The sequence below is a fragment of the Hongsoonwoonella zoysiae genome, assembly GCF_013266695.1.
GTDB lineage: Bacteria > Pseudomonadota > Alphaproteobacteria > Rhizobiales > Stappiaceae > Hongsoonwoonella > Hongsoonwoonella zoysiae.
This window is the reverse complement of the sequence record NZ_JABRXF010000001.1, coordinates 1245736-1303406: the sequence shown is the minus strand read 5'-3', so window position 1 is coordinate 1303406 and position 57671 is coordinate 1245736. Positions and strand designations below refer to the sequence as shown.

The window sequence follows — 57671 nt, the reverse complement described above, 5'->3', positions numbered from 1 at the left end:
TCCGCCGAGTAACGCCGAACAAAGCGTGCTGAAGCGCATCCGGGCCGGTGAAAACGTGCGTCTGGCCTGCCAGGTCAGGCCGAAAGCCGATCTCCTTGTCCGCCCCCTGATTCTGCCAGGAAAGGCGCTTCCTCCCGCCGCCTTCCACGACCGGTACCGCTGGGGGGTGGAGCGGCAGATCGGCGTCATGTTCATTGACATGCGCGGCTTCACGAGGCTGACCGAAAGCCGTCTCGCGTTCGACGTGGTGTTCATTCTGAACCGGTATATCGACGGGGTGGTCAAGGCGATCCGGGCGGACGGCGGCATGGTCGACAAGGTCATGGGCGATGGCGTAATGGCGCTATACGGCGTCAATACGACCTACCGGTCCGGCCTCCGACAGGCGCTTTCGACCATCATCAGGCTGTCGAAGGAAATCGAGACGATCAACGAGGAACTGAAAGGGCAATTGGGCGAGCCGCTGCGCATAGGCATCGGGCTGCATGGCGGACCATCCATCCTTGGGCGGATCGGCCTTGACGGCCGCGGCGGCGTCGAATCCGGCCTCACTGCCCTCGGTGACGTGGTGAACGTGGCAAGCAGGCTGGAGGATGCCACGAAGGAAAATGGAGCGTTGGCGCTCGTTTCCCACGATGTCCTGGAAGCGGCAGACATTGCGTCGGACGAGATAGGCGAAGCGCGCGAACTGGCGGTGCGTGGCCGCATCGCACCATTGAAAGTTTCCGCAATCCACGATGCTGCAACACTTGAAGCGGCGCTGAAATCAGCCAGATCGTGATCCGCTGGACAGGGGTTTTCCACAATGATTGACGTGGGACACGATCCGGGCCAGCCTTACGTAAAATTCCTACCTATCCGCAAATAGCGGTTCCTGCCTCCCGCGTTTGGAATACGACTTGGACGCCACTTGCTATTCGACAGAAGATATGCTCTCCCGGCTCGTCGGCTTTCAGACCGTCTCGGACCGCAGCAATCTCGACCTTATCAACTTCATTCGCGCCTATCTCGGCGAATTCGGAATCGATTGCACACTGACCTTCGACGAAACCGGCGAAAAGGCGAACCTCCACGCCATCGTCGGCCCCCGGATAGACGGCGGTGTCGTGCTTTCGGGGCATACCGATGTGGTGCCGGTCGCCGGACAGTCCTGGTCGAGCGATCCCTTCACTCTCTGCGAACGCGATGGAAGGTTTTATGGGCGCGGCACCGCCGACATGAAAAGCTTCGCCGCGATCGCGCTTGCCCATGTACCGCAAATGGTTGCGGCGAACCTGAAGCGCCCGATCCACATCGCGCTATCCTATGACGAGGAGATCGGCTGTATCGGCGCGCCGCGAATGATCGAGGCGATGGTGAGCGACGGTCCGAGCCCGGCGGCGGTGATCGTAGGCGAACCCACCTCGATGAAGGTTGTCGATTCGCACAAGGGAACCATGCTGCTGCGAACGACCGTCACCGGAAAATCGGTGCACTCCAGTCAGTTGAACCGAGGCGTTTCGGCCATAACGGCGGCTGCGCGCATCATCGGCTGGCTCGATGAGCGCACCCGCGCCAACATTGGCGAAACGCCGCCGGGCTCACCTTTCGATCCGCCTTATACGACGCTTCACTGCGGCGTTCTGGAGGGCGGTACGGCCCATAATATCGTCGCGAAAAGCGCATGGTTTTATACCGACATACGCTCGCTGCCGCATGAGTCCCAGGACGAATGGCAGGCGCGATACGAAAGCTTCGTTCGCAGCGAGGTCGAGCCCGAAATGAAGGCTGGCGCGCCCGAAGCCGGCATCACCATCGAAAGACTTTCCGCCGTGCCGGGGCTTCAGCCTGAGGAAAATGGCGGAGCGGAGGAACTTGCGCGCCGCTTGACCGGCGACAATTCACGCAATGTCGTCGTCTACGGAACCGAGGCCGGTCAGTTCCAGGAGGCCGGCTTTTCCACAATCGTGTGCGGCCCGGGTTCCATCGACCAGGCTCACCAGCCCGACGAATTTATCGAAAAGGCGCAACTGGTTGCGGGCGAAGCGTTCATTCGCCGCCTGATGCGCGAGTTGACATAATAGTGGGCATGCAAGCGCTTTACGCAAGCTCACCGGCCTGTTTAGAGTTCAACCAGCGGATCGGCGCAATCAAGAGCAACGCCAAAGCGGCCGATCGGCAACCCACCAGAGGATATGGGCGAATAATGCCCAACGTCCGTTCCACGAGGGGAGTAGAGGGGAATGAAGATATTGAAACCGTTTGCGGCCGCTGCCGTAATAGCCGCTTTGACGAGCGGCGGCGCTTCCGCCGCGGAGCTCAACTACGCCTTTCAGGGCACGCTCAACGCGCTCGATCCCTACAGCCTGAACGAAACGTTCACGCTGGGCTCGCTCGGCAATACGTACGAAGGGTTGACCCGGCGCGGGCCGGACCTTGCAATTCAGCCTGCCTTGGCCGAAAGCTGGGAGGTCGTTGAGCCGAACCGCTGGCGTTTCCATCTGCGCAAAGGTGTGAAGTTCCACAACGGTAACGATTTCACCGCCGAAGACGTTGCCTTTTCTGCCGAGCGCGTCCGCTCCGAGGGATCGGATCTGACAACGCGCATCGGTGCGGACGTCAAGGTGGAGATCGTCGACGATTATACCGTCGATTTCGTCCTGCCGGGACCTAACCCGATCCTGCATTACGAGTGGGATACATGGTACATCATGGACAAGGAGTGGACCGAGGCGAACAGCGCCACGAAGGTCACTTCCGCCTCCGACACCAACCCGAATTACGCGGCCCTTCATGCGAACGGTACGGGCCCGTTTAAGATCGAAAGCCACGAAGCCGGCGTTCGTACGGTCTATACGAAGAACGAAGACTGGTGGGACAAGGCCGAGCATAACCTCGACCGGGTCGTGTTTACGCCGATCTCGTCGGACGCAACGCGTATTGCCGCGCTGCTTTCCGGCGAACTCGATATGGTCTATCCGGTGCCGGTCCAGGACATCAAGCGCGTCAACGACAACGCGGGCACGCGCGCGCTGACGGGCCCGGAACTTCGTACGATCTTCCTCGGAATGGACCAGAAGCGCGATGAACTGCTTCATTCCAACGTGAAGGGCAAGAACCCCTTCAAGGATGTCCGCGTGCGCAAGGCCTTCTATCAGGCGATCGACATCGAGGCGATCAAGGACAAGGTGATGCGCGGTCTGTCGACCCCGTCGGCGCTGATGATCTCGCCGCTCCTGTTCTCCCGATCCGACGAGTTCGAGCGCTTCCCGTATGACCCGGACGCCGCGAAGGCGCTTCTGGCGGAAGCCGGATATCCAGACGGTTTCTCGGTCGGCATGGACTGCCCGAACGACCGGTACGTGAACGACGAATCGATCTGCCAGACGGTTGCGGCCTTCCTTGCGCGCATTGGCGTGAAGGTCGACCTCAACGCCCAGCCGAAAGCGAAATATTTCGCCAAGGTGCTGGCATCCGGCGGTTATGATACCTCGTTTTACCTGCTCGGCTGGACGCCCGGTTCCTTCGACAGCTGGAACGTGCTGACCAATCTGCATGGCTGCCGCGACGATTCTGGCGCCGGAGGGCCCTTCAACCTCGGGGGATACTGCAATCCGAAGGTTGACGAGCTTTCCGCGCAGATCCTTTCGGAGAACGACCCCGAAAAGCGCGACCAGCTGATCTACGATGCCTTCAAGCTGACGACTGAGGAAGTGTCTCACATTCCGCTACATCAGCAGGGCCTTGCCTGGGGCGTTTCGGAGAAGGTCGACCTCGTTCAGCGTGCGGACAACCAGTTCCACTTCCGCTGGGTGACCAAGAACTAAGACCCGAAATCCGGTGCTTCAGCCCGGCGGCGATCATTCGCCGCCGGGTTTGATTTCAGAAATCCTTCCGATCGAGGCAATATGCTCGCCTTCAGCATCCGCCGCCTGTTCCAGGCGCTTTTGGTCATGATCGTGGTGGCATTGATAGCCTTCACCCTGTTTCGCTTCGTCGGTGACCCCGTCAACCAGATGGTCGGGGTGGAAACCACACCCGAACAACGTGAAGCGCTTCGCGAACGGCTTGGGCTCAACGATGCCGTCATCGTCCAGTTCGCGCGCTTTATACTGAATGCCGCACAGTTCGATTTCGGAACCTCCTACCAGTTCAAGCAGCCGGTTGCGGAAATGATCGGCAAGCGCCTGCCCGCGACTTTGGAGCTTTCCGTTGTCTCCGCGATTTTCGCCGTTCTCGTCGGCATTCCGATGGGCGTCTATACGGGCCTCAACCGCGACAGTTTCCTGTCCAAGGTTTTCCTGTCCGCCTCGCTCGTCGGCATTTCGCTGCCAACTTTCTTCATAGGCATTCTGCTTATCTTCATTTTCTCGGTAAACCTGCAATGGCTGCCAAGCTTCGGACGCGGCGAAGTCGTGCAGATAGGCTGGTGGTCGACCGGCCTGCTGACCTGGAGCGGCATCAAGGCATTGGTGCTGCCGGCGATCACGCTTGGCCTTTTCCAGATGACGCTGATCATGCGTCTGGTGCGCTCCGAAATGCTTGAGGTGATCCGCACCGACTACATCAAGTTCGCGCGTGCCCGCGGCCTGCCGAACCGCACGGTGAACTATCGGCATGCGCTCAAGAACACACTGGTGCCCGTGATAACGATCACCGGCCTGCAGCTCGGCACCATCATCGCCTTCGCGATCATCACCGAGACCGTGTTCCAATGGCCGGGCATGGGGCTCTTGTTCCTTCAGTCCGTCCAGAATGTCGATATCCCGATCATGGCGGCCTACCTCATGCTGATCGCCTTCCTGTTCGTGCTGATCAATTTCGTGGTCGACCTTCTCTATTTCTATGTCGATCCGCGGCTGCGCACCGAACGCGCGATAAAATAAGGGGTGCAATGACATGTCGGACGAACCCCTGAACCGTAATGCACCGCAAGGAGCGCTCAAGCGCGCGCTCGACAGCGATATACTTCATTCGTTCCTACGCTCGAAAGTCACCGTGGTGGCGGCGGTGATTACCGCGCTCTATTTCATCGGCGCGCTTTTCGCGCCGTGGATCGCACCGCATGACCCTTTCGATCTGGCGGGGATATCGATCCTTGATGCGCGCGTGCCACCGGTCTGGATGGACGGCAGCGACCCACGGTTCCTGCTCGGCACGGACGATCAGGGACGCGACGTCTTTTCCGCGATTCTTTACGGATCGCGCATCTCGCTTGCCGTCGGCTTCCTCTCGGTGATTCTCGCCGCGATCGTCGGCGTGCTTCTTGGCCTGGTCGCAGGTTACGTGGGCGGGCGGACGGATGCCGTCATCATGCGCATCGCCGAAGTGCAGCTTACCTTCCCGGCTATCCTCATCGCGCTGCTCATCGACGGAGCGGCGCGCGGGTTGTTCGGCAATCTGGACCGTGAGAAATACGTCTTCTGGATACTGGTTTTTTCCATCTCCCTGTCGCTTTGGGTGCAATACGCACGTACCGTGCGCGGTTCCACCCTGGTTGAAAAAAACAAGGAATACGTTCAGGCCGCTCGCCTGATCGGCATCCCTCCGTTCCTGATCATGATCCGCCATGTCTTGCCCAACGTGATAGGCCCGGTGCTGGTTATCGCGACGATAAACCTCGCGATCGCCATCGTGACCGAGGCGACGCTTTCCTTCCTTGGCGTTGGCGTCCCACCGACGCAGCCTTCTCTCGGCACGCTCATCCGCATCGGTAACGACTTCCTTTTCTCCGGCGAATGGTGGATCGCGATTTTCCCCGGCGTCGCACTCGCCCTTCTTGTTCTCGCGGTCAATCTGCTCGGCGACTGGTTGCGCGACGCGCTTAACCCGAAGCTTCGATAGGAGGGCGAAATGGCTGAGACACCTCTCCTTTCCGTTCGCAACCTGAAAGTGGAATTTCCCACGCGCCGCGCAACGCTCACTGCCATCGACGGTATTTCCTTCGATCTTAAAAAGGGCGAGGTTCTGGGCGTCGTCGGCGAATCGGGCGCTGGCAAATCGATCACCGGTTCGGCGATCATCGGGCTTTTGGAACCACCGGGCCGCATCTCGGGGGGCGAAATCCTCCTGGGTGGCGAACGGATCGACAATCTGTCCCAAACCGCCATGCGCAAGGTGCGGGGAAAGCGAATCGGCATGATCTTTCAGGATCCGCTGACGAGCCTCAACCCGCTCTTCACGATCGGCGAGCAGATCACCGAGACGATCATGACCCATCTTCCGGTCTCGGAGGCGGAAGCGCGAAAGCGCGCGGTAAGCTTGCTCGAAGAGGTCGGAATTCCGGCAGCGGCCGAGCGGCTTGACGCTTATCCGCATCAGTTTTCAGGCGGCATGCGCCAGCGTGTGGTCATAGCGCTTGCCCTTTGCGCGGAGCCTGAACTCGTGATCGCCGACGAACCCACGACGGCATTGGATGTGTCGGTTCAAGCCCAGATCATCGGCTTGCTGAAACGCATCTGCAAGGACCATGGCGCCTCGGTCATGCTGATCACCCACGATATGGGTGTCATCGCGGAGACATGCGACCGCGTCGCGGTCATGTACTCAGGCCGTATCGCGGAAATTGGCCCGGTTCGCGACGTGGTCAAGAACCCGCACCACCCCTACACGGTCGGCCTCATGGGCGCGATTCCGACACTTGTCGGCGAACTTGACAGGCTGACGCAGATTCCCGGTTCCATGCCGAGGCTCGATGCCATTCCAAAGGGCTGTCCGTTCAACCCGCGCTGTGCGCATGTATTCGACCGCTGCCGCGCGGAACGTCCCGACCCGATTGACGTCGGCACAAGCCGCGTCGCCTGCTGGCTGGTCGAGGAAGGACGAAACGACCGCGCGAGCAAAGTGGAGCAAGCCTGATGGGCGTTGATGAATTGGACCGGGCGACGGTAAGGGTTTCCGGGCTTTCCCGCACTTTCGATGTTTCCAGACCCTGGCTGAACCGCGTGATCGAGCGCACGCCCAAGGCGTTTCTGAAGGCCGCGCAGGACATTACGTTCTCCATTTCCAGAGGAGAAACTTTCGCTCTCGTCGGAGAATCCGGTTCCGGCAAGTCGACGGTCGCGAAAATGGTCGTCGGGCTGCTCGAGGCATCCGCCGGCGAGATCACGGTGGACGGCGTCGACATGCGCGGCGCGCAACACGGCAAGGAGATGCGCGACCTGCGCCGGCGCATGCAGATGATCTTCCAGGATCCATACGCGAGCCTCAACCCGCGTTGGAGGGTGGATCGGATCATCGCCGAGCCGATCCGCGCATTCCGGCTGGAAAACGATGAAAAGGCGATTTCGAAGCGCGTTGGGGAGCTTCTGGAACTCGTGCGGCTCGATCCGCGCGACGGGGCAAAATACCCGCATGAGTTCTCGGGCGGGCAACGACAGCGCATCTGTATCGCCCGGGCGCTCGCCTCCAAACCGGAATTCCTCGTCTGCGACGAGCCGACTTCCGCGCTGGACGTTTCCGTGCAGGCCCAGATCCTGAACCTCATGAAGGATTTGCAGGACGAATTCGGCCTCACATATCTTTTCATCAGCCATGATCTTGCGGTCGTGCGGCACATGGCGAAGCGCATCGGCGTCATGTATCTCGGCCGGCTGGTGGAAGTCGCCGACGGCAAGGAGCTTTTCCGCAATCCGCGCCATCCCTATACGCGCATGTTGCTGGAGGCTATTCCGGACCTTGAAATGTCCGGCCGGCCCCGGAAGGCGGTGGAAGGAGAGATCCCGAATCCGATCAATCCGCCGCCGGGCTGCGCCTTCCATCCGCGTTGCCCGCTCGCCAACGTGCGATGCAACCGCGAGCTGCCGCTTTTCAAAGGCGAAGGAGAAACCGGCGTCGCTTGTCATGCGGTGGAAGAAGGCCGGGCCTAGCGCAGGAACGCCGGTTGCAGCTTAACAACACGTTACCTCAACCACCCATTGAAATGCCCGCATGTGTGGATTTCGACACATGCGGGACGCCGCCGAGAACCGGCGAGCGGCGAAAATGCTTTATTTTTTACCATCATGCATTTTGGCACGGCAGTTGCTATCATTTCGGCACGGTTGAACCCCTTCAGCCTTTCGGAGCGTCGCCCATCTAACGTTCGGGACTTATCCGGCCAGCGGACGCTTCGAATTTGCAGATAATGTCTGGGAGGACATCCATGAAGAAATTCGTCGTGACCGCAGCGGCGGCCGCATCGATCGCCTTTGCCGCTCCCGCCGTTGCCAGCGAAGGCTGCGACGACGGCGAAATGGTCATCAAGTTCAGCCACGTCGTCGCCGCCACCGGCCACCCGAAGGGCGACGCGGCGACGATGCTCGCCGACCGCGTCAACAAGGAGATGGACGGCAAGGCCTGCATGCAGGTATTTCCGAACTCTCAGCTCTTCGACGACGACAAGGTGATGGAAGCCCTGCTTCTCGGCGATGTGCAGCTTGCTGCGCCATCGCTTTCGAAGTTCGAGGCCTATACCCTCAAGTATCGCCTGTTTGACCTGCCTTTCCTGTTTCAGGACCTGAACGCTGTCGGCAACTTCACCCAGTCCGATGCCGGCAAGGGTCTTTTGAACGTGATGCAGGACGTCGGCTACCAGGGCCTCGGCTACTGGCTTTCCGGCCTCAAGCAGTTCTCGGCCAACAAGCCGCTGATCGAGCCGTCGGACGCTAACGGCCTGAAGTTCCGCGTACAGACCTCCGACGTGGCGGTCGCCATGATCGAGGCTATCGGCGGCAACGCCCAAAAGCTCGCCTTCAAGGAAGTTTACGGCGCGCTGCAGACCGGCGTCGTCGACGGACAGGAAAATACCTGGTCGAACATCTATACCCAGAAGTTCTTCGAGGTTCAGGACGGCATCACCGAGACAAACCACCAGGTGCTCGCCTATTTGCTCGTTACCTCCACTGAGTGGCTTGAAAGCCTCGACGAGGAGACCCGCACACAGTTCCTGACCATCGTCGACGAAGTGACGAAGGCCGGTAACGACGCGGTGGCCAAGAAGGAAGCCGGCAACCGCGCGAAGATCATCGAGGCCGGCGCCACCGTTCGCGAGCTCACGCCTGAACAGCGCGCCAAATGGGTCGAAACGATGAAGCCGGTCTGGGATCAGTTCGAAGGCGACATCGGCAAGGATCTGATCGACGCCGCCGCCGGCTCCAACAGCTGATCGTAATCCGGTCCGACCACGACTGACCGGGAAAGGCCCCGCATGAGGCGGGGCCTTTCACAAACGTCGCGGATGCTCTTCGCCGGCAGCTTGTGCCGGAGCGATATCCGCACGGGGGGAGAGGCATGCATAGGGTGGACAATTGGGTCACCCGCTTCGAGGAGACCTTCCTGGCGCTCCTTCTGGCGGCGATGACGATCGTGTCCTTCACTCAGGTGGTGGCGCGATACGGCTTCAACACGGGCTGGGGCGGAGCGCTGGAACTTACGCGCATTCTGTTCGCCTGGCTCATCCTTTTCGGCATGAGCTACGGGGTCAAGATCGGCTCCCATCTCGGTGTCGATGCCTTCATCAGGCTTCTGCCGCAAAAGACGTTCCGCATCATCGCTGTCTTCGGCGCCTTCTGCGGCGTCCTTTACGCCCTCATCCTGCTTTATGCCGGCTGGCTCAGCCTGTTCGGCATCGACGTCAGCACGAGCTTTCGCCAGACGGGCGCGCTCGGCTATTGGCATTTCATGTTCCAGCGCGGTTTCGGCCTCGACGATCTTCGCTACCCCGAATTGATCCAGGAGACTTTCGGCACCCAGGATCGCGTGCAGCGCTGGGTCGCCTACCTCATGCTCCCCATCGGTCTTGCACTGTTCGGGTTCCGCTGCCTGCAGGCGATGATCGCAATCATCAAGGGGGAGCGGGAAACGATGATCGCCGCGCATGAGGCCGAAGAACTCGTCGCAGAACACAAAGACGAACTGAAGGACTGAGAAGACCCATGGAAGCCGCAGTCCTTTTCATCCTCGTTCTCGGGCTTTTGTTCCTGGGCGTCCCGATCGCGATTTCGCTCGGCCTGTCGAGCATTCTCGCCATAGCGTTGTTCTCGCAGGACAGTATGTCCTCCGTCGCGCTGCAGCTCTTCACGGCGTCGCAGAATTATACGCTGCTCGCCATCCCCTTCTTCATCCTCGCATCGGCCTTCATGTCGACGGGCGGCGTGGCGCGGCGCATCATCCGCTTCGCGATATCGACTGTCGGTCATCTGCGCGGCGGCCTTGCCATCGCGGCCGTTTTTTCCTGCATGCTCTTCGCCGCCCTTTCCGGCTCATCGCCGGCGACGGTGGTGGCCATCGGCACGATCGCCATCGCCGGCATGCGCGAGGTCGGCTACACGAAGGAGTTCGCCGCCGGCGTCATCGCCAATGCCGGCACGCTCGGCATTCTCATTCCACCGTCCATCGTGATGGTGGTTTATTCGGCGGCGACCGACGTTTCGGTAGGGCGCATGTTCCTAGCCGGTGTCGTCCCGGGCATCGTCGCGGGCCTCATGCTGATGGTCGCGATCTACATCAACGCCCGCATTCGGGGCATGCCCAAGCAGCCGTTTGCCGGCGTCTCCGAAATAGCCGCAGCGGCACGCGAGGCCGGCTGGGGCCTCTTCCTCATCATCATCATTCTCGGCGGCATCTACGGCGGCGTGTTCACGCCGACGGAGGCCGCAGCGGTCGCGGCCGTCTACGCCTTCTTCATCGCGGTCTTCATCTATCGCGACATGGGGCCGCTCAAGGATGTGCCCTGGCGCCGACCGGGGGAAGGTTTCGGTCAAAGCCTTGTGCGCAATCTCGCCCTGATCGTCTGGAAATTCATTCCCGGCTGCTTCCACGGCGACACGAAGAAGGTGCTGGTCGAGAGCTCCAAGACGACGATCATGCTGATGTTCATTATCGTCAATGCGCTGCTATTCGCCCATGTGCTGACATCGGAACGCATCCCGCAGGCCATCACGGACTGGATGGTGGGTGCCGGGTTCAACTGGTTCACCTTCCTGATCGCGGTCAACCTGCTGCTTCTGCTCGGCGGGCAATTCATGGAACCCTCGGGGCTTCTCCTGATCGTCGCCCCGGTCGTCTTCCCGATCGCGATCGAGCTTGGCGTCGATCCGATTCATCTCGGCATCGTCATGGTGGTGAACATGGAAATCGGCATGATAACGCCGCCAATCGGGCTGAACCTCTTCGTGACATCCGGCATCACGGGCATGAGCCTGGTGCAGGTCGTGCGCGCGGCGCTTCCGTTCGTCGCGATCCTGTTCCTCTTCCTTATTCTCGTAACGTATCTGCCGTTCCTGTCCACATCCCTGCCATATGCCTTGATGGGGCCGGAAATCATCACGAACCGATAGGACAAAAATTAAAAAAACCAGACTGCCGGCGTCACCAACTGACGCCGGCATTTTCCTTTCAGGCCGTCTCGGGCACATAGCGCGACATCGGCCGGATCAGCTTGCCCGTGGCGCGCTGCTCCAGCACATGCGCGCACCAGCCAACCGTCCGCCCGACCGCGAAAAGCGGCGTGAAAAGCGAGCGGTCGATACCAACTGCATCAAGCAGGACAGCGGTATAGAATTCGACATTCGTCTCAAGTTTCCGGTTCGAGCGGTGCCGCGCGAGCGCGGCCAGCGCCGATTTCTCGATGGCTTCGGCCTTTCGCAGGTTTTCCGAGTTGCCGCGCAATGGCGCGAGGCCATCCCGCAACACATCCGCACGCGGATCACGTGCCCTGTAAATCCGGTGACCGAAGCCCATCAGACGGTGACCTGCCGCCAATTCCCCGGCAATCCACGCTTCGGCGTTTTCAGGCGTACCGATCGCATCCAGCATATCGAGCACGGGGCCTGGCGCGCCGCCGTGCAGCGGACCTTTCAACGCACCGAAAGCGCCGATGACACTTGAGCGCATATCCGATCCCGTGGAGGCGATGACCCTCGCCGTGAAGGTCGATGCATTGAGACCATGATCGAGGATAGTCACCAGATACCGGTCGAGCGCGGCGGCCTGCTCCGGCAAAGGTATTTTACCTGTCAGAAGGCGGAGCATGTCTTCGGCGGACGAGAGTGAAGGGTCGGGCGGAGCAACCTGTCTGCCCGTTGAAATCGCGTTCGCGGCCGCCAGGAGATGAGGCAATGCGCCGGATATCGTCACAGCTTCGTTGCGATCACGGTCTAGCGGCAAGGCTTCAAGGCCGAGCCGCATCAACTCATAGGCGGAAAGGCCCGCCGGAGACGATTGCATCGTCGCCACGACCCGGGCCGCGACCTGCCTCGCCTGCGCGAAAAGCTCGAGCAGCCGCGACAGATATTCATCCGGCACAAATCCTTGCCACAGTAATGCGGCGGCTTCCTCGAATGTCATACGTCCGGCGATCTCTTCGATCGGCCTGCCACGCAACGTCAGCCTTCCGCCTTCGCCGTCGACATCGCTCAGTACCGTTTCGGCTGCGATGATCCCCTCAAGCCCCGGGGCAAAGAGGGGCAACTCATTCCCGCCGGATTTGAAAACTTCGGTCATGGGTTTCCCTTTCCCGTTTCGCTTCATGAACGGGAAAATCGGCAAGGGAGTTGATATCGTCAATATTGATAAATACAATCAACACATGACATCGCCGATCTACCTTTCCGCCCGCGAGGCTTCGATCGAACTCGGCGTTCGCCCGGCGACACTTTATGCCTATGTCAGTCGCGGCCTGGTGCGCTCGATCCCCGGTCCCGGCCGCCAGCGCCGCTACCACGCAGAGGATGTCAGGGCGTTGCGCAACAGGCGCGACACCGGCGAAGCTATCGCGGAGCGGCCCTCCATGCCGGGTCCGACCCTTGAAACGCAGCTCACGTTGATCACCGAAGACGGGCCGGTCTACCGCGGCCAGCCCGCGGTACAGCTCGCGCGTTCTTCCAGCCTGGAGGCCATCGCCACCCTGCTTTGGGATTGCACGAATGATCCTTTCGCAAGCCCGCCGCCGACGGCACCCGATCTCAACCTTCCGGACCTTCGCCCGGTCGAACGCGTGATGATGGCTTTCGCCGCGTGGCCGGCGATAGATCGTGCCGCCTATACGCTTTCCCACCGCCTGCTGGCCGCCAAGGGGGCTGCCTTGCTTCGGTCGGGCGTCGCCGCGCTCATCTGCGGCGCTCCCTCCGAAGCGCCGGTTCATCTGCAGATCGCGAAAGCCTGGGGCATCCGGCATGGCGCGTCGATAGACCTTCTCCGCGCCGCCCTCGTGTTGTCGGCAGACCATGAATTCAACACGAGTGCGTTCGCGGTCCGCTGCGCGGCGTCCACGCGCGCGCCGCTGCATGCCGCTCTCATTGCCGGCCTCGGCGCCTTTTCCGGTCCGCGCCACGGTTCGGCTTCCGAACGCGTCGGCGGCTGGCTCGATGCTATCCGTACAGCCGCTGACATCGAGCCCGTGATGCAGGAGCGGCTGGTGCGGGGCGAATCGCTTCCCGGCTTCGGCAACCGGATCTATCAGCTGAAGGACCCTCGCGCCGCCTGCCTGATCGACATGATCGCGGAAGCCGAGATCGATCATCCGCTTGCCCGCCTCCTGCCTGAGGTTCTGGAATCGGCCAATGCGCTGTTCGGCCACGGCCCGAACATCGATTTCACCTTCGCCGTCATCCAGCGCATCCTGGGCCTTCCCGACCATGCCGGCGTATCGATCTTTTGCGCCGGGCGGCTCGTGGGCTGGGTCGCGCATGCGCTGGAACAGTACCAGAAGCCTGAGCAGATCCGCCCCCGCGCCATCTACACGGGCGAACGTCCGCGCGGATAAGCCTGAATTCGCGGTTCACGCCGGAATTCATCCCTCGCATCCGCCCCGGCACGGCGTTAAACGAGGTGACGATCCATAGGCCTTGACCTTCCAGTGACTGGAGAGCCTATCTATCCTCCAACAGACCCTTGGAGTATCGAAACATGGACGCGGCAGTGAAGCCCGACGAAGCCCTCAAGACCGTTCGCCTAGACGTGATCGGCATGACCTGTGCAGCCTGCTCAACGCGCGTGGAGAAGGTTTTGTCGCGCATGCCGGGCGTCGCCCATGCCTCGGTGAACCTGCCGCTTGAAACCGCCGAAATCGATGCCGTCGAAAGCATGGATCCGGATGCGTTGATAAGGGCCGTCGAGAAGGCTGGCTATGAGGCGAAAGTTCACGACGATCGCGCGAAAAACCGCCGTGCGGACAGTGAGGAGGCCAACGCTCGCGCGAACGCTTACGAACGGCGCACGTTCCTGCTGCTCGTCTTTTCGGCGCTTCTGTCATTGCCTCTGATCGCGCCGATGATCGCCATGCCCTTCGGGCTCGAAATCGCGATTCCGGCGCTGGTCCAGCTCGCGCTCGCAACGCCCGTGCAGATTTTCGCCGGCGCGCGCTTTTATGTCGGCGCGTTCAAGGCCTTGCGTGGCGGTGGCGCGAATATGGACGTGCTGGTGACGCTCGGCACGAGTGCGGCTTACGGCTACAGCCTTTTTCAGATCATCGCCCTCGGCCCTCAGCATGCCGGCCATCTCTATTTCGAAGCGTCCGCCGTCATCCTGACGCTGATCCTCTTCGGCAAACTTCTGGAGCTTCGCGCGAAGCGCACCACGACATCGGCGATTCGTTCGCTAATGGCGTTACGGCCCGATGTGGCGCATCGAATCACGGACAGCGGCCTTGAGACAATATCGGTCGACGATCTCCGGGAGGGCGACCGCATCCTTGTCAAACCCGGCGAACGCGTTCCCGCCGATGGCGAGATCCTGGAAGGGGAGAGCGAGCTCGACGAATCGCTCATTACCGGTGAAAGCCTGCCCATTTCCAAGGAGCCCGGCTCGGAGGTCATCGCCGGCACGATCAACGGGTCCGGCGCCCTCACGGTGCGCACCACCGCGCTCGATGAAAATACGAAGCTTGCCCGCATCATCCGCCTTGTGGAGGCAGCCCAGACGGGCAAGGCTCCGGTACAGCATCTTGTCGACCGCGTGTCGGCGGTCTTCGTTCCGGTCATCGTCGTCGTTGCGCTGGTCACCTTCGCGAGCTGGCTCGCCTTCGGCCTTGCGGTTGATGAGGCCGTAGGCGCGGCTGTTGCCGTGCTCGTCATCGCCTGCCCCTGTGCGCTGGGGCTGGCCACGCCGACGGCCCTTGTCGCGGGAACGGGTGCGGCCGCACGCGCCGGCATTCTCATCCGCGATATCGAAGCGCTTGAGGTTGCGCACAAGATAGACACCATCGTCTTCGACAAGACCGGCACGCTGACGGAGGGAAAACCCGCCGTAACCGACATCCGCGCCTTCGACCGCAACGAGGATCGCCTCATCAGGATCGCGGCCTCGGCGCAATTGCCGAGCGAGCATCCCCTTGCGAAAGCGATGATCGCCGAAGCCGGGAAACGGGGGCTTCCCCTTGCCCAGCCCACATCGTTCAAGTCCGTGCCGGGTCGAGGCCTGATCGCCACCATTGCCGGCGAAATTGTCATGATCGGCAACGGGCGGCTGATGGACGAACAGGGCATCGACCGTTTCATGGCCGACCAGATCGCACGGGGTTTCGAAGCGGAGGGCAAGACCTGCGCAACGGTCGCAGTCGCGGGCCGCGTCGTCGGCGTGATCGCCATGGCCGACCGGATTCGCGAGGAAACACCTGACGCACTGGCGCGGTTGCGCTCGCTTCATCTGACGCCGGTCATGCTTACCGGCGACACGCAGGTGGTCGCGGAAGCGGTTGCCGCGAAGATCGGCATCGACAGGGTCACCGCCGGCGTTCCGCCAGAAGGCAAGGCGGGTGCAATCGCCAGGCTGCACTCGGAAGGTGCGACGGTCGCCATGGTCGGCGACGGGATCAACGATGCCCCCGCTCTCGCCGCTGCCGATGTGGGCATCGCCATGGGCGAAGGCGCGGATGTCGCGATGGAAACGGCCGGAATCACATTGATGCGCTCTCGGCCCGAACTTGTTGCGGATGCGATCGCCGTTTCCCGCGCAACCGTTTCCAAGATCCGCCAGAACCTCTTCTGGGCGTTCATCTACAATGTCATCGGCATACCGCTCGCAGCCTTCGGGCTTCTCACACCCGCCGTCGCCGGCGCGGCAATGGCGCTGTCGTCCGTTTCGGTCGTCACCAACGCGGGCTTGCTTGCAAGGTGGAAGCCGAAAGCCGATCACGAATAAATATTATTTATTCTCTCGCGATGAAACTCTGAAAGCTCTATTATTAGGGCGACGAATTGACTATCCAGTCGCTCGTCCCGTTTCGCGCACGCGCGAAACGGGATATCTCAGAGAACGAAAGCGGCATTCGGGCCTTGGCCCATAAACCGCTTCACGCGGAGGATGATCATGACTGCCAAGGACAAGCGCTCGCTTCGCTCGAAAGCCTGGTTCGACAATCCGGACAATCCGGGCATGACCGCGCTTTATATCGAGCGCTACCTGAACTACGGGCTGACGCGCGAGGAACTGCAATCCGGCAAGCCGATCATCGGCATCGCCCAGACCGGCTCGGACCTTTCGCCTTGCAACAGGCACCACATCGAGCTCGCCAAACGGGTTCGCGACGGCATCACTTCAGCGGGCGGCATCTGCATGGAGTTTCCGGTTCATCCGATCCAGGAAACGGGAAAGCGGCCGACGGCAGCGCTTGACCGTAACCTTGCCTACCTTGGCCTCGTTGAAGTGCTTTACGGCTACCCGCTTGACGGCGTGGTTCTGATGATCGGCTGCGACAAGACCACCCCCGCCTGCCTGATGGCGGCCGCCACGGTGAATATCCCTGCGATCGCGCTTTCCGTCGGGCCGATGCTGAACGGCTGGCACAGGGGCGAGCGAACAGGCTCCGGCACCATTGTCTGGAAGGCGCGTGAATTGCTCGCCGAAGGCGAGATCGACTACGACGGCTTCATGGAGATCGTCTCATCTTCAGCGCCCTCCGTTGGCTATTGCAACACGATGGGCACGGCGACCACCATGAACTCGCTGACGGAAGCACTCGGCATGCAGTTGCCGGGTTCCGCCGCCATTCCCGCGCCTTATCGAGAGCGCGGCCAGATTTCGTATGAAACGGGTCGGCGTATCGTTGACATGGTGTGGGAGGACCAGAAACCTTCAGACATCATGACGCGCGAGGCGTTCGAGAACGCAATCGCTGTGAATTCGGCGATCGGCGGTTCGACCAACGCGCCGATCCACCTGAACGGGGTCGCGCGGCATCTCGGCGTCGAGCTCGACAATGACGACTGGCAGCGCGTCGGCCACGATATTCCCCTTCTCGTCAACCTTCAGCCGGCGGGCGAATACCTGGGCGAGGATTACCACCGCGCGGGTGGCGTACCTGCGGTCGTCGCCGAACTCATGAAGGCGGATCTCCTGCCCCACCCCGATGCGGTGACGGCGAACGGCGCGAGCATTGGCGAAAATTGCCGCAATGTGCAGAACCTGAACCCGGACGTCATCCATCCGGTTTCAAACCCGTTGGTGAAGAACGCCGGCTTCGTCAACCTGAAGGGCAACCTTTTCGACAGCGCGATCATGAAGACGAGCGTCGTCTCGAAGGAGTTCCGCGACCGCTATCTCTCGAACCCCGACGATCCGGACGCTTTCGAGGGCCGCGCCATCGTTTTCGAAGGGCCGGAGGATTATCACCACCGGATCGAGGATCCGTCGCTGGAGATCGACGAAAACTGCATGCTCTTCATTCGCGGCACCGGGCCTATCGGTTATCCGGGGGGCGCGGAAGTCGTCAACATGCAGCCTCCCGCCTATCTCCTCAAGCGCGGCATTCATTCGCTGCCCTGCATCGGCGACGGGCGCCAGTCCGGCACCTCCGGATCGCCGTCGATCCTGAACGCCGCCCCGGAAGCCGCGGCCATGGGCGGGCTCGCGCTTATCCAGACGGGAGACCGCGTGCGCATCGACCTGCGGAAGGGCACGGCAAATATTCTGATTTCGGATGAGGAACTTGCCAGACGCCGCGCCGACCTCGAGGCAAAGGGCGGCTTCCCTTATCCCGAAAGCCAGACGCCGTGGCAGGAGATCCAGCGTTCGCTGGTCGACCAGTTCGACAAGGGAATGGTGCTGAAGCCCGCGGTAAAATACCGCGACGTGGCCCACACGAAAGGGATCCCGCGCGACAATCACTGAGCGGACCTAGCGGTGAACTTCTGGAAGGTGTCCATTCGGACCGGACCGTGGCGACTGGAGTTACCAAGCTTCAGCATTCACCGGAGGGTCCGAATGAACATCCACAGGAATGCCCGCCTGACGCCCTTGCGTCGAGGGGCGATAGCCTCTTGTCTGTCATCGAAGGCCGCCCTCTCAAGGCCGAGCCCGCACGGGTCTGTGGCGTTTCGCTGAAGATTGTGTCGCGTCGGGTCGGGCGCTACCTAATCGAGAGACCAGGTTACACGCTGCAATCGACAGCCTTGAAAACCCTGCCGGCCTCGTTTCCAGCCCTGGCATCAGGGCGAGGTCCTCTTTGGCGCCGCCCGGATCCACGGGATCGCCTATCGTTCCGCAATCGCCGACCGTGCCTACGACGCCCGGTACTTTCACAAAACAATCCTGAACGCCGGAACCAATTCGGTTGTTCCACCTCGCACCAATCGCCGCAGGCGTAGATCAGCGCGCTGTAGCCGGCCAGCGCCGCTTGATGAACGCGCGGCCCGCACCACTCGTATTGCCCGTTTCCCTCGCCGTAGCTTTCGACGCCGACGGGTGACCGCGCGCCTGATGCCCCCGTCCGGTTTCTTTCGCGTCCTCAAGGAACAAAGCGAAAAGAAATCTCAAATGACGACCAACAATTCATAACGACAGGATATCTACAGCCGAATCACCGGCCAGATCGTTTTTGCGCTCGAACTGGGCTTCAATGCCTGGACATAAACCCGGGCTTGCCATCACGCTCGGCATTCCCGACGAACACGAGGTCATGCAACCCGGTTGGTCGCGCTGCTCAAGACGTGGTTGCTTCGGTACGCGGGCTATGCGCCGTCGCCGACAATCACGATAATCGCCCCGATGACTGTCATCATGCCGATGAAGCGCTCGCGCCAAGGGAGGGTGCGCAAACCCGGTCATTTATTAGGTGTCGCTCCATGACTTCATTCCGCCCCATCGAATTGACCGATATATAAGGCATATCTTCATAATTTGACCGATGCTACGGTCATTTTGCTGCCCGAATAGTGATTTATTAGGATTATGACCGCTATATGAGGCAAATCAGGGTGATATGCCTTATGAAGCGGTCATTCTTGAGGGTTTTTGATGGCTGCGACGCAGAAAAGAACATATGCGCGCTATACGCTCGAAGGGCTTACCCTGCTGGGAAAGATGATCCGGCTCGGGCGTAAGAAACGCAAGATGACAGAGCACGAGCTTGCCGAGCGTCTTGGCATTGCCCGCAGCACATTGCAACGGATGGAAAAAGGCGACCCCAAGGTCGAGATCGGCTTGATGTTCGAGGCCGCCGCTATTGTCGGCGTAAAGCTCTTCGATGCCGACGAGAAGGGGATAACGGCGCTTATCAGCCGAACCGACGACCGGATCGCCCTGTTGCCCAAGCATGTCTACAAGGCCGGAAAGCGGGTCGACGATGAGTTCTAAAACCGTTCCGACATATGACGAGGCCTTCGTCTGGGTCTGGCTGCCGGGCGCGACCGCGCCGGTCGTCGCGGGACGCCTTCACGCCCATGACGGGCTCGTGACATTCAATTACGGCAAGAGTTATCTCGACCGGCCAGAAGCGATGCCGCTCTACCTGCCGGAACTGCCGTTGCGCTCAGGTGAACTGCCGCTGCTCGGCGGTCTGACCATGCCGGGCTGCATGCGCGATGCCGCGCCCGACGCCTGGGGGCGGCGCGTGATCCTGAACCGCAAGTTCGGTGTCAAAGGCAGCGAGCTCGACAATCGCGATTTCTGCGAGCTGACCTTCCTGCTCGAATCCGGGTCCGACCGGATAGGGGCGCTCGACTTTCAGCGCTCGCCCACCGTCTACGAGCCGCGCGCGCCGGTCGGGGCGAGCCTGGACGAATTGATTGAATCCGCGCAACGGGTCGAGCAGGGCATTCCGCTTACGCCCGAACTCGACCAGTCGCTGCACCACGGCAGCTCCATCGGCGGTGCGCGGCCAAAGGCTCTGATCGAAGACACCACGGTCAAGCTGGTCGCCAAGTTTTCCTCGTCGTCAGACACCTATAACGTCGTCAAGGCCGAGTTCATCGCCATGCGGCTTGCCACGCTATGCGGCATCAACGCCGCACCGGTTTCTCTGGTCCACGCCTCCGGAAAGGACGTGCTGCTGGTCGAGCGGTTCGACCGTATTCACGCCGCTGGCGGCTGGCAGCGCAAGATCATGGTCTCGGCCCTCACGATGCTGGCTCTCGACGAAATGATGGCACGCTACGCGAGCTATCAGGACTTGGCCGGGATCATTCGTCATCGCTTTGCCGATCCGTCCGCTACGCTGCGCGAGCTGTTCGCCCGCATTGTCTTCAACATCCTGTGCGGCAATACCGACGATCATGCGCGCAACCACGCCGCCTTCTGGGACGGGGACAGGCTGGCGCTCACCCCCGCCTATGATATTTGCCCCCAGGGCCGGTCCGGCCAGGAAGCCTCTCAGGCGATGCTGATAAGCGGCCAGAATCGCATGAGCCGGGTCGCGTCCTGCCTTGAGGCCGCCCATCATTTTCATGTTTCGGACGATGAGGCTATCGCCCTCGTTGAAGCGCAGCTACGCTGCATTGGAGAGAACTGGAATGCCGTCTGCGAAGAAGCCGCACTCAGCCAAACCGATCGCAATTTCTTCTGGGGTCGGCAGTTTCTGAACCCCTTCGCCTTCACAAACCTCGAAGGCCAAGCCGTCACGCTGGCGACACTGGCGGAAGATATTCGCGGCAGCACGTGATCCGGCATTTGGAGAGACGATTGACCAAATACGCAGGACTCACGCGCTTTCTGGAAGAGCTCCGACCATCCTCCCGCCGCATGAGTTTTGTCGAAATCGAAAACGTCCTCGAATTCAGCCTTCCGGAGGGCACACAACGCTATCAGGCCTGATGGGCGAACGACCCGACCGTAGGGCGCCAATCGCTGGCGTAGCTGTCAGTCGGCTGCCAAACCGATGCGGAATGGATTTGTCGAAAGCTTCAACGGCAGCTTCCGGGACGAAGGCCTGAATGAGACGCTTTTATCATTACTCGCTGAGGCCTGGAGCCAAATCAGCGCATGAGGGAAGACTAGGCGGTGTTGACATAAGCGGCTTTCGCCGAGGTTTCCGCTTTCCGCAGCGGAAATGACAAAGAGGCGAGCGAGGTCGATGATCGGCTGATTAACCTAGGTGCGCATGTTCTTCAGCATCGGGAAATTCGCCTCGCCCTCCCGGAAGATCGCATTGCCACCCGATATTACGCGCTGGTCGGCGCCCCCGAACACGTTCTCGCCCGGCAGTCCAATTCGCTGCCGCATGGGGCTGACTGGAACTTTACGGCCGGTTCCGCGTCGGGGATCTGTTCCGGCGGCAGCATGAACGCTCCACCCCTTCGGGTACATTTGGCGCGATCGCCCACGATCTTGTTTTTCCCAAGGCTCGCGGGCCGGCAAATACAGTTTCGGTTTAAAGCAAACCGCCTTCACCGCCATACGGCCGGCATCAGGTGCCGGCAACTTTCGAAATTGACTCCGATCCCGAATTGAGGTTTAAAGATCACATATGTGAACGGAATTCATATATATGAACCCTCAAGTCAAGTCGGCCGTCCGCGTGTTGGATCTGCTGGAGATACTCTCCACCGCAGAACGCGGGCTGACACTTGTAGAGATTTCGACATTGCTCGAGGCGCCGAAGAGCAGCGCGCTGATGCTCCTGCGAACGCTCGTCGACCGCGCCTATGCCGAGCGGGACGAATTCGACCGGTACCGCATCAACCCTGCGCTGAAGTTCAACGAAATCGGCTGGATCGGGGGCGCCATGGCGCTTCTCGTGCGTCAGGCGCTGCCTGTCATGCGCAAGCTGACGGATAACTTGCGGGAAACCTCGATCCTCGCGACGCTGACGAGCGACGGCCATGTTCGCCTTCTCACGAAGATCGTCAGCCAGAGGGACATCCGCTACGACGCTGACCTGACGCGGCTGCATCCCGCTCACCGCACGGCTTCGGGCCGTGTGCAACTGGCTTATATGCCGCCCGAACGCATAGAAAGCCATATCGCGGCGTGGTCGGGTGGCGATATTCCGGAGCGCCTCAGGGTCGACGGGGAACGCCTCAGGCGTGATCTGGAAGTCGTGCGCGAAGCGGGTGTCGCACTCAACATCGACCAGTGGGTTGCCGGAGCGACCGGTGTCGCCGCCCCCGTTTTCAACCGTGAGGGGCGCGTGGTCGCGGCCGTCACGGTTGCGGCCGTAACCGCCCGCTTCATCGGCGATCAGGACGAAATCGTCGAAGCGACCAAGGACGCCGCAAGCGCCCTGTCGCGCGAGCACGCCGGACATCACTGTGAAGCTTCAAGGAAGAAGTAGGCCGCAAAGGCCAGGGGATTCAATGTTCTGGGAGGAACGCACATGAGCAAGTTCACTCGACGCACAATCTTGAAGGTCGGCGGCATCGGCGCGCTGGCAGCCGGTATGCCTGGCGGGCTGGTTTCGCCCAGAGCCCTCGCCGAGGGACAGCGGATCACCGTCACCGCCTTCGGCGGCATTTGGGAGAAGATGATCCGCGAGGTGATGGTCGCCGACTACGAAAAGCGGACCGGAAACGAGGCGAGCGTCCTCATCGGCGGTCCGCAGCAGTGGATGGCGCAGATCGAATCCAACCGCGAGAACCCGCCGATCGACGTGTTGATGAACACGATCGACCTTGCGCTGATCGCCGGCCGGACGGGGCTGGCGGAACCGCTCACGGTCGACAAGGTGTCCAATCTTGCCGACGTTCCCCAGCCGTTCATCGACATCGTGGAGGGCTACGGCGTGCTCTTTACCTACGGCGCGTGGGGCCTTGCCTATCATGAGCGCGTGAAGAACCCGCCGAAATCCTTCGCGGAATTCGTGGAAGGCACGATCGCGGGAAAATGGCGCGCCGCGCTGCCGAACGCCGGCTACACGGGAACGCCGCAGATCCTGATCTGGTCGCTCGCCGACGCGCTTGGCGGATCCGTCGACAACGTCGATCCCGCCTTCGAGGCGATCCAGAAAATGAAGCCGAACAGCGTTTTCTGGACAGGCATTTCCGATCCGCTGATCCAGCTCGAGACGGGCGAGGCGGACGTCGCCATCTACGTCGACGGGCGCACCTGGGCGCACTACGATTCCGGCGCGACATGGATCCGCTACATCAACCCGGAAGAGGGCGGCGTGATGCAGCCGGCCATCGCCCAGAAGGTGAAGAACGGCTCCGACGCGGCGTGGGAATACATCAACTCGCTGTTGTCGCCCGGGCCGCAGGCGGAAGTCGCCGAGCGCCTCAACTACGGCCTCAGCAACTCCAAGCTCCAGTACAGCGACAAGCTGAAGGAGCGCATCACCCCCTGGGAGAAGACGCGCTTCCCGCCGTTCGAGAAGACCGGAACGGCACAGCGGGAGTGGATCGAGCGCTGGAACCGCGAAATCCGCGCCTGAGGAAAGACGTTCAATGAAAGCGGATGTCGAACCTCCGGCATGTCCGAAGCGCGGCGCAAGATTGCGCCGCGTCCTCGGGCTGGGCCCCGCCGGCGCGGCCGTGCCCCTGATCTGGGTGCTGCCGGCGGTGGCCTTCATGGCCATATTCTTCGTCGCGCCGCTGGTGGACAACGTTGCGCGCAGCCTGAGCCTTGCCGGCGGCTTCTCGGGCGCGCCGACAAGCGCGCTCGCAGCCTACGCCAAACTGCTGGGCGATCCCTATTACCTCGAAGTGCTCGTCACGACGCTCGTATTCAGCCTGGTGGTGACGGCGATCAGCCTCGTGGCGGGTTATCCGGTCGCCTATTTCCTGGTTCGCAAGTCGGGCCGCTACTACAGCCTGATCGTCTTTCTGCTCGTGGCGCCGCTGCTGACGTCGATCATCATGCGCACTTTCGGCTGGCGGGTGCTGCTGGCGCGTCGCGGGTTCGTCAACTCTATCCTCATGGATCTCGGTATAATCGACGTGCCGATCAATTTCCTGAGCGGGCCGGGCGTCGCCGTCGCGGGCCTCGTTCACGTGCTGGTTCCCTTCATGGTGCTGGCGATCGCCTCTTCCTTGCAGGGCATCGACAGGCAGCTTGAGGAATCCGCGCAAATCCTTGGCGCAAGCCGCATGCGCACCTTCTTTCACATCACGCTGCCTTTGACGCTCGATGGCATCGGCACTGGCTTCATCCTGGTCTTCATGCTCGCCAACGGCAGCTTCGTGACGCTGCTCCTGCTCGGTGGGGGAAGCATTCAGACCCTGCCGTTGCTCATCTACCAGCAGTTCACCATCACCCGGGACTTCAATCTCGCCGGCGCGATGAGTAACGTCCTGCTCATATCGGCGCTGATCTGCCTTGTCCTGCAATTGAGGATCCTGAAGCGGCGCGGGGTAAAAGGAAAATGACTCGTCTCCTCGACCTGCTCAGGAACCCGGCGGACCTGCTACTGCCCGCCTTCGTATTCCTGTTCTTCGTGTTCATCATTGCGCCGATCGCCATCGTCGTGTGGATGGCGTTTTCGGCGCAGGCCTATATCGGCTTTCCGATCCCGGCCTATTCGCTCAAGTGGTTCTACCGGATTGTCGAGTACGAGCCGTTCCTGAATTCGCTCATTGTCAGCATCGAACTTGCCATCGCGTCCACCATCGTCGCCGCGACGATCGGCGTGCCGGCCGCGCTCGCGCTCGCCCGCAGCCGCGCGGGATTTGCCGACGGGCTCGCCACCTTCCTGCTGTCGCCGATTTCGATGCCGCAAATCGTGCTCGGGTTCGCGCTTCTGTTTTATCTCTCCGCGCTTGGCTTCGGTGTGTCCTTCACCGCTCTTCTGCTGGGACACACGCTTTGCGGAATTCCCTACATCGTGCGCACGGTGCTCGGCGTCTACCGCTCGCAACCGGCCGATTTCGAGGAGGCGGCGGCGATCCTCGGCGCGAACCGATGGCAGGTCTTCCGATATGTCACCCTTCCCCTGGTTCGACCGGGAATATTCGCCGGCGGTCTGTTCGCGCTGCTGATCTCCATGGACAACCTGCCGATCTCCTTCTTCTTCGGTTCGCCGGACACCAACACGCTGCCCGTCGTCCTGCTCAGCTACACGGAAAACCAGTTCGATCCGTCGATCGCGGCGGTCAGCACGGTTCAGATGCTGCTCGCGCTGCTCGCGCTCGTGGTGGTGGACCGGGTTTATGGCGTCAAACACATGGGAGCGCCGTCATGACGCATGATTTCACGGGCAGGACCGTCGTCATCACAGGAGCGGCCGGCGTCTACGGACGCGAGTTCGCAAGCCGTTTTGCCGCTGCCGGTGCGAACCTTTTCCTGACAGACAAGACGGTCGACAGCCTCGAGGGCACTCATGCCGGCAATCCATCCGTGCGCATCCATGCCGCCGACCTGACACGCGATGCGGATCTGGAAACGCTCTGCGGTGCCGTGCTGGAGGAGTTCGGCCCGCCGGATGTCGTCGTGAACAACGCCGGCGTCTACCCGTTCGGCGGCCTTTTCGACACGAGCCTGGAGACGTTCGACCAGGTGTTTTCGATCAACGTCAGGGCGAATTTCGAGATCACGCGGCGGCTATCCCGGGCGATGATCGATGCCGCGAGACCTGGCGTTTTCGTCTTCATAGGCTCGGCTGCGGCGCATGTGCTGCGAACGAACGGGCTTGCCTATTGCGCGTCCAAGCGGGCGCTCGAGTGGATGATGAAAGGTATCGCCCTGGAACTCGGCCAGCACGGCATTCGCGTGAACATGCTGGAACCGGGCCTGGCGCAAGGAAGCCTCGGGGCGGACTTTCCGGACGGTTACGTCGAGGCGATTACCGGGCAGATACCGCTCAGGCGGCTGATCGAGCCGGGGGAAGCCGCGGACGCCCTCCTGTTCCTGGCATCGGAGAATGCGCGCTACGTCAACGGCGCGACGCTTGCCGTGGACGGCGGCGGCTCGATCCCGCACCGGCAACGTATTTCCTGAGGAGCTGCAGCCGCATGAGCAAGACCCACATTGTCTGCATTACTTTCGATCATGACAACATGTCGCCGTATATCTCGCGCGACCTCGCCACGCCGACGATGATTTCGCGTGGCGATTTCGGCGTCGTCGCGCTGCCGCGAATACTGGACCTGCTGGATCGCTTTGACGTCAAATCCACGTTCTTCACGCCGGGTCACACGATCGAGACCTATCCGGCCTGTGCCGAGAAGGTGCTCAAGGCCGATCACGAAATCGCCCACCACGGCTGGACGCATCGCATTCCCGCCACGCTCGGCAAGGACGGCGAGGAAGAAGAACTCGTGCGCGGCATCGCGACGATCGAGCGCCTCACGGGGCGCAAGCCGCGCGGTTACCGCTCGCCCTCCTGGGACTTAAGCGAGCATTCTGTCGATCTCCTGCTCAAGCATGGATTTCGCTACGACAGCTCCATGATGGGGCACGACTACGATTGCTACTTCTGCCGCAAACCGGACCAACTGCCGCTGGAGCAGCCGGCGATCTTCGGCGAGGAGACGCCGCTCGTCGAGATGCCGATAAGCTGGACGCTCGATGACTTTCCGCACTTCGAATACATGCGCAACTTTCCCGGCATCCAGCCGGGTTTGATGAACGCCTCGCTGGTGCTGGAGAATTTCGTCGACGATTTCCTTTATATGAAGCAAATCCAGGACTGGGGCATCCTGACCTACACTTTCCACCCGCATGTCATCGGCCGTGGCCACAGGATGATCATGCTGGAGCGTCTGCTGGCCCGCCTTGCCGAGGAAGGGGCTGTCTTCATGACCATGGAAGCGGCGCTCGACGCGTGGCAGGCGCATCGGGCCGGCACTCTCGCGGAAGCTGCGGCGCGATGAGCCGACGGGGAGAGGGGATCATGCCGGAAAACAGTGCGACGCTCGACTTGCGCGGGATTTCCAAGCGCTTCGGCCATGTCGTGGCCCTGCGTCCCACGGATCTGACGATCCCTGGCGGCGGGCTCGTGGCGTTGCTCGGTCCGTCCGGCTGCGGCAAGACGACAACCCTGCGGATCGTGGCCGGTTTCGAACGACCGGATACGGGCAGCGTAATCGTCGGCGGCCGCGACATCACCAACCTTCCGCCGAACAGGCGCGGGCTGGGCATGGTGTTCCAGAACTACAGCCTGTTTCCGCATATGAGCGTGGCGGAGAACATCGCCTTCGGCCTCAAGATGGCGGGGCGCCCGGCGGGGGAAATCGGCCCGAAGGTGGGCGAAGCGCTCGAGATCGTGCGTCTTCCAGGCTTTGGCGAGCGTTTCGTTCATCAGCTTTCGGGCGGACAGCAGCAGCGCGTCGCGCTGGCGCGCTCCATCGTGACGAATCCTTCCGTTCTCCTGCTCGATGAGCCGCTTGGCGCGCTCGACAAGAACCTGCGCGAAAGCATGCAGTTCGAACTTCGCCAGCTTCAGGCGAACCTCGGCATCACCACGGTGCTTGTCACGCACGACCAGGAGGAGGCGCTGACGATGAGCGATTCCGTGGCGGTCATGCGCGACGGCCACATCCTGCAGTTCGGCTCGCCGGCGGAGGTCTACGACCGGCCCCGAAGCCGCTTCGTGGCGGAATTCCTCGGCACCTCCAATATCATCGAGGCAGACGTCGAGAGCGCGGACGAAGAAGGCGTGAGCGCCAGGAGCGCGATGAGCGAGGCACCCTTCCTGGTGCGCGGAAGTTCCGCGAATGCGGGTGCGGGCGGGCGCATCGTCATCTCCGTGCGGCCGGAAAAGATCCATCTGACGCGCGAGCGCCCGGAGCGGAACTACATCGCCGGGCGCGTCGCGGGGCATGTCTTTCGCGGCAACCACCACGCCTACCAGATCGACACCGGCCAGGGAGGCCTTCGCCTGTTCGCGAACCAGTCGCCCAGGGAATTCGCCAGCAATCGCTTCGACATAGGCGATAGCGTGAATGCCGCATGGTCGGCGGACGACGCCGTCGTCCTGAGTGAGTGAAGCAAATGAACGCAAGAGCAGGCAATACGATCGTCGTCTGGGGCGCCGGCGCGATCGGCGGTATCATCGGAGCCTACATGGCACGCGCAGGCGTCGACGTGCTTCTGGTGGATGCCGATAAACGCCATGTCGCCGCCATCAACGAGTGCGGGCTGTCGATTACCGGCGTCGATGATTTCACCGTCAAGATCGATGCCGTCACGCCGGATAATCTTGCGGGAACGTTCGAAACCGTTCTCCTTGCCGTGAAGGCGCATCACACAGGCAGCGCGGCGGCTTCCGCAGCACGCTTCCTATCCGGCGACGGCTACATCCTTTCGCTGCAGAACGGACTGAACGACGACGCGATCGCGGCGCATGCGGGCGGCGGCCGGGTGGCCCTTTCGCTCGTGAACTTCGCCTCCGACGTTACCGCGCCCGGCGTCATTCACTACGGCGGACGGGGCAGTCTCGTCGTCGGCGAGGTGGACGGGCGAAAAAGCGAGCGGCTTGCGCGCCTGTGCGACAGCCTGAAAGCCTTCGACGAGACGGTGCATGTCACCGACAACGTGAAGGGCTACCTTTGGGGCAAGATCGGCTACGGCGGCATTCTGATCGCCACGGCGCTGACCAACGAGCGAATGGCCGACCTTCTGGCCGACCGCCGCTGGCGGCCGCATCTTGCTTCCGTCGCGCGGGACATCGTCACCATCGCTCGTGCAGCCGGGATCGAGCCGGTCGGTGTCGACGGCTTCGACGCGGAGGCGTTCCTGACCGGGGATGCCGCCGGGATCGACGCCACCTTCGAGGGAATGGCAGAGCATTATCGCCACTCGGCGAAGGAACGCAGCGGCGTCTGGCGCGACCTTGCGGTGAACAGACGCAAGACCGAAGTCGGGCCGCTGATGGAACCGGTGATCTCCGCCGGCAGGAAGGCGGGCCTGCCGGTCGAAAACCTCAAAACGCTGGTGGCGATGATCGGCGAAATCGAATTGGGGACGCGCGACTTTGGCCTGAAAAACCTGGAGAGGCTTTTGCCGCTCAACTACTGAGGACGTCGCTAACGGCGTTTGAAGGGCTAACTGTGAGCTTTCTAAGAAAGCGGGATCGCTTTCGTGATCAGAATTCGCTCCAGTATCATTATCCTGCGGCCGGCTTATGGAGACGGAATTAATTCGCATATTCTTGTCGCGAATTCCGACCCGGATTTCGCAAGATATGCTCCAGTTCACGAAAACCGTGGGAATTCTCACTCTTTCGGACTTGCGCTCCCTCACCCGCCTGCCCATCTCCGATTTCGGGGCGAATTCAGGCTCGAAGGGTGAGTGAGCGCATGTTCGACACGAAAAGGCTTCTCGATCAGTTCCTCGGCGCAGGCGGCGTGCAAGGTGGCGGTTCGTCCGGCGACATTGTGAACCGCGGGCGCGATTATCTTCAGTCGAATGCCGGCGGGCTTGCGGGAGGTGCCGCGGCGGGCGGTCTTGTCGCGCTCCTGCTCGGCACCAAGGGCGGGCGCAAGTTCACCAAAAAAGCCGTTACCTATGGCGGTATGGCGCTGGTCGCGGGCCTTGCCTACAAGGCCTATCGCGATTGGCAATCGGGCGGCGGGACGCCGCATCAGGAAGACCGGAGTGCGCAAGGCGCAGAGCCGGAGGTGCTGCCGCCTCCTTCCGATTCCGCCTTTTCGCCAGAGCGGATGCCGGGCGGGGAAACGGCACTTGGCCTGAAACTCCTGACCGCCATGATCGCAGCGGCCAAGGCAGACGGCCATATCGACGCGCAAGAGCAATCCCGCCTCTTCGACAAGCTGGACCATCTAGACCTTGACGCCGAGGCCAAGGCTTTCGTCATGGACGAATTGCGCGCGCCCCTCGACATCGGGCGCGTCGTGCAGAACGCCGAAACGTCTGAAGAAGCGCTTGAGATCTACGCCGCCTCACGCCTTTCGATCGATCCCGATCATCCGGCGGAGAAAGCCTATCTCCAGATGCTCGCCGCACGTCTGAAGATCGAACCTGGTCTTGTCGCCGAAGTCGACCGCGCTGTCGAGGAAGCCCAAGGCTCCGGGCAGTCCTTCTGACCGGCTTGATATTCGCGTTGCCCGGCAGCATCTTGTCTTTTCAAGAAATTAAAAGCCGCCCTCATCGGCGGGGCGAAGGGAAGGGGCGCGCGGACCGGGCATGCGGCATCTTGGTAGCTTTGATTACATCATAGTCGGCGCGGGTTCGGCAGGTTGCGTGCTTGCCAATAGGCTGAGCGAAGACCCGGACGTTCGCATCCTCGTGCTGGAGGCCGGCGGCAAGGACGATTATATCTGGATCCACATTCCGGTCGGTTACCTTTACTGCATGGGCAACCCCAGAACGGACTGGGGATATTCGACGGCGCCCGAGGCCGGTCTGAACGGGCGCGCGCTCGCCTATCCGCGCGGTAAGGTGCTCGGAGGCTGCTCGGCCATCAACGGCATGATCTACATGCGCGGACAGGCGCGCGACTACGACCTCTGGCGCCAGCTCGGCCTTTCAGCGTGGGGTTGGGACGATGTCCTGCCCTATTTCAGGCGCGGCGAAGACCATTACGCCTGGGACGATGATTTCCACGGCCAGGGCGGCGGATGCCGTGTGGAGGAACAGCGCCTTTCCTGGGAAATCCTCGACGCTTTCCGCGAGGCCTGCGCGGAAGTTGGTATTCCTAAGACGAAAGACTTCAACCGGGGCGACAATATGGGCTCCGGGTATTTCCAGGTCACCCAGCGCGGCGGCGTGCGCTGGACGGCGGCCAAGGGGTTCCTGAAGCCCGCGATGAAGCGGGCGAACGTCGAAGTTCTGACGAAAGCCCAGGTCGCGCGCATCCGCATTGAAGACGGACGAGCCGTCGGGCTCAATCTCAAGCTCGACGGCGAGGACGCAAGCGTGGACGCAGCCGGCGAAATCCTGCTTTCGTCGGGCTCCATCGGATCGCCGCAAATTCTTGAACTCTCCGGCATCGGCAATCCGCAAATCCTGTCGAAACACGGCATAGAGGTCGCGGTCGAAAATGCATCGGTGGGTGAAAACCTGCAGGACCACCTGCAGATCCGCACGATCTTCAAGGTAAGAAACGCGAAAACGCTCAACCAGCTGACATCCAACATCTTCGGGAAGGCAAAGATCGCGCTCGAATACGCGGCAAAACGCTCGGGGCCGATGTCCATGGCGCCGAGCCAGCTCGGCGTCTTCGCCAAGACGGATGAAAGCTTCGAAACGGCGAACGTCGAATATCATGTGCAGCCGCTCTCGCTCGACCGTTTCGGCGAGCCTTTGCACCCCTTCCCCGCAATCACGGCAAGCGTTTGCAACCTGCGACCCGAAAGCCGGGGCCACATCCACATCACCTCGCCCGATCCGACGGACCATCCGGAAATCAAGCCGAATTATCTTTCCACCGTCGGCGACCGCAAGGTGGCCGCCGATTCCATCCGCCTCACGCGCAAAATCATGAGCGCGGGAGCGCTTTCCCGATACGAGCCCGTCGAATATCTGCCCGGCTCTCAGATCCACACGGACGACGATCTCGCAAAGGCCGCCGGCGAAATCGGCACGACGATATTTCACCCTGTCGGCACCTGCCGGATGGGCGCCGACGAAGCATCCGTGGTCGATGGGCGCCTGAGGGTGCGCGGGATCGCGGGATTGCGCGTTGTCGATGCCTCGGTGATGCCCGCGATCACTTCGGGCAACACGGCCGCGCCCACGATGATGATTGCCGAAAAAGCAGCCGACATGATCCGGGAAGATCGGCGGGCGGCCAGGTAAATATCGAGCGATGACGGGCGAATTTCCCAAGGTAAGGCTGCGGATCGTGCTGGCGCCGGGCATAGCGCTGGGGCCGGGCAAGGCGGACCTCTTGCAGGGCATCGCTGAAACCGGTTCGATTCGCGCCGCCGGGCGACGTCTTTCCATGAGCTACAAGCGGGCTTGGAACCTGGTCGGCGAATTGAACCGCGGCTTCGACGAACCGCTGATCGAAACGGGCAAGGGCGGAGCCGGCGGCGGCGGCGGGGCGCGGTTGACAGGGCTTGGCGAGGAAATCCTCGCCCGCCTCCGCGCGATAGAAACGACGATCGTCTCGACTGCCGAGGCGGATCTGGACGCGCTTTCAGCGCGGGTGAAAAAGGATGTTGAACCGGGAGCGGACAGTGGCTAGCATTCGATGTGTACAATCATACATATCGAAGGGCCGGACTTGATGCGCTGTCTCCAGATCGCGGTTGCCGCCATGCTGGCGCTGGTCGCAGCGTCCCCGGTGATCGCGGCGGAACGGCTCACGGTCTTTGCCGCCGCCAGCCTCAAGGACGCGCTCGAGGCAGCCGGCGAAGCCTATACCGAGGAGACCGGCAAGGAAGTCGTCTTTTCCTTCGCGGGCACGGCGTCGATCGCCCGTCAGGTGGAGGCCGGCGCCCCGGCTGACTTGTTCTTTTCAGCCGACGAGCGTTGGATGGACCATGTGCGCGAGGCAGGCGTAATCGATCCCGAAACGATAACCATCGTCGCCACGAACACGCTCGTGGTCGTAGCGCCGGGGGAGAATCCGCAGCCGCTGGACCTGACACCGGACGCGCTCACCGCTCGTCTCGGCGAGCGCCGCATGGCGATTGCGGATACGGAAACGATCCCCGCCGGGCGTTACGCCAAGGCGGCACTGATGAACCTTAACCTCTGGGAGGGGATCGCCGGCAGGCTCGCGCCAATGGAAAACGTGCGCGTTGCCCTTGCCACTGTCGCTCGCGGGGAAACGCCGCTCGGCATCGTATACGCTTCCGACGCCAGCGTCGAAAAGGATGTGGCGGTAGTTGCCGAAATTCCGGAAGGCATCCATCCGGCCATCGTCTACCCGGCTGCCGTTACGAAGACAGCGCAGCCGGATGCGATGGAATTTCTCACCTTCCTGAAAACGCCGAGAGCCCGTGAAGCGTTCCGCGCCGCAGGCTTGCGGCCATTCGATTGAGGCTGCGGTGATCACGCTCACACCGGCGGAATGGCAGGCGCTGACGCTGACGCTGAAGGTCGCGGCCACCGCGCTTGCCGTAGCCCTGCCGGTTGCGGTTTTCGCGGGCTATGCGCTTGCCCGCTGGCGCTTTCCCGGCCATGGCCTCTTGAATGGCGTCATTCACATGCCGCTCGTCCTCCCACCCGTGGTCACCGGCTACGTGCTGTTGATCCTTTTCGGGCGGACGGGGCCGGTCGGCTCAATTCTCGAAAGCACCTTCGGCATGACTTTCGCCTTCAGATGGACAGGAGCGGCCCTTGCCGCCGGCATCATGGCCTTTCCCCTGATGGTCAGGCCGGTCCGGCTTGCCATCGAGGCGGTCGACCCGAAACTTGAGGAAGCGGCGGCCACATTGGGCCTTCGCAGAGGAATAGTGCTCGCCATCGTCACGCTGCCGCTAGCGCTGCCCGGCATTCTCGCCGCCGGTATTCTGGGTTTCGCCAAGGCGATGGGTGAATTCGGCGCGACGATCACCTTCGTTTCCAACATCCCCGGCGAAACCCGCACACTGGCGCTCGCCGTCTACACTGCAGCCCAAACGCCCGACGGCGAGGTCGCCGCCTTCCGGCTCACCATCATCTCCGCGGCTGTCGCCTTCGGTGCGCTTATTGCCTCCGAAGCCGTCGCCCGGCGCCTCTCGCGACGTATCAGAGGGACGTGATGATCGAGGTCGACATCGAGGGCAGCGCCGGCAACCTGCCGATCAGGGCCACCTTCCGCTCCGATTCCGGCGTCACCGCGCTGTTCGGACATTCGGGCGCGGGCAAATCGACGATCACCAAGATGATCGCCGGCCTTCTGCGGCCGGAGCGGGGCCGCATCGCCATCAATGGAGAGACGCTCTTCGACACCGGCAAGGGCATGGACCAGCCGGTGCGGATGCGCCGCATCGGCCATGTCTTCCAGGAGGCGCGCCTCTTCCCGCATCTGACGGTGAAATCGAACCTCGCCTTCGCGCGATGGGCGGGGCGGACGATCGACAGGACGCGTTTCGATCAGGTTGTCGAGCTTTTGGGCATCGAAAGCCTGCTGTCACGCCGGCCCGGCACGCTTTCGGGCGGCGAGCGTCAGCGGGTTGCCATCGGGCGCGCGCTTCTTTCCTCCCCGCGCGCTCTTGTCATGGACGAGCCGCTCGCCTCGCTCGACCAGGGCCGCAAGGCGGAGATCCTGCCCTTCCTCGACCGGCTTTGCCACGAGGCGAAGATCCCGATCCTCTATGTCAGCCACGCGCTTGAGGAGGTCGCCCGCCTTGCCGACACGCTGGTCGTCATCTCAAGGGGCGAGACGGTCGCCTGCGGTCCGACAGCGGAAATCATGACACGGCTCGACCTCGGCGCGGCGACCGGCCGTCATGAAGCGGGCTCGGTCCTCGTCGGCCGCGTTAGCGCGATGGACAGCCACTGGAGCCTGTCGACGATCGATGTCGAAGGACATGAAATCGAGGTTCCCGCCACCGGGATCGAGCCCGGAACGGAAGTGAGACTGCGCGTGCGCGCACGCGACGTTTCACTTGCGCTCGCGGATGTCCCGGGCCTCAGCATCCGCAACCGCCTGCCGGTCACCATCGAGGCGATAACCAGTGAAACGGGCCCTTACGCCGAAATCCTCTGCCGGATCGGCGAGCAGCCATTGCGCGTTCGCCTCACCCGGGCATCCGTGTCGGATCTGGGCCTTGCGCCGGGCGGGCAGGCGCTCGCGCTCATCAAGACGATCGCCATAGACCGGCGCGAGATCATCGGTTCTGGAAGCGCCTGACATTTGCACAGGACCGGATGAACTTCGCGGAGTTCGGCTGTAGAGTGCCTTAATGTACCGCTTGACGAGAAAACGCCGGGAGACCTTTTCCACAGCGCTTGCGCTCATCGCCGCCGCCTGCCTGACGGTGTTTGTCGCGGCGGTCACGGCGCGGTTCAGCGAGCGGCTCTTCCTGGACGAGATCCGCACGCGCGCCGACGCCTCGCTTGCCGTTCAGGCGGCAACGCTCGAACGCCAGTTGGACAAGTTCCGCCTTCTGCCGCCATTTCTTGCCCAGCGCCCGGACGTGCGCGACCTGATCTCCGAGGGAAGCCGCACGGACGGAGAGCGTGTCGCCTCGGTCGTGGCGGCGATGTCGGGCGCGCAGGAGGTTGTCTTTCTGGATATGTCGGGCCGCACGATCGCCTCCAGCACATGGCCGTCGCAGGGGCCGCATTCGGCCGGTCTCAACATGTTCGACACCGCCTTCCAGGAGGCGATGGAAGGCCGGCTCGGCCGGCAGCTCCTGCCCGGCGATGCCTTGCGGGCGGGAAGCTATGTTTTCGCCTCCGCCGTACGCTCCGGCGGTCAAATGGTCGGCGCGGTCGCCGTGCGTGTCGATCTGGCCTCCGTGGAACAGGCCTGGGCCCTTTCCAAGGACCCGCTGCTGGCGCTCGACGATAGCGGCATTGTCGTCGTCACGAACCGCCCTTCCTGGCGAGGCCGAATGGTGGTGGAAGCACCCGGCGGGGTGCAAAACCCGGCCGTAGCCGGCATGCCGCCTTCTCCGATGCACCTTCACGCGCGTCTTCGCTCGGGCTTCGAGATCGTACGCCTCGATGATGGCGCCGCGCGTCTGGAAGCGCTCCGGCTGACGAAACCGCTCACCGTACTCGGCTGGCAGGTTTCGACGCTCGCCAACACCCAGATCGCCACGTCGCAGACCTCCAAAGCCTGGATCATCGCCGCGCTCGTCTGTCTTCTTCTTACCGGAGCGGGCTGGGCAGCGCTTGAAAAGCGCAAGGCGACGGTCCGCAAGATGCGCGACGACCGCGCCGCGGCCCTTCGCCTGGAGCGGCGCGTTCGCGAAAGAACGCAGGATCTTTCGCAGGCCAACAAGCTGCTCGCCCGCGAGGTAGAGGAGCGTGAGGCGGCGGAAGCGGAGCTTCGCCTTGCACAGGCCGAGCTCGTGCAGGCCGCGAAACTCGCAACGCTCGGGCGCATGTCAGCAGCTCTTAGTCACGAGTTCAACCAGCCGCTCGCCGCCATCCGCTCGAACGCGGAAAACGCCCAGCTGCTGCTTGAGCGAAAGATGGAGGACAAGGCGGCCGGAAACCTCGAGAAGATCATCGCCATGGTCGAGCGGATGGCGGAGATCTCGCGCACGCTGAAAGGCTTTACCCGCCGGGCGGGAACGGAACTTAAGCCCGTTCGTCTCGTCACGGTGATCGACGAGGCGCTGATGCTCCTGTCTCCGCGCATCAAGCGCTCCGACGTGGAAATCGTTGTCGACAAGGGCGATACGGACCCGGTGGTGCTCGGAGGCCGCGTCCGCCTGGAGCAGGTCGTCCTCAATCTCATTTCCAACGCGCTTGACGCTGTCGGCGGCGAAGCGGGCGCGAAGGTTGGCATTTCGCTGAAGGTCGAGGCCGGCTTCGCCCTCATCGAGGTTGCAGACAACGGCCCGGGCGTGTCGGAGGAATTGCGCTCGCAGGTGTTCGACCCGTTTTTCACGACGAAGGACGTCGGCGAGGGGCTGGGTCTCGGCCTTTCGATCGCTTACAAGATCGTCCATGACTTTTCAGGCAGCCTGAATGTCACGGCATCGCAGGACGGTGGAGCGCTCTTCACGGTGCGCCTGCCGCTTGAGCGCGAAAGCCGGGCAGCCGCGGAATGAATTGACAGGATCAGCATGGACCACGCCACCGTTCTTCTTGTCGACGATGAAGCCGAATTGCGGGAAGCCCTGACGCAGGGCCTCGAATTGCACGGCCACACGGTACGTGCCTTCGACACCGCCATGGAGGTGACGGATCACCTAGCGCGTGATTTTTACGGCGTGCTCGTAACGGACATCCGCATGCCGAAGGTCGACGGGCTGGAGCTTATGCGCACCACCTTCGAGGTGGACCCGGCGGTTCCCGTCGTACTCATCACCGGCCATGGCGATGTTCCAATGGCGGTCGAAGCCATGCGCGCCGGCGCCTATGACTTCATCGAAAAGCCATTTCCCGTCGGCAAGCTCGCAACCGTTGTGGAACGTGCGCTGGAAAAACGCCGTCTCGTGCTCGAAAACCGTGCGCTCAGGGAAGAACTTGGCGAACGAGGCGGGCTGGAGGCCCGCCTTGTCGGCCGCTCTCCGGCGATGGAACGCCTGCGGGCGATGGTTTCGGCACTCGCCTCGACCGACGCGGATATTCTCATTATCGGCGAAACGGGATCCGGCAAGGAGGTGGTCGCCCGCGCGCTGCACGAGGAAGGCAGCCGGCGGGGCGGCCCGTTCGTTGCGCTCAATTGCGGCGGCCTTCCCGCGGAAATCATCGAATCGGAACTCTTCGGCCACGAGCAAGGCGCCTTTACCGGGGCAAGCAAGCAGCGCATCGGCAAGCTGGAACATGCCCATGGCGGAACGGTCTTCCTCGATGAAATCGAATCCATGCCGCTCGACCTTCAGGTGAAGCTCCTTCGCGTCATCGAGACGCGCTCCATAGAGCGGCTCGGCTCCAACCAGGCGATTCCTCTGGACGTGCGCTTCCTCGCGGCAACAAAGGACGACCTGGAACAGGCCGGCAATGAGGGGCGCTTCCGAAAGGACCTTTTTTACCGGCTCAATGTAGTGACGCTGGAAATCCCGCCGCTCAGGCAACGGCGGGAAGACATTCCCCTGCTCTTCCATCACCTTGCCCGTGAGGCCCGCGCGCGCTACCGCCGCGAAATTCCAGACGTTCCACCGGATTATCTGGCCAAGCTGATGGCGAAGTCCTGGCCGGGCAACGTGCGCGAATTGCGCAATGTCGCGGATCGTTTCGTGCTCGGCCTGGAAGAACTCGGTTCCGAAACCACGCAGGACGAGGGTTCAGGCCTTGGCGAACGCGTCGCCGCCTATGAACGTTCTCTGATCGCATCCGAAATCGCCCGCAACGCCGGCAGTCTCAAGGCGACTTACGAAGCGCTGGGGATTTCGCGAAAGGCGCTTTACGAGAAGATGAAGAAATACGACCTCGACAAGGACGAAGTCCTGTCCGACGCGGAGTGAGCGGCGGCCGCCGGCTTTCATCCAACGATCGCCGCGCGGCCGGCTTGCAGTCGGCAGGCTTATTCCACGCGGGAAAACCTGCCGCATCGCCTATTCGGGATACCAGTATTGCGCGTCCGCCTCGCCGCGTTCGATGCGCACGAAATTGTTGGTGAAGACGCGGTAGGGGTGGCTCCAGTCGCCGTCCGGCCAGCGAACGCGGATTTGCGCACGTTCCGCGACGCCAACACCCACATGCACGAAGCCGATCTGGCCGGACGCATGGCCGCCGCCGACCTGAAGATCCCTCGTGATCGTTCTGTTGCCGATCTTCACGCTAAGCTGCGCGCCGATGGCATCCCTGTTCGGCCCGTCCTGATGAAGCTCGACGCCGATCCAGTTTCCCAGTGGAACAGGATTGTCCGCCGTGCCGCCGCCGAGATTGCGGAAGAGGCTTGCCGGCCCCTCCCGGTTGACGACGAGGATATCCGGCAGGCCATCCATGTTGAGGTCGACCACGCCGCCGCCGCGCCCCTTTCGCTTGAGCGCGATACCGGCCTCCATGCCCCGCTCCGTGAAGGTGCCGTCCCATTCCTGGATCAGGAGATTGTCGGGATCGTAGCTCGCGAAATCCGGCATGGCCTCCACATTGCCCTTGGCGATGAAGAGATCGGCCAGCGTATCGTTGTTCACGTCCTCGAACTCGGCATGCCAGCCCGTGGACGGCTTGGAATCGTCGCCGGTATAAGGTCGATGGGCGGTCACCCCGAGATCGAAAGCGATGTCCCGGTAGATCGGAAACTCCTGCTCGCTTTCCTTGTCGAGCGTCTGCAGCTTGGTGTCGCCCATGCTGGTGAGCGCATATTCGGGAAAGCCGTCGCCGTCGAGGTCGGTGCTGGCGATTCCCATGCCCCAGATCTTCACGTGCTGCCAGCCATCGGCCTTGCGGTAGGGACGGGGCGGGCGGCCCGGCGGCACGGCCCAGAGCTGTTCCTCACCGCCGCGGTAATATTGACGGTCGTTGGAAATCCTCAATGCGGGCTCGCCGGACCGGTTCCAGTCGGTGAAAAGCATCGACAGGCTGCAATAGCCGGGCGAGAGCTGGAAGGCATCGCTGTAGTCCGGCCCCTCTTCGCCGCGCGGGCGGTGAAGAACGTTGTCATGGCAGGTGCCCCAGGGCGCGCCGGGGGCGCTGCGGTCGACATAATTTCCGAAGGCAAGCGTGGGGAAGGCCTTGCCGGGTTCGAAGGTGGCTGCAAAGCCTGTCGACCATGCGCGCCCGCCGTCGAAAGCCCAGGCGCGGTTCGCCTCCTCGAAGCGGCAGTCGCCCTTGCCTTTGAGGAGCAGGTTTTCGCCGACCCTCATGACGGCGAGGTCCTTGATACCGTCGTTGTCTATATCGACCGGGTAGGCGCCGGTCACCTTTTCCACAAGGCGTTCCGGCAGGTCGAGCGGAACCTCTTCGAATTTCAACGCACCGCCGGCGGACGAAAGGTTTCGGTAAAGCTTTGCCCGCGCGGTGCCGCCCGCTATGAAAAGATCGGGCTTGCGGTCGCCGCTGCAATCGAAGATCGCGGCACCGCCGCCAACGAAAAACTCCCAGGGTCCGGTGTATTTATGGTCGATGCCGGCGAGCGACGCCTCCTCGGCGAAATGCGGTACGGGCGCATGCGTCTGGGCTTGGGCCCGCGCCGCAAGGGGCGTCAGGATCAGAAGTACGGTACCCGCCAGCAGCGATTCGCGAGAAAACCTGCGGCTCGTCATTGCGTAATCTCCAGGCTGCGAAGGAAGGCGATGATCGTCTGGCGATCCTCCTCGTCAAGATCCTCGTAGCGCTTGCGAACATCAGTCGCTTCACCCGCATGCGCGCGGATGACCTCGTCAAGCGTCGTCAGGTCGCCGCGATGGCCGTAAGGGGCGGTGGAGCCGACGCCCCAAAGTTCCGCCGTCATGAAGACGTCGCGTTCGACAAAACGTTGGGCAAGCAACTCGTTGCCGAGCCGCTCGCGGCGTTGATCCGAAATCTTGTGGCGCTTCAGATCGCCGAAAAGCGGTACGAGAATGCGCCCCTTTTCATCGCGCGGCAGCGCCTTTACCCACTCAAGGGCTTCAAGGTCGAGCCCGATCGGGCGGGCGACCTCCGTCTCGCGAAGCGTGCCGGCGGTGTCGAGCGGGCCTGGATCGGCGAAGATAGCGGATTCCAGCGGAAGAGCGGGCACATGGCATTGTGAGCAGCCGATCTCGGCAAAACGTTTCTCGCCGGCCGCCGCGGCCTTGCGCCAGACATCGGGAAGGCCCGCCTTGCGTCCGGGCGCTTCGCGCGTCGCCATCCAGGCGACAAGTGCCGAAACATCGCCCTCGCCGATTTCGTCGGCGATCTCGTCGCCGTCGAAATCGGCAGTGCCGGTCCAGCGTGCGCCGAAACGCTCCGCCGCCTGAATGCCGTGGTGGGTATTGAGCGCGTTGACCGCGAACTGGCGCAACGAGACGATGACGCCCTTGTGCGACAGCGGGCGGATGACGAGGTCCTGGTCGACCCCGTCGAGCTTCGCGAAATCGACGATGCCATCCGACCGTGCGGTAATCGAACCGAAGGAAACGCCCTTGGAGGAAAGCGGCTGGATAACCGCTTCTCCGGTCTCTCGCGCCTTTGCAAGCGCCGCCTTGCGCTGGTCGTGCAGGTCCGCCGTCATTTCGCGTGCGAGCAGCTCGACAAGCCCGACGCCGTGCAGGGCGATTGAATTGCGCTGGTTTGAAAACTGCGGATCGACGGTGTCGAAATCCGCGCTTTCGAACCCTTCGGAAACGAAGGCGCTGCCGGAAAACGGCGCGCCCGCGCCAAGCACCGGATCAAAATGACAATCGGCGCAGGAATTGGCGTCCGGTCCCGAAAGGCGCTGAAAAGCCTCTAGCGCCGGACGGCGGCGCTTCGTCGGCACGATCGCCTGCGTGGCATCGGGCCTGCCCGCGCCGTCTTGCCGGACGAATTTTCCCTTGAATAGCGCCTCACCCCTTTCGATCAGCGCCTTGGCCGCCTCCGGCGTATCGGCGGCCGTCGGATCAAATGGGGCATAGGCGCCGATCACCCGCTCCGACCAGGGCTTGTCGGCTGAAAGGACGGGAACCGGAGCAAGGACGATCGCCACGCCGGCGAAAAAAACTGCCAGCATTTTTTCCATCAGTTCGTTTCCTCCCGCACGCCTGACGGTTCGCAGGCACGCGCCTCGCTGAACATCTCGAAGTCGAACCTGCGCATGGCCTGCGCGAGCGTGCCATGGACAATGAGATCCTCCTCCCAATCGACGCGCTCGATATGCACGGTCTTGCGCAGGTCTTCCACCAGCGCCTCTTCCAGCCCCTTTCGAATGCCCGCCTCCATGAAGGGATAGGCGACGATGCCGGCACCCGTCAGGATGATCGGCGACGGGCTCAGGATCGCGGCGAGCCTCGCGACGCCGTAGCCCAGCGCCACGCCCGCCTCGTGGAAGGCACCGAGCACCGCCTCCTTTCCGGCGGCCGCCGCATCGACGAGATCTGGAAAAGTCCGGGTCGAAACCGGAATATCCTCCGGCTGCGTTGAGGGCGGCAGGTCGCGGGCCATGCGAAGGATCGCGTAGTCGCCGAGATAGGCCTCCAGGCAGCCGCGCCGCCCGCAGCGGCACAGCGCCCCGCCCGGAATATGATTCGTGTGGCCGATTTCGGCCGCCGCCCCCGTTTCCCCCACGAAGAGCTTGTTGTCGACGTAAAGCCCCATGCCGACGCCGTAATCGATGAAGATCACCGCGAAAGTGCCGCCATAACGCCGCGGATCCGACCAGTGCAGGGCCTCCGCGATCATGTTGGTGTCGTTGGAGAGCATGCAATGCGCCCCGATGGCGCGGCTCAAAGGTTCGACGACGGGCACATTGCGCGCCGGCAGCGCCGGACTCCAGACGATCGTGCCGGCGCTCGAATCGACCACGCCCTGGGCGGCGATCGATATCTCCAGCAAATTCCCGTCCGAAAGGCTGTTGGCGTCGCAAAAGGCTTTCGCCGCGCCGACCAGCGTTTCGACGAAGTCGCCGCCCGAGATATTCGCGCTGTCGAAGGAAAGGCGCTCGCGCGCGGCGATGCGCCCGGCATAGTCGGCAAGCACGAGATCTATCGTATTCACGGAAATTTTAATGGCGACGACACTGGCTGCCGCCGGGTTGAGCGCGAGCAGCGAACGCGGCCGCCCGCGCGCCATCGGCGCCTTCTGGGGCGCCTTTTGCACGCCATCTTCCACGCCTGCGATCAACCCTTCCTGGATAAGGTCGGAGGTGATCGAGGTAACGGTCGCCGGGCTCAGTTGCGTCGCGCGTCCAAGGTCGATCCGCGCCTGCGGGCCGTCCCGCCGCAAGGCCTGAAGCACGATCGACCGGTTCTGCCGGCGTATCTGATCGCGGTCAGCCTTTTCCGTCATGTTTATCGCCTTGCCTCACGTTTCCACCCATGAATCCGCCGGCGGCCATTTCTCGTTATTTTTAGCTACGCCGATCTGTTTTGCGAAACCATGTTGACAGCAGGATCGGATTGGAGCAACTTTTTTTCGGACGCCAAAAAAATTATCGTGCGGTTGTTCGCCAGTGGCGCTCGCACGTATTCAGGAGCGTCGAACAAGAATTTCCGTTCCGCATGGGAGGGACGGTGTGTCAGGAGGAAACACCAGGATGAAGAAACTCATTCCAATCGTCGCGGGCGCGCTACTGTCCGCCACCGCCTTGACCGCGGCCAACGCGCAGGACATCACCGTCGGCGTGAGCTGGTCGAACTTCCAGGAGGAGCGCTGGAAGACGGACGAGGCGGCGATCAAGAGCCAGCTCGAAGCTCTCGGCGCGGAATATATCTCCGCCGACGCGCAGTCCTCGGCCGCCAAGCAGCTTTCGGACGTGGAAAGCCTGATTTCGCGCGGCGCCGACGCGCTGATCATCCTTGCCCAGGATTCCGAGGCGATCCGCCCGGCCGTCGAAAAGGCCGTGAACGAGGGCATTCCGGTCGTCGGCTACGACCGTCTGATCGAAATTCCGGACGCCTATTACCTCACCTTCGACAACAAGGAAGTCGGCCGCATCCAGGCGCGCGAGGTTTTCAAGGTTCAGCCTGAGGGCAATTACGTCTTCATTAAGGGTTCTTCCGCCGATCCGAACGCCGATTTCCTGCACTCCGGTCAGCTCGAAGTGCTGCAGGAAGCGATCGACGCCGGCAAGATCAAGGTCGTGGGCGAAGCCTATACCGACGGCTGGCTGCCGGCTAACGCGCAGCGCAACATGGAGCAGTTCCTGACCGCCAACAACAACGAGGTCGACGCGGTCGTTGCCTCCAACGACGGCACAGCCGGCGGCGTGATCGCGGCTCTTGCCGCCCAGGGCCTCGACGGCAGCGTTCCGGTCTCCGGCCAGGACGGCGACCATGCCGCGCTGAACCGGGTTGCCCTCGGCACGCAGACCGTTTCGGTCTGGAAAGATGCGCGCGAGCTTGGCAAGGCGGCTGCGAGCATCGCCGTCGACCTTGCCAAGGGTAAGGCGCTTGAAGAGATCGAAGGCTCGCAGAAGTGGTCCGGCGGGCCGAGCGGCATTGAAATGACCGCGACGTTCCTGGCGCCGATCCCGATCACCCAGGACAATCTCAACGTGGTGATCGATGCCGGCTGGGTGTCCAAGGACACCGTCTGCCAGGGTGTGGAAGCAGGTTCGGTCGCCGCCTGCAACTAAAGTCCGGACGCATCGGACCGGCCGGGACGTCCGGCCGGTCCAGGCGCCGGCAGGGCCGGGCTTACCTTTGAAGAGGGAGACTTCCGCCAACCCGGCGCGCCTCCCCTGCAACGGGCTGCCCTCCGGCTGCCGGCCACACGACGGCGGTCCGTTGTGGCCCCCGGGTTCCAGGCATCAGATGCCACGACGCTCAAGCGGTTTCCCGGCTCGCGTGAAATGGACCGGACGCACCGCTTACAGTTTTCCACGGAGTTCCCATGTCGACGAGTTCTGACATCAAGCCGGCGGCGTCGGCGCAGCCTTCGACGCAGCCACGCTCGATTATCCAGGCGCTTGAAATCGATACCCGAATGCTCGGCATGATCGCGGCCCTTCTGGTGATCTGGGTGGGTTTCGACATCTTTTCGGGCGGCAACTTCCTGACGCCTCGAAACCTGTGGAACCTCTCCGTCCAGACGGCGTCGATCGCCGTCATGTCGACGGGCATGGTCCTTATTATCGTCACGCGCAATATCGACCTGTCGGTCGGCTCGGTCCTGGGCGTGACCGGCATGATCATGGCCGTCTTCCAGGCGAGTTATCTGACACAGACGCTCGGCTTCAATCATCCGCTCGTGTGGATCGCCACGCTTCTGGCGGGCATGTTCATCGGCCTTCTGATCGGCGCGCTTCAGGGCTTCATCGTCGCTTTCATGGGGGTTCCCGCCTTCATCGTGACGCTTGGCGGGCTGCTCGTCTGGCGTGGTGCTGCCTGGTGGGTGGCGCAGGGAAAGACCATCCCGCTCACCGATGACAATTTCAAGCTGATCGGCGGCGGCGCGAACGGCGCCATCGGCGAGACCTGGAGCTGGATACTTGCCGCGATTGCGGTCGCGCTGGTGCTGCTCGCCACCGTCAACGCCCGCCGGCAGCGCAAGCGCTTCCAGTTCCCGCTCAAGCCCATGTGGGCGGAAATCGTCACAGTCGGCCTTGCTTCCGGTGCGATCATCGCCGCCACCTGGGTCGTCAACGCCTACACGCTGCCGCCAGCACTTGCCCGCCGCTTCGCCAAGGAACAGGGCATCGCCATCCCCGAAGGCGGGCTGGAGATCAGTTTCGGTTACGCCGTGCCGGTGCTTGTTGCCGTGGGCGTGGGCATCGTCATGACGTTTCTTGCCAAGCGCACACGCTTCGGGCGCTACGTTTTCGCCATCGGCGGCAATCCGGAAGCCGCAGCTCTTGCCGGCGTCGATACCCGCAAGATCACGGTCTATGTCTTCGCGCTCATGGGCATGCTGGCGGCCATCGCGGCTGCGATTTCCACCGCGCGCCTGACCTCGGCCACCAACGCGCAAGGCACGCTCGACGAGCTTTACACCATCGCCGCGGCGGTTATCGGCGGAACGTCCCTTGCCGGCGGCGCGGGCACGATCGCCGGAGCAATGCTGGGCGCGGCCGTCATGCAGTCGCTGCAAACGGGCATGGTGCTCATGGGGCTCGATTCGCCCCTGCAGAACATCGTCGTCGGCATCGTTCTGGTGTTGGCGGTCTTCATCGACACGCTCTATCGCAAGCGCGCGGGCTGAGGGAGGATAAAATGGCGGAAAATCTGGGACACGAACCCGGCTCCTCGACCATCAGCGGCACCCCGCTCGTGGAAATGCGGGACATGTCGATCTCGTTCGGCGGCATCAAGGCGGTGGATCATGTCTCCGTCGACCTTTACCCCGGCGAAGTCGTCGGCTTGCTCGGCCATAACGGCGCGGGCAAATCGACGCTGATCAAGATCCTGTCGGGCGCCTACCGGCGCGACGCCGGCGAGATATTCATCGACGGCCAGAAGGCGGATATCCACAACCCGCGCGATGCGAAACGCTATGGCATCGAGACGATCTACCAGACGCTTGCCCTTGCCGACAACGTCGATGCGGCGGCCAACCTCTTCCTGGGCCGGGAGTTGCGTACCGCCTGGGGCACGCTCGACGATGTGGCGATGGAGGCGGCCGCGCGCGAGGTGATGCACAGGCTCAACCCGAACTTCAAAAAGTTCAAGGATCCGGTGCGCGCGCTTTCCGGCGGCCAGCGCCAGTCGGTCGCGATCGCCCGCGCGATCTACTTCAACGCGCGCATCATCATCATGGACGAGCCGACGGCGGCACTTGGACCCCAGGAAACCCAGCAGGTGGCGGAGCTGACCAAGAAGCTGAAGGACGAAGGCATCGGCATCTTCCTCATCAGCCACGACATCCACGACGTCTTCGATCTTGCCGACCGCGTGGCGGTGATGAAGAACGGCCAGCTTGTCGGCACCGCGCGCACGTCCGACGTCACCAAGGACGAAGTGCTCGGGATGATCATCCTCGGCAAATGCCCGAAGGGCGCCAAGCCCGGACCGGGTGCCATGGCGAGCGAGGAAGCGGCCTGACTACACTTCTTCGTAATGGTTGGCCAAGCGTAATCATGCCCTTGCTTTGAATGGTGCACTGCAAATAAGCCCCACCGACTTTTCCTGCGGTGCACTATTCGATACTCTCAGCCGCATGCGCGCGCTTCCCGAACTCGCTTCGAATATGGCCGTCTTCCTGGATTTTGACGGCACGCTCGTCGAAATCGTCGACACGCCGGAAGAGGTCGAACCGGCTGAAGGGCTGACATCGGCCCTCACCGGCTGCCTCTCGTATCTCGGCGGTGCGCTCGCCGTCGTCAGCGGACGTCCTGTTCAGGAAATCGACTGGTTCCTGTCTCCCTTGCGCCTCCCGACCGCGGGACTGCACGGGTTGGAATATCGCCTGAAACCCGAAGACCCTGTTGTCACTGCGGAAATCGGAACGGAAATCGACGTGCTGCGCGAAAGGCTTTCCCGCGCGAAAATCATTCGCGACGGGGTCTTCGTGGAGGACAAGGGCGCGGCTCTTGCCGTGCACTTTCGCGCGCTGCCGCAATCCGGCCCCGATATTCTCGCATTCATGAAAAATGCGATCGCCGACCTGGAGGATCTGCATCTGGTTTCCGGAAAGATGGTCGTCGAGGCCAAGCCGGATCTCTGGGACAAGGGCCGGATCGTGGAAACCTTCATGGAAGAGCGGCCGTTTCAGGGGCGTGTCCCGGTCTTCATCGGAGACGATACGACAGACGAGGACGGAATGCGCGCTGCTCGCCGTCTCGGCGGCTTCGGCGTGAAGGTGGGCGCGGGCGAAAGCATCGCGAATTTCCGGCTGAAGGACGTTCCGGCGGTTCACGGCTGGCTCACGACACGCAACAATCGGACGGATTGAAAGCCTGAGGGGTTTTATTGCCTATGATATCTGTGGAACCCTCGCTCGATCTCGCGATGATCGGCAACTGCTCAAGCGCGGCCCTGATCGACAAGGCCGGGCGAATCGTCTGGTGGTGCCTGCCGCGCTTCGACGGCGATCCCGTGTTTCACTCGCTTCTGGGCACGCGTGGCGAGGAGGGTGACGGGGCGTTCGCGATCGAGCTTCCGGACACGGTGCACTGCGAGCAGCAATATGTTGAAAATACCGCCGTCGTGCGAACGCGCCTGTTCGACGAGGCGGGAAACGCAATCGAGATCACGGATTTCGCACCGCGGTTCGAGCGGGCCGGGCGCATGTTCCGTCCGACCGGGATCGTGAGACGCGTCAGGCCGATTTCCGGTCATCCGCGCATCCGCGTGCGGTGCCGGCCGCGCATGGCCCATGGCGAGCGCGTGCCGGACATCACGTTCGGTTCGAACCATATACGCTATGTCGGCAACGGCACGACCGTGCGCATGACGACGAATGCCTCGGTTACCTACGTGCGCAACGAAACGCCGTTCTTCCTCGACGGGCCCATGTCCTTCCACCTGGGGCCGGATGAAAGCCTGACCGACCACCCGGAAAAGCTTTGCCGGGAGTTCGAGGAAGGGACAGTCCGTTACTGGAAGCTGTGGACGCGCAGGCTCGGCCTGCCGCTCGAATATCAGGAAGCCGTCATCCGCGCGGCGATCACGCTGAAGCTTTGCACCTACGAGGAAACGGGCGCGATCATCGCCGCCGCCACCACCTCCATCCCCGAAGCGGCGGGAACCGAGCGCAACTGGGATTATCGCTACTGCTGGCTGAGGGATGCGTTTTTCGTCGTGCGTGCGCTCAATTCGCTCTCCGAAATGGAGACGATGGAAAACTACCTGCGCTATTTGAACAATATCGCGCTCGTGACCGATGGCGAGCACGTGCAGCCGCTTTACGGTATCGGCCTTGAAGCCAGGCTTGAAGAGAAGTTCGTGGACCTTCCGGGTTACCGCGGCATGGGGCCGGTACGCGTCGGCAATCAGGCTTACGAGCATTTCCAGCACGACGTCTACGGCAATATCGTGCTCGGCGCTTCGCAGGCCTTCTTCGACAAGCGCCTCCTGCACCAGCCGGGAATCGACGATTTCGAGCGTCTGGAAAAGGTCGGCGAACAGGCTTACCAGATGCACGATCAGCCGGATGCCGGCATGTGGGAACTGAGAACGCGCGCGCGCGTTCACACCTCTTCGTCACTCATGTGCTGGGCGGCGTGCGACAGGCTCGCCAAGATCGCCGGAAACTTCGGCCTCGACCAGCGCGAAGCGTTCTGGCGCGAGCGGGCCGACCGGATTCACGCCGTCATCTGCGAAAAGGGCTGGAATCAGAAAATCGGCGCATTCGTCGAAAGCTTCGGCGGAAGCGACCTTGACGCCGGGCTCCTTCTCATGGCCGAGGTGGGTTTCCTGCCTGCCGACGACCCGCGCTTCGGCAAGACGGTCGACAAGATCGGCGAGACGTTGAGGAAGGGAAATCACCTCTTCCGCTATCACGCGCCGGATGATTTCGGCGCGCCGGAAAACGCCTTCAACATCTGCACCTTCTGGTACATCGACGCGCTCGCCAGAATGGGCCGCAAGGATGAGGCGCGCGAGATTTACGAGACCATGCTTTCCTGCCGCAACCATGTCGGGCTTCTGTCGGAGGACACGACGCCCTCGACGGGCGAGCTTTGGGGCAATTTCCCGCAAACCTATTCGATGGTCGGCATCATCAACGGCGCAGTGCGGTTGAGCGCCGATTGGGGCGTGGCGGTCTGACGCCACACAGGCGTGAATTTGCCGAACAGGCAGGGATACGAGAATATAAGAGACGTTAATAATACAAAATGGGGGTAGGAAACGGGCATGTCGCGCCTGGTCGTCGTTTCGAACCGCGTCGGGCCACTCAAGGATACGGGCAAGGCGGGCGGCCTTGCCGTGGCCCTGGTAGACGTTCTTCAGGAAATGGGGGGACTTTGGTTCGGCTGGACGGGGACGATCTCCGACGAAGGCTCCTTCGGCCCGCTTCAGACGGAGACCACGAAAAACGTCACGCTTGCGCAAATCGACATGACGCAGGCCGACTACGACGATTACTACGCCGGCTATGCGAACCGCACGCTCTGGCCCGTCCTGCACTACCGGCTCGATCTTGCCGATTTCGGCAGGCGCTACGAGGAAGGTTATCGCCGCGTCAACGAACGTTTCGCCACACGTCTCAGGCCCATGCTCAAGGCGGACGACGTCATCTGGGTGCAGGACTATCACTTCTTCAACTTCGCCGCCGAACTGAGGGCGATGGGCGTCAACAACAAGGTCGCCTTTTTCCTGCACATCCCCTTTCCCGCGCCGGAGATCCTGGCCGGGCTGCCGAATGCGGATCAGCTCGTGCGCCGCATGCTCGCCTATGACCTCATCGGCTTTCAGACGACGCGAGATGCGGACAACTTCCGCCGCTTCGTCATCAGCGAGATCGGGGGAACGGACAAGGGAAACAGCGTGGTGTCCGCCGGCGGACGGGAAGTGCTTGTGCGGGGATATCCGATCGGCATTGACGCCATGGGTTTTTCCAAGCTTGCGACAACGCCCGATGCCCGCCGGCATACGGCGCGGATCGAAAAGCTCACCGGCGGGCGCCCGCAGATCATCGGCGTCGACAGGATCGACTACTCGAAAGGCCTGCCGGAGCGCTTCCGCGCCTTCGAACGCCTGCTGGAGGACTATCCGGAGAACCGGGGCGGCGTCAGCCTCATGCAGGTGGCCCCGCCCTCGCGATCCGAACTTGACGCCTATGCCGAAATCCGTCGCGAGCTGGAGGAACTGACCGGACATATCAACGGCCGTTTCGCCGATCTCGACTGGACGCCGATCCGCTTCATGGCGCGTTCGTTCACCCGCCGCGCGCTTGCGGGCATCTATCGCGCAAGCCGCGTCGGGCTGGTTACCCCGCTCAGGGACGGCATGAACCTTGTCGCCAAGGAATATGTCGCGGCCCAGCGCGCGGAGGATCCGGGCGTGCTCGTGCTCTCCCGCTTCGCGGGCGCCGCGGAGGGCATGCCCGAGGCGTTGATCGTCAATCCGCATTCCACGGAAGGGGTTGCGGCCGCGCTGCAGGCCGCGCTCAACATGCCGCTGGAGGAGCGCCGGGACCGCTGGCAGGCGATGTTCGACCGTATCTGCGCGCAGGATGCCTCGGCCTGGGCACGGGAAATCCTGGCCGACCTGGATACACACCGCAAATGAGCAAGGCGCGCATGAGGCGATACGCAACGTCAAATCCTTCATTGCGATGGAAACGCTTCGCGACGACAATCGGCTTGCGTTCGCAAATGGATGAACGGGGCGAGATTCGAAACTTGACGATTACGTTAACGTAAGCAAAGGTGCGCCGGAAATTCCAAAGCTGGACACCGTCCGGCACAGAAAGACAGGGAGAGCGGAATGTCGCTGGCGGAAGTAACGGAAACCATCAAGTCCAAGGTCGCGGGCGGTGGTATCGACGACACGGTGAAATTCGACCTCGGTGGAGATGGCGTCGTCTTCGTCGACGGCACGGACGTTTCGAACGAAAACAAGGACGCCGACTGCACGGTGATCATGTCGCTCGAAAACCTTCAAGATATGCTGGCGGGCGACCTCGACCCGACAAGCGCCTTCATGTCGGGCAAGCTCAAGGTCGAGGGCGACATGGGCGTCGCCATGAAGCTTTCGAGCATCGTCTGACCCGGGATAGCACGGATCTTTCACGCCGATTTGAGCGCCGGACCGCGATGGTCCGGCGTTTTTCGTTCAACCGGCCCTTTTCGCGTGGCCGCGAAGGCTTAGCCTCCGTCGATCGAAAGCGACAGGGAGGAAGCCGCCATGCCGTCTTATTCCGAAAAACTCACCGCGTTCCGCGCGCTGCACGAGCGGGACGAAGCGTTCCTCATGCCCAACCCGCATGATGTCGGCACCGCCCGCATCCTTGAAGGGCTCGGCTTCGAGGCGATGGCGACCACAAGTGCCGGCTTCGCCTGGACGGAGGGCTGCGGAGACGTTCAGGGCCTGATCACGCGGGAAATGGCGCTGGAACACGCGCGCAGGATCGCGGAGGCGACGTCGCTACCGGTGAACGGCGACCTTGAAAACGGCTTCGGCGACGCGCCGGAGGATGTCGCGGCGACGATCCGCGGCGCGATAGAAGCCGGCCTTTGCGGGTGCTCCATCGAGGATCTGTCGCAGGCCAGCGGCAAGCGCGAATATTATCCGCTGGATTTCGCCGTGGAGCGCATCAGGGCGGGCGTCGCCGCGAAGAACGAACTTGCCCCCGACTTTGTCCTGGCGGCCCGCTCCGAAGCGCCGATCCGCTCGAACGAAGACCTCGACGCGGCGGTCGAGCGCCTGAACGCCTATGCGGATGCCGGAGCGGATCTTGTCTATGCGCCCGCTCTCGTTTCGCTGGATACGATAGGCGAGGTTCGCCGCCGGGTGCCGGCGAAGCTGAACGTGCTTGCCGGCAGGCCCGGCTTCAAGCCAACGTTCAGGGAGCTGTCCGACCTCGGCGTTACGCGCGTCTCGATCGGCGCCGGCCTGTCGCAAGCCGCCTTCGCCGCCTTTTACAATGCCGCCAAACGATTGAAAGACGGTGCGGATTTCACCGTGTTCAATGAGGCGCAAAACCTCGGCGAGGCTCTTTCCTTCATGCGCGGGCGTGAGGGTGGCTGAACTCGCCGGCTTGAGGCAGGCAAGGCCGGAGGACTCGAAGGCCGTATCGGATCTCGCACGATCGGCCTACGGCCACTATGTGGAAATCATAAACACGGTGCCTGCACCGATGAGCGCCGATTATTCGGCCTTCATCGCGGAGGAAACCGTTCTGGTGGTTGACGGTGATGCGGGGCTCACCGGTTCGCTGACGCTGATGGAACGTCCCGATCACCTCTTGATCTGGAGCATCGCCGTTGCGCCTGATGCCCAGGGCACCGGCCTCGGCGGACGAATGATGCGCTATTGCGAGGGTTTCGCACGAAAGCGCGGCCTTCCTGAAATCCGGCTTTTCACCCACGCACTCATGCGCAAAAACCGCGAATGGTACAAAAGGCTCAGCTATATCGAAGTCGGAGAGGAATGGGTGGGAGACAAGCACCGCGTCAATCTTGTCAAACACCTTGGATGAACGGCAGTTGCCGCTTTCGCCCCCGTCATGCGTGCCGTAAGCTCGCGCGAAACAGGCAAACAGGGGTGCGAGGAATATGAGCCACGTTCTGGTGTTGGGAGCGGCCGGCATGATCGGCCGCAAGCTGGTGGAACGGCTGGTCGCGGAGGGCAAGGTCGCGGACGACGAAATAACGCGGCTCACGCTTGCCGATGTTGTGGAGCCGACCCATCCGTCCGGGCTGGCCCTGCCCGTCGATACGCACGCCTGCGATATTTCGGCGCCTGGCGAGGCGGAACGCCTCATCGCCCATGCGCCGGACGTCATCTTCCATCTTGCCGCCGTCGTCTCGGGCGAAGCGGAAACCGACTTCGACAAGGGCTACCGGATCAATCTCGACGCGACGCGCGCGCTGCTGGAGGCGATCCGCAACGCCGGCGGCGGTTATTGCCCGCGCTTTGTCTTCGCGTCGTCGATCGCGGTTTTCGGCGCGCCCCTGCCCGAACGCATCGCCGATACCTTCCAGCGCACGCCGCTCACATCCTACGGCACGCAGAAAGCGATCAGCGAGCTTCTGGTCAACGATTACACGCGCAAGGGTTTCCTCGACGGCGTGAGTATCCGCCTGCCGACGATCGTGGTCCGTCCGGGCAAGCCGAACAAGGCGGCCTCCGGCTTCTTTTCCGGGATTATCCGCGAACCGCTGAACGGCGAGGAAGCGGTGCTGCCGGTCGGAACGGATGTGGTGCACTGGATGGCGAGCCCGCGCGCGGCGGTCGGGTTTTTGCTGCATGCCGCCGAAATAGATGGCGAAAAGATCGGCCACGACCGGGCCCTCACCATGCCGGGCCTTGCGGTTACCATCGCGGAGGAAATCGCAACGCTCGCCAAGGTGGCGGGACCTGCGAAAACGAACCTCATCCGCCACGAGCCCGATGCTGCGATTGCCAAAATCATCGCCGGCTGGCCGCGCGGCTTCGACGCGGGCCGCGCGCTGGCACTCGGCTTCAAGGCCGATCGGAGCTTTGAGGAAATCGTGCGCCTTTATATCGAAGAAGAAGGTATCGAGATCTGAGGGACGGGGAAAAAGCCGTGCCGCGGCTTTGTTCCTGCCTCTCAGGGCATCTGCCCCATCTCCGACGTCGTCCCGGACTTGATCCGGGACCCAATCCACCTCCCTAAGTACTCCGAATTATCAGACGGTTCGCGGCATCGGGCCGTTAAAATCATTATCGCCCCCGCCTGCTGAACCGTGACTGGATACCGGGCCCGGGCGAGGAGCGGGCACGGGCGCGACCGCTGAGCGTGGGCAAGTGCGGTGCAATCCCCGCATGCCGATCAAATACCGTTGAGGAAAGAGATCGCCGCTTCCCGAACGTCGCTGCCGATGGTAGGCCCTGATCCATTGCGTACCGCCCTTCCATCGACTTTGAATCGAGCGCCAGTGACCGCCACCTGCGAACCGGAAATCACCTTCACGCGACTGCCTGAGATTTCGGCTAACGAAATCCTCGCGCATATGAACGACCCGCGCGTTGCAGAGCATATGCCCCTTCTGACCGGACGCTGGGACCTGCAAGACTGCGACGCGTTCGTCAAGGCCAAGGAAGACTGCTGGCACCGGGATGGCCTCGGTCATTGGGCGATCCTCCGCGACGGGTCCTATGTCGGATGGGGTGGATTTCAAAAAGAGGGCGACGAATGGGATTTCGGCCTCGTTCTGACGCCGGGCAGCTTTGGCCTGGGCACGCGTATCGCCCGCAAGGCGCTCGCCTTTGCCAGGTCGGATCGGCGCATCCCCTTTGTCACGTTCCTCCTGCCACCTTCAAGAAAACATTTCCGGTGGCTTGATCGTCTGGGTGCCACGTTCGTCGGCGAGGTGGATTACGCCGGCAGCACCTTCCTGAAGTATCGCCTGGACACGGAATAGGGGCCTGCCGGATCGCGTTCGCAGGCAATCAGCGCTACTCGGCGAACTCCCGCATGAGCTTTTGAAAATCTTCCATCGGCGGAAAGGCTTCATAGCTGTGCCGGGCAGGCGTTTCCACCCAGGGCAGCTTTTCGGCTGTCATGGTTTCGATGAAGGGCCGCGTCCATTCCGGCTTATCGAACATCGTTGGACGCACGTTGACGAAATCATCCATGCCCATGACCCGCGTGAAGATCCAGCTCATGCAGGATGGGCAGAAGAAATGGTCGAGTTCCGGCCCCTTCATGCCGCCCTTCACAGGCTTGCCCTTCGTGACGCGGAAGGCTTGGCGCGAAAACATGGCGGTCAACGAATAGGCGCTGGAACTCATCTTCTGGCAGCCGCGGCAATGGCACGCCGCGGTCATCAAAGGCGGTGCTGTGACTTCAATCTCGATACGCCCGCACCGGCACGCGCCTTTACGCGGAAATCGGGAACTGGTCATCGGCCCTATCCTCTGTTTGCCGCGGCGATATTGTCCGATCCGGTCTCACCTGCGTCATTGCGGTCCCATTTGAAACTGATTTACGTTCAAACGCGCTCAATCAAAACCGACGTGGCAAGCCCGCCTGCGGCAGCAATCGTCACAAGCCCTTTCGCACCCTCGCCTTCCCGACGCAATTCCTCGAAAAGCCTCACGGCCAGAACCGCGCCCGATGCGCCTATGGGATGTCCTCGCGCAAGCGCGCCCCCGCCTTGGTTGACGATAGCGGGATCAAGCCCAAGCCCCTCTACGCAGGCGATCGCCTGTGCGGCGTAAGCTTCCATCACCTCGGCAACGGCGATGTCGACAACACTGACACCCGATCTTTCGAAAAGCCGCTTCGTTGCATCGATCGGGGCAAGGCCCGGCAGGCCCGGGTCTCCGCCCGAAGTCATCACCCCAGTGATCCGCACGGCGAAGTCCGGCGCAAGTTTTCCAGCCAGTTTTTCGGAAATGACGAGAACGAAAGCCGCCGCATCGGCTTCCGCCGCCGTGGTCGCCGCCAGCACGCCGGCCTCCTCGTCACCCGCCAGCCGCTTCGACCGCCGGCACACTGCCGGCGATAGTTTGCGCGTATAGGCGTCTTCACTCGTTTCGTTGATCGGGACGATTTCCGCCGCAAGATCGCCCGCGCTTCGCGCCTCAAGCGCCTTGCGATGGCTGTCGCATGTCCATTCGATCTGGCGGTCCGTCGACAGTCGCCAAGCCTTCGCGAGGTTGGCTGCCGCATCCCCCATATCCGGATCCCGTTCCGGCCAGGGCGAGAAGGGAGGCCTGTCATAGGGTTCGGGCTCGTTGCCGGGCTCAAGCGGTCTCTTCAGCCTGATCGGCGAGCGCGAAAAGCTTTCCACGCCGCCTGCAAGAACGCACTCCGCCTCGCCTGTCGCGATCAGACGCGCGGCGGAACCGATCGCGTCGAGACCGGAGCAGCACTGGCGGTCGAGCGTCGTTGCCGACACCCCTTCCGGAATGCCGGCAAGAAGGGCGATCCGCCTTGCCGGGTTGCCGCTGCCGTAAAGTCCATTGCCGATGATGACGTCGTCGACCATGCCCGGCGTCACTCCGGCAGCATCGAGGCAATCCGCGATGACCGGAGCCGCCATCTCATCGACTTCCATCGCCTTGAATGCGCCGCCGCGCGGGACCACCGCGCTGCGTTTGGCCGCTATCACGAAGACCGGTCGGGTCAAGACCCCGCATCCCGCTCTGTGGCCAGAACCTTGAGCTGCAGGAGGTCCGATTTGCCGCCCGGCGTCAGCGGCCAGTCCGCCACGGTGAAAATCCGTCGCGGAACCTTGATCGAGGGAAGCTGCTGCAGGCAGGCGCGGCGAAGCTCTCCCTCGCTGGTTTCGGATTTGGTAGACACCACGGCCACGATCCGCGTGCCACGCAATTCGTCGTCGATGCCGAACGCCGCCGCCGCTTCAATTCCCGGCAGACTTTCGAGCACCCGCTCGATCTCTTCGGCAAAGACATTCACGCCCGCGCTGACAAGCATGCGTTTGCGCCGCCCGTTGACGAAAAGGTAGCCCTCCGCATCGAACCAGCCGCAATCGCCCACCGTCAGCCAGCCGTCTTCGAAACGTGTTTCGCTGTCCTCGCCGAATTCATAGCCATCGAAGAGCTGATCGCTCTTTACCCAGATGACACCTGTTTCTCCCGCCTGGCATTTCGCGCCATCATCGCGTCGCACCTCCGCCTCCACGCCCGCCATTATCCGGCCTGCGGAGCCGGCGGGGATAACTTCTTTCGATGCCCGGCAGGCGACGAAGCTCGTTTCCGAGGTGCCGTAGAACTCGAAAACCTCCGAGCCACGAAAGGCGTCGAGAATGACCCCTCTGGATTTTTCGTTCACCTTCGATCCACTGATCAGAATTCTCTTCAGCGCCGGAATTTCGAGGCCTTCGGCAAGGGCGGCACGGCACAAAAGCTGCATCTGTGTCGGCGTCGCGTAAAGCGTCGTGCATTTCCGCTCCATCATCGTCGCCAATACGCCGCGCGGGGAAAACTTTTTGACGAGATGTACCGTCGCGCCGAGATGCAGCCCGTGAACCGCAGCGAAAAGGTGGAGGGAATGGGACATGCCGCCTGGCACCATGATGCGATCTTGCGGGGATAGCCCAAAGGCATCTTCCGCCGCCTTGAAGCTGGCGAGCCAGGAACGGTGCGACCGCCGGAAGGCTTTCGGATAGCCGGTCGAGCCGGAAGTGAAGCCAATGTAAAACGCATCTTCCGGCTTCGGCTCGGGATGCAAGAGATGGTCGGATTTATCCGATTTTTCAATATCTTGAGGTTCGATTGCCGCATCGGCAACGCGCTTGAGCGCATTCATCAGCCCTTCGCGCCAATTCGGATCCGGAAGGATCGCCGCCTGCCCCGTGCGCGCCGTCGCGATCAAGGAAACCAGGATATCGCTGGGGTCCTTGAGGTCCAGCACCACACGCGCTCCCGCAGGTGCCTTGCCCGCCGCCTGCCTCGCGATAACCTCGACGGTCGCCTCGAGATCCGACCATGTCAGGCTGTCATTGCCGCAAGCGAGCGCTGTCTCGTCGGCGGGTCGGCGCGCGTGCTCGGCTATCGGCGCGCCGACATAGCTCATACCCGCGACACCAATGCGCTTGGCAATCCTCGCGCCACCGATTGCGCGATCACAGCCGTCAAAGCCACTTTGATAAGGTCGCCTGGGATGTATACCAAACTGCCAAATGCCGCTTGTCCGAACGACAAATCAGCCAGAAGCATAAGCCCCGGGATACCGAAAAGATAAACGACGCCTATGCCGCCAATAGCAGCGGATACACCGGCGGAGACGATAACCGATCGCTCTTTCATTTGCCGCATCAGGCCGCCCGCAATGAAGGCGCCCACGGGCCATCCGATCAAAAACCCGGCCGACGGCCCCGCGAAGATGCCAAGCCCGCCACGCCCGCCCGCAAGAAGGGGGGCGCCAATCGCCACCAGGAAGAGAAACAGAACGACCGCAACCGCACCGCGGACAGGCCCCAGCATCACGCCAGCCAGCATGACGCCCAACGTCTGCGCGGTAATCGGAAC

At 62.4% G+C, this 57671-nt stretch carries 50 protein-coding genes and 2 pseudogenes (2 of these 52 only partly in view); 43 read left to right on the top strand and 9 right to left on the bottom strand.

All coding sequences use genetic code 11. The features are described 5' to 3' along the window. From HPQ64_RS06080 to HPQ64_RS06035, 10 genes are all read left to right on the top strand, one after another. A protein-coding gene (locus HPQ64_RS06080; RefSeq protein ID WP_172887427.1) for an adenylate/guanylate cyclase domain-containing protein crosses the window boundary here: on the top strand, positions 1 to 781 show its end. Its footprint begins 932 nt before the window's first position; only the last 781 of its 1713 coding nucleotides appear in the window; its start codon lies beyond the left edge, outside the window; the stop codon is at positions 779 to 781. A gap of 118 nt (positions 782 to 899) precedes the next feature. Next, positions 900 to 2060, top strand: coding sequence for an acetylornithine deacetylase (gene argE / locus HPQ64_RS06075; RefSeq protein ID WP_343035931.1), 1161 nt, complete (start codon positions 900 to 902; stop codon positions 2058 to 2060). Positions 2061 to 2222: 162 nt separating this feature from the next. Continuing rightward, on the top strand, positions 2223 to 3806 hold the full coding sequence (locus HPQ64_RS06070) for an ABC transporter substrate-binding protein (RefSeq protein ID WP_172887426.1): 1584 nt from the start codon (positions 2223 to 2225) through the stop codon (positions 3804 to 3806). Between the two features lie 81 nt (positions 3807 to 3887). Continuing rightward, positions 3888 to 4865 (top strand): ABC transporter permease, encoded by a 978-nt coding sequence (locus tag HPQ64_RS06065; RefSeq protein ID WP_172887425.1) that lies wholly within the window; start codon positions 3888 to 3890, stop codon positions 4863 to 4865. 13 nt (positions 4866 to 4878) lie between these two features. Then, positions 4879 to 5823 (top strand): ABC transporter permease, encoded by a 945-nt coding sequence (locus tag HPQ64_RS06060; RefSeq protein WP_172887424.1) that lies wholly within the window; start codon positions 4879 to 4881, stop codon positions 5821 to 5823. Positions 5824 to 5832: 9 nt separating this feature from the next. Then, on the top strand, positions 5833 to 6837 hold the full coding sequence (locus tag HPQ64_RS06055) for an ABC transporter ATP-binding protein (RefSeq protein ID WP_172887423.1): 1005 nt from the start codon (positions 5833 to 5835) through the stop codon (positions 6835 to 6837). Continuing rightward, positions 6837 to 7847 (top strand): ABC transporter ATP-binding protein, encoded by a 1011-nt coding sequence (locus HPQ64_RS06050; RefSeq protein ID WP_172887422.1) that lies wholly within the window; start codon positions 6837 to 6839, stop codon positions 7845 to 7847. Before HPQ64_RS06055 ends, HPQ64_RS06050 begins: the two co-directional genes overlap by 1 nt. Before the next feature lie 275 nt (positions 7848 to 8122). Beyond that, entirely contained in the window at positions 8123 to 9124 is a 1002-nt protein-coding gene (locus HPQ64_RS06045) for a DctP family TRAP transporter solute-binding subunit (RefSeq protein ID WP_172887421.1), read from the top strand. Positions 9125 to 9249: 125 nt separating this feature from the next. Beyond that, positions 9250 to 9885 (top strand): TRAP transporter small permease, encoded by a 636-nt coding sequence (locus HPQ64_RS06040; protein ID WP_172887420.1) that lies wholly within the window; start codon positions 9250 to 9252, stop codon positions 9883 to 9885. An 8-nt stretch (positions 9886 to 9893) separates the two neighbouring features. Then, entirely contained in the window at positions 9894 to 11297 is a 1404-nt protein-coding gene (locus tag HPQ64_RS06035; RefSeq protein WP_172887419.1) for a TRAP transporter large permease, read from the top strand. Positions 11298 to 11355: 58 nt separating this feature from the next. Here the strand turns inward: HPQ64_RS06035 and HPQ64_RS06030 are convergent, their stop codons facing one another. Next, positions 11356 to 12462 (bottom strand): citrate synthase/methylcitrate synthase, encoded by a 1107-nt coding sequence (locus tag HPQ64_RS06030; protein WP_172887418.1) that lies wholly within the window; start codon positions 12460 to 12462, stop codon positions 11356 to 11358. Between HPQ64_RS06030 and HPQ64_RS06025 the strand changes: the two genes are divergently transcribed. The 6 genes and pseudogenes from HPQ64_RS06025 to HPQ64_RS06000 form a co-directional block, all read left to right on the top strand. Next, positions 12461 to 13723, top strand: coding sequence for a citrate synthase family protein (locus HPQ64_RS06025; RefSeq protein WP_210260107.1), 1263 nt, complete (start codon positions 12461 to 12463; stop codon positions 13721 to 13723). The two genes, HPQ64_RS06030 and HPQ64_RS06025, sit on opposite strands and share 2 nt — an antisense overlap. 143 nt (positions 13724 to 13866) lie before the next feature. Beyond that, positions 13867 to 16098: a heavy metal translocating P-type ATPase gene (locus HPQ64_RS06020; protein WP_172887417.1), complete on the top strand. Its 2232-nt coding sequence runs from the start codon at positions 13867 to 13869 to the stop codon at positions 16096 to 16098. 168 nt (positions 16099 to 16266) lie between these two features. Continuing rightward, positions 16267 to 18066, top strand: a complete 1800-nt coding sequence (locus HPQ64_RS06015; RefSeq protein WP_172887416.1) for an IlvD/Edd family dehydratase — start codon at positions 16267 to 16269, stop codon at positions 18064 to 18066. Between the two features lie 1125 nt (positions 18067 to 19191). Continuing rightward, on the top strand, positions 19192 to 19530 hold the full coding sequence (locus HPQ64_RS06010; protein ID WP_172887415.1) for a helix-turn-helix transcriptional regulator: 339 nt from the start codon (positions 19192 to 19194) through the stop codon (positions 19528 to 19530). Beyond that, entirely contained in the window at positions 19520 to 20833 is a 1314-nt protein-coding gene (locus tag HPQ64_RS06005; protein WP_172887414.1) for a type II toxin-antitoxin system HipA family toxin, read from the top strand. Before HPQ64_RS06010 ends, HPQ64_RS06005 begins: the two co-directional genes overlap by 11 nt. 210 nt (positions 20834 to 21043) lie before the next feature. Continuing rightward, positions 21044 to 21154 (top strand): annotated as a pseudogene (locus HPQ64_RS06000) (integrase core domain-containing protein); the annotation flags it as partial. Between the two features lie 107 nt (positions 21155 to 21261). Here the strand turns inward: HPQ64_RS06000 and HPQ64_RS20575 are convergent. After that, positions 21262 to 21393: a hypothetical protein gene (locus HPQ64_RS20575; protein ID WP_281358249.1), complete on the bottom strand. Its 132-nt coding sequence runs from the start codon at positions 21391 to 21393 to the stop codon at positions 21262 to 21264. 265 nt (positions 21394 to 21658) lie between these two features. Here HPQ64_RS20575 and HPQ64_RS05995 point away from each other — a divergent pair, with 265 nt between their 5' ends. The 16 genes from HPQ64_RS05995 (at position 21659) to HPQ64_RS05920 (ending at position 38027) form a co-directional block, all read left to right on the top strand. Then, on the top strand, positions 21659 to 22444 hold the full coding sequence (locus tag HPQ64_RS05995; RefSeq protein WP_172887412.1) for an IclR family transcriptional regulator: 786 nt from the start codon (positions 21659 to 21661) through the stop codon (positions 22442 to 22444). A gap of 42 nt (positions 22445 to 22486) precedes the next feature. Then, positions 22487 to 23539 carry an extracellular solute-binding protein gene (locus HPQ64_RS05990; protein ID WP_246270319.1) on the top strand — a complete coding sequence of 351 codons (1053 nt, stop codon included), beginning with the start codon at positions 22487 to 22489 and terminating at the stop codon, positions 23537 to 23539. Between the two features lie 13 nt (positions 23540 to 23552). Then, positions 23553 to 24473 carry an ABC transporter permease gene (locus tag HPQ64_RS05985; RefSeq protein ID WP_172887411.1) on the top strand — a complete coding sequence of 307 codons (921 nt, stop codon included), beginning with the start codon at positions 23553 to 23555 and terminating at the stop codon, positions 24471 to 24473. Beyond that, on the top strand, positions 24470 to 25285 hold the full coding sequence (locus HPQ64_RS05980; RefSeq protein WP_172887410.1) for an ABC transporter permease: 816 nt from the start codon (positions 24470 to 24472) through the stop codon (positions 25283 to 25285). Before HPQ64_RS05985 ends, HPQ64_RS05980 begins: the two co-directional genes overlap by 4 nt. Beyond that, positions 25282 to 26040, top strand: coding sequence for an SDR family NAD(P)-dependent oxidoreductase (locus HPQ64_RS05975; protein WP_172887409.1), 759 nt, complete (start codon positions 25282 to 25284; stop codon positions 26038 to 26040). The genes HPQ64_RS05980 and HPQ64_RS05975 overlap by 4 nt, the downstream gene beginning before the upstream one ends. Before the next feature lie 14 nt (positions 26041 to 26054). Continuing rightward, positions 26055 to 26915: a polysaccharide deacetylase family protein gene (locus HPQ64_RS05970; RefSeq protein WP_172887408.1), complete on the top strand. Its 861-nt coding sequence runs from the start codon at positions 26055 to 26057 to the stop codon at positions 26913 to 26915. Positions 26916 to 26935: 20 nt separating this feature from the next. Next, on the top strand, positions 26936 to 28030 hold the full coding sequence (locus HPQ64_RS05965; protein WP_172887407.1) for an ABC transporter ATP-binding protein: 1095 nt from the start codon (positions 26936 to 26938) through the stop codon (positions 28028 to 28030). Between the two features lie 5 nt (positions 28031 to 28035). Further along, positions 28036 to 29061 (top strand): ketopantoate reductase family protein, encoded by a 1026-nt coding sequence (locus tag HPQ64_RS05960; protein WP_172887406.1) that lies wholly within the window; start codon positions 28036 to 28038, stop codon positions 29059 to 29061. A gap of 281 nt (positions 29062 to 29342) precedes the next feature. Then, positions 29343 to 30089 carry a tellurite resistance TerB family protein gene (locus tag HPQ64_RS05955; protein ID WP_172887405.1) on the top strand — a complete coding sequence of 249 codons (747 nt, stop codon included), beginning with the start codon at positions 29343 to 29345 and terminating at the stop codon, positions 30087 to 30089. Positions 30090 to 30189: 100 nt separating this feature from the next. Further along, positions 30190 to 31803 (top strand): GMC family oxidoreductase, encoded by a 1614-nt coding sequence (locus HPQ64_RS05950; RefSeq protein ID WP_172887404.1) that lies wholly within the window; start codon positions 30190 to 30192, stop codon positions 31801 to 31803. Positions 31804 to 31813: 10 nt separating this feature from the next. Beyond that, on the top strand, positions 31814 to 32194 hold the full coding sequence (locus HPQ64_RS05945) for a winged helix-turn-helix domain-containing protein (RefSeq protein WP_172887403.1): 381 nt from the start codon (positions 31814 to 31816) through the stop codon (positions 32192 to 32194). Between the two features lie 42 nt (positions 32195 to 32236). Further along, positions 32237 to 32995: a molybdate ABC transporter substrate-binding protein gene (gene modA / locus HPQ64_RS05940; RefSeq protein ID WP_246270553.1), complete on the top strand. Its 759-nt coding sequence runs from the start codon at positions 32237 to 32239 to the stop codon at positions 32993 to 32995. Further along, the gene (gene modB / locus HPQ64_RS05935; RefSeq protein ID WP_343035929.1) at positions 32955 to 33698 is read left to right on the top strand and encodes a molybdate ABC transporter permease subunit; all 744 of its coding nucleotides are present in this window, start codon (positions 32955 to 32957) and stop codon (positions 33696 to 33698) included. Before modA ends, modB begins: the two co-directional genes overlap by 41 nt. Continuing rightward, entirely contained in the window at positions 33698 to 34792 is a 1095-nt protein-coding gene (gene modC / locus HPQ64_RS05930; RefSeq protein ID WP_172887401.1) for a molybdenum ABC transporter ATP-binding protein, read from the top strand. The genes modB and modC overlap by 1 nt, the downstream gene beginning before the upstream one ends. Positions 34793 to 34844: 52 nt before the next feature. Then, positions 34845 to 36668, top strand: a complete 1824-nt coding sequence (locus HPQ64_RS05925) for an ATP-binding protein (protein WP_172887400.1) — start codon at positions 34845 to 34847, stop codon at positions 36666 to 36668. 15 nt (positions 36669 to 36683) lie between these two features. Continuing rightward, the gene (locus HPQ64_RS05920; RefSeq protein WP_172887399.1) at positions 36684 to 38027 is read left to right on the top strand and encodes a sigma-54-dependent transcriptional regulator; all 1344 of its coding nucleotides are present in this window, start codon (positions 36684 to 36686) and stop codon (positions 38025 to 38027) included. Positions 38028 to 38117: 90 nt separating this feature from the next. Here HPQ64_RS05920 and HPQ64_RS05915 read toward each other — a convergent pair whose 3' ends face one another. The 3 genes from HPQ64_RS05915 to HPQ64_RS05905 are packed head-to-tail and all read right to left on the bottom strand — an operon-like array spanning position 38118 to position 42450. Continuing rightward, a complete protein-coding gene (locus tag HPQ64_RS05915) occupies positions 38118 to 39770 on the bottom strand; it encodes a CRTAC1 family protein (RefSeq protein WP_172887398.1) in 1653 nt (550 codons plus the stop codon). Then, complete coding sequence (locus HPQ64_RS05910; RefSeq protein ID WP_210260106.1) at positions 39767 to 41185, bottom strand: di-heme oxidoredictase family protein; 1419 nt, start codon at positions 41183 to 41185, stop codon at positions 39767 to 39769. The genes HPQ64_RS05915 and HPQ64_RS05910 overlap by 4 nt, the downstream gene beginning before the upstream one ends. Continuing rightward, complete coding sequence (locus tag HPQ64_RS05905; protein ID WP_172887397.1) at positions 41185 to 42450, bottom strand: ROK family transcriptional regulator; 1266 nt, start codon at positions 42448 to 42450, stop codon at positions 41185 to 41187. Before HPQ64_RS05905 ends, HPQ64_RS05910 begins: the two co-directional genes overlap by 1 nt. A 247-nt stretch (positions 42451 to 42697) precedes the next feature. Between HPQ64_RS05905 and xylF the strand changes: the two genes are divergently transcribed. The 11 genes and pseudogenes from xylF (at position 42698) to HPQ64_RS05850 (ending at position 54094) form a co-directional block, all read left to right on the top strand. Next, on the top strand, positions 42698 to 43738 hold the full coding sequence (gene xylF, locus HPQ64_RS05900) for a D-xylose ABC transporter substrate-binding protein (RefSeq protein ID WP_172887396.1): 1041 nt from the start codon (positions 42698 to 42700) through the stop codon (positions 43736 to 43738). A 257-nt stretch (positions 43739 to 43995) separates the two neighbouring features. Next, positions 43996 to 45303: a sugar ABC transporter permease gene (locus HPQ64_RS05895; RefSeq protein WP_172887395.1), complete on the top strand. Its 1308-nt coding sequence runs from the start codon at positions 43996 to 43998 to the stop codon at positions 45301 to 45303. A gap of 11 nt (positions 45304 to 45314) precedes the next feature. Continuing rightward, positions 45315 to 46142 carry an ATP-binding cassette domain-containing protein gene (locus HPQ64_RS05890; protein ID WP_172887394.1) on the top strand — a complete coding sequence of 276 codons (828 nt, stop codon included), beginning with the start codon at positions 45315 to 45317 and terminating at the stop codon, positions 46140 to 46142. Positions 46143 to 46257: 115 nt separating this feature from the next. Continuing rightward, positions 46258 to 46992, top strand: a complete 735-nt coding sequence (gene otsB / locus HPQ64_RS05885; protein WP_172887393.1) for a trehalose-phosphatase — start codon at positions 46258 to 46260, stop codon at positions 46990 to 46992. Between the two features lie 23 nt (positions 46993 to 47015). Further along, the gene (locus HPQ64_RS05880; RefSeq protein WP_172887392.1) at positions 47016 to 48809 is read left to right on the top strand and encodes a glycoside hydrolase family 15 protein; all 1794 of its coding nucleotides are present in this window, start codon (positions 47016 to 47018) and stop codon (positions 48807 to 48809) included. Positions 48810 to 48896: 87 nt separating this feature from the next. Beyond that, complete coding sequence (locus HPQ64_RS05875; protein ID WP_172887391.1) at positions 48897 to 50273, top strand: alpha,alpha-trehalose-phosphate synthase (UDP-forming); 1377 nt, start codon at positions 48897 to 48899, stop codon at positions 50271 to 50273. 195 nt (positions 50274 to 50468) lie between these two features. Beyond that, a pseudogene (locus tag HPQ64_RS05870) lies at positions 50469 to 50753 on the top strand (SCP2 sterol-binding domain-containing protein); the annotation flags it as partial. A 138-nt stretch (positions 50754 to 50891) separates the two neighbouring features. After that, positions 50892 to 51734 (top strand): isocitrate lyase/PEP mutase family protein, encoded by an 843-nt coding sequence (locus HPQ64_RS05865; RefSeq protein ID WP_172887389.1) that lies wholly within the window; start codon positions 50892 to 50894, stop codon positions 51732 to 51734. Next, positions 51727 to 52185 (top strand): GNAT family N-acetyltransferase, encoded by a 459-nt coding sequence (locus tag HPQ64_RS05860; protein ID WP_172887388.1) that lies wholly within the window; start codon positions 51727 to 51729, stop codon positions 52183 to 52185. The genes HPQ64_RS05865 and HPQ64_RS05860 overlap by 8 nt, the downstream gene beginning before the upstream one ends. Positions 52186 to 52261: 76 nt before the next feature. After that, positions 52262 to 53239, top strand: coding sequence for a D-erythronate dehydrogenase (gene denD / locus HPQ64_RS05855; protein WP_172887387.1), 978 nt, complete (start codon positions 52262 to 52264; stop codon positions 53237 to 53239). Positions 53240 to 53608: 369 nt separating this feature from the next. Next, a complete protein-coding gene (locus HPQ64_RS05850; protein WP_210260105.1) occupies positions 53609 to 54094 on the top strand; it encodes a GNAT family N-acetyltransferase in 486 nt (161 codons plus the stop codon). A 34-nt stretch (positions 54095 to 54128) separates the two neighbouring features. On the opposite strand, the gene HPQ64_RS05845 is transcribed toward HPQ64_RS05850, so the two are convergent. The 4 genes from HPQ64_RS05845 to HPQ64_RS05830 form a co-directional block, all read right to left on the bottom strand. Then, positions 54129 to 54578 (bottom strand): GFA family protein, encoded by a 450-nt coding sequence (locus tag HPQ64_RS05845; protein WP_172887385.1) that lies wholly within the window; start codon positions 54576 to 54578, stop codon positions 54129 to 54131. A gap of 86 nt (positions 54579 to 54664) precedes the next feature. Continuing rightward, positions 54665 to 55807, bottom strand: coding sequence for a thiolase family protein (locus tag HPQ64_RS05840; protein ID WP_172887384.1), 1143 nt, complete (start codon positions 55805 to 55807; stop codon positions 54665 to 54667). Further along, complete coding sequence (locus HPQ64_RS05835; protein WP_172887383.1) at positions 55804 to 57216, bottom strand: AMP-binding protein; 1413 nt, start codon at positions 57214 to 57216, stop codon at positions 55804 to 55806. Before HPQ64_RS05835 ends, HPQ64_RS05840 begins: the two co-directional genes overlap by 4 nt. Then, positions 57213 to 57671: the 3' portion of a biotin transporter BioY gene (locus HPQ64_RS05830; protein WP_172887382.1), read on the bottom strand. The gene runs 99 nt beyond the window's last position; 459 of the gene's 558 nt are visible here — the last part of the coding sequence; its start codon lies off the right edge, out of view — the gene reads right to left on this strand; it ends in the stop codon at positions 57213 to 57215. The genes HPQ64_RS05835 and HPQ64_RS05830 overlap by 4 nt, the downstream gene beginning before the upstream one ends.

Excerpts from the sequence above, each read along its gene's own strand:
- HPQ64_RS06070 (WP_172887426.1), top strand. The coding sequence starts at position 2,223 with ATGAAGATATTGAAACCGTTTGCGGCCGCTGCCGTAATAGCCGCTTTG.
- HPQ64_RS06065 (WP_172887425.1), top strand. The coding sequence starts at position 3,888 with ATGCTCGCCTTCAGCATCCGCCGCCTGTTCCAGGCGCTTTTGGTCATG.
- HPQ64_RS06060 (WP_172887424.1), top strand. The coding sequence starts at position 4,879 with ATGTCGGACGAACCCCTGAACCGTAATGCACCGCAAGGAGCGCTCAAG.
- HPQ64_RS06055 (WP_172887423.1), top strand. The coding sequence starts at position 5,833 with ATGGCTGAGACACCTCTCCTTTCCGTTCGCAACCTGAAAGTGGAATTT.
- HPQ64_RS06050 (WP_172887422.1), top strand. The coding sequence starts at position 6,837 with ATGGGCGTTGATGAATTGGACCGGGCGACGGTAAGGGTTTCCGGGCTT.
- HPQ64_RS06045 (WP_172887421.1), top strand. The coding sequence starts at position 8,123 with ATGAAGAAATTCGTCGTGACCGCAGCGGCGGCCGCATCGATCGCCTTT.
- HPQ64_RS06040 (WP_172887420.1), top strand. The coding sequence starts at position 9,250 with ATGCATAGGGTGGACAATTGGGTCACCCGCTTCGAGGAGACCTTCCTG.
- HPQ64_RS06035 (WP_172887419.1), top strand. The coding sequence starts at position 9,894 with ATGGAAGCCGCAGTCCTTTTCATCCTCGTTCTCGGGCTTTTGTTCCTG.
- HPQ64_RS06025 (WP_210260107.1), top strand. The coding sequence starts at position 12,461 with ATGGGTTTCCCTTTCCCGTTTCGCTTCATGAACGGGAAAATCGGCAAG.
- HPQ64_RS06030 (WP_172887418.1), bottom strand. The coding sequence starts at position 12,462 with ATGACCGAAGTTTTCAAATCCGGCGGGAATGAGTTGCCCCTCTTTGCC.
- HPQ64_RS06020 (WP_172887417.1), top strand. The coding sequence starts at position 13,867 with ATGGACGCGGCAGTGAAGCCCGACGAAGCCCTCAAGACCGTTCGCCTA.
- HPQ64_RS06015 (WP_172887416.1), top strand. The coding sequence starts at position 16,267 with ATGACTGCCAAGGACAAGCGCTCGCTTCGCTCGAAAGCCTGGTTCGAC.
- HPQ64_RS06010 (WP_172887415.1), top strand. The coding sequence starts at position 19,192 with ATGGCTGCGACGCAGAAAAGAACATATGCGCGCTATACGCTCGAAGGG.
- HPQ64_RS06005 (WP_172887414.1), top strand. The coding sequence starts at position 19,520 with ATGAGTTCTAAAACCGTTCCGACATATGACGAGGCCTTCGTCTGGGTC.
- HPQ64_RS20575 (WP_281358249.1), bottom strand. The coding sequence starts at position 21,393 with ATGCGGCAGCGAATTGGACTGCCGGGCGAGAACGTGTTCGGGGGCGCC.
- HPQ64_RS05995 (WP_172887412.1), top strand. The coding sequence starts at position 21,659 with ATGAACCCTCAAGTCAAGTCGGCCGTCCGCGTGTTGGATCTGCTGGAG.
- HPQ64_RS05990 (WP_246270319.1), top strand. The coding sequence starts at position 22,487 with ATGAGCAAGTTCACTCGACGCACAATCTTGAAGGTCGGCGGCATCGGC.
- HPQ64_RS05985 (WP_172887411.1), top strand. The coding sequence starts at position 23,553 with ATGAAAGCGGATGTCGAACCTCCGGCATGTCCGAAGCGCGGCGCAAGA.
- HPQ64_RS05980 (WP_172887410.1), top strand. The coding sequence starts at position 24,470 with ATGACTCGTCTCCTCGACCTGCTCAGGAACCCGGCGGACCTGCTACTG.
- HPQ64_RS05975 (WP_172887409.1), top strand. The coding sequence starts at position 25,282 with ATGACGCATGATTTCACGGGCAGGACCGTCGTCATCACAGGAGCGGCC.
- HPQ64_RS05970 (WP_172887408.1), top strand. The coding sequence starts at position 26,055 with ATGAGCAAGACCCACATTGTCTGCATTACTTTCGATCATGACAACATG.
- HPQ64_RS05965 (WP_172887407.1), top strand. The coding sequence starts at position 26,936 with ATGCCGGAAAACAGTGCGACGCTCGACTTGCGCGGGATTTCCAAGCGC.
- HPQ64_RS05960 (WP_172887406.1), top strand. The coding sequence starts at position 28,036 with ATGAACGCAAGAGCAGGCAATACGATCGTCGTCTGGGGCGCCGGCGCG.
- HPQ64_RS05955 (WP_172887405.1), top strand. The coding sequence starts at position 29,343 with ATGTTCGACACGAAAAGGCTTCTCGATCAGTTCCTCGGCGCAGGCGGC.
- HPQ64_RS05950 (WP_172887404.1), top strand. The coding sequence starts at position 30,190 with ATGCGGCATCTTGGTAGCTTTGATTACATCATAGTCGGCGCGGGTTCG.
- HPQ64_RS05945 (WP_172887403.1), top strand. The coding sequence starts at position 31,814 with ATGACGGGCGAATTTCCCAAGGTAAGGCTGCGGATCGTGCTGGCGCCG.
- modA (WP_246270553.1), top strand. The coding sequence starts at position 32,237 with ATGCGCTGTCTCCAGATCGCGGTTGCCGCCATGCTGGCGCTGGTCGCA.
- modC (WP_172887401.1), top strand. The coding sequence starts at position 33,698 with ATGATCGAGGTCGACATCGAGGGCAGCGCCGGCAACCTGCCGATCAGG.
- HPQ64_RS05925 (WP_172887400.1), top strand. The coding sequence starts at position 34,845 with ATGTACCGCTTGACGAGAAAACGCCGGGAGACCTTTTCCACAGCGCTT.
- HPQ64_RS05920 (WP_172887399.1), top strand. The coding sequence starts at position 36,684 with ATGGACCACGCCACCGTTCTTCTTGTCGACGATGAAGCCGAATTGCGG.
- HPQ64_RS05915 (WP_172887398.1), bottom strand. The coding sequence starts at position 39,770 with ATGACGAGCCGCAGGTTTTCTCGCGAATCGCTGCTGGCGGGTACCGTA.
- HPQ64_RS05910 (WP_210260106.1), bottom strand. The coding sequence starts at position 41,185 with ATGGAAAAAATGCTGGCAGTTTTTTTCGCCGGCGTGGCGATCGTCCTT.
- HPQ64_RS05905 (WP_172887397.1), bottom strand. The coding sequence starts at position 42,450 with ATGACGGAAAAGGCTGACCGCGATCAGATACGCCGGCAGAACCGGTCG.
- xylF (WP_172887396.1), top strand. The coding sequence starts at position 42,698 with ATGAAGAAACTCATTCCAATCGTCGCGGGCGCGCTACTGTCCGCCACC.
- HPQ64_RS05895 (WP_172887395.1), top strand. The coding sequence starts at position 43,996 with ATGTCGACGAGTTCTGACATCAAGCCGGCGGCGTCGGCGCAGCCTTCG.
- HPQ64_RS05890 (WP_172887394.1), top strand. The coding sequence starts at position 45,315 with ATGGCGGAAAATCTGGGACACGAACCCGGCTCCTCGACCATCAGCGGC.
- otsB (WP_172887393.1), top strand. The coding sequence starts at position 46,258 with ATGCGCGCGCTTCCCGAACTCGCTTCGAATATGGCCGTCTTCCTGGAT.
- HPQ64_RS05880 (WP_172887392.1), top strand. The coding sequence starts at position 47,016 with ATGATATCTGTGGAACCCTCGCTCGATCTCGCGATGATCGGCAACTGC.
- HPQ64_RS05875 (WP_172887391.1), top strand. The coding sequence starts at position 48,897 with ATGTCGCGCCTGGTCGTCGTTTCGAACCGCGTCGGGCCACTCAAGGAT.
- HPQ64_RS05865 (WP_172887389.1), top strand. The coding sequence starts at position 50,892 with ATGCCGTCTTATTCCGAAAAACTCACCGCGTTCCGCGCGCTGCACGAG.
- denD (WP_172887387.1), top strand. The coding sequence starts at position 52,262 with ATGAGCCACGTTCTGGTGTTGGGAGCGGCCGGCATGATCGGCCGCAAG.
- HPQ64_RS05845 (WP_172887385.1), bottom strand. The coding sequence starts at position 54,578 with ATGACCAGTTCCCGATTTCCGCGTAAAGGCGCGTGCCGGTGCGGGCGT.
- HPQ64_RS05835 (WP_172887383.1), bottom strand. The coding sequence starts at position 57,216 with ATGAGCTATGTCGGCGCGCCGATAGCCGAGCACGCGCGCCGACCCGCC.